The following is a 53,124-nucleotide window of genomic DNA, read 5'->3' on the forward strand; positions in this document are numbered from 1 at the left end:
GTTTGATGAACGTATGTCTATAGAGGATGTCTTCCAGAACAGAGACTATACGAATGAATGGCTGGCTCAGGCTTATTCCTATTTAGGAAATGGTTATTTACAAGATGTATCCAGTAAAAAAAATATCCCTTTCAATTTTGCTGACGATATGTATTACGGAGATGAATCGGATGGATACATGAGATGGAAAAGTGGTCGTTACTCTGAAAGCGGCGATCATAATGAAACCCAATATATCTGGCAGAATGCTTACAGGGGAATCCGTCAGGCTTCTATCTTTGTGAATAACATAGATAAAAACAAACAATTTAGCGCGTCGGAGATTGTTGACTTAAAAGGTCAGGCCTATTTCTTAAGAGCTTATTTCTATTGGTTCATGCTACGCTTATATGGTCCTGTGCCTATTATACCGGATGAAACAGTAGATTATATGAAAGAATACGATGAAGTGGCCCAAGCTAGAAATACGTATGACGAATGTGTGGATTATATCATCGGGGATTTGGTGAAAGCAGCTGAACTGCTTCCAACTACCTCCCGTGCAGTACAAGAGCTAGCTCGTCCTACCCGTGGTTCAGCTTTGGGGCTCCGTGCAAAGGTACTGTTATTTGCTGCCAGTCCGTTATATAATGGGAAAGCTCCGGCTGATGTTGCTGCAGCTCTGATAGACAAAGAAAGTAAGCGCCTGCTTCCGGAGACTTATGATGAGTCTAAATGGGCTAAAGCCGCCGCTGCAGCCAAGGATGTGATGGATATGAACCATTATAGCTTGTATTTCGCATATTCTAAGAGTAGTGGCGATATTGCTTATCCGGCCACTATTACCCCCTACAATGATGGTAATTTTGTAAATCAGGATTGGCCGAATGGCTATAAAAACATAGACCCGTTCGAATCGTATCGTGCCTTGTTTAATGGAGATGTTCTTGCTCATGAGAATCCTGAACTTATTTTTACCCGTGGTCAGAATGGCTCTGGAGAAGATGTGTCAACTCTTGTCCTTCACCAGTTACCTCGTCTCTATGGGAAAGGATATAGCTCTCATGGTATGACTCAGAAACAATGCGATGCCTATTATATGGCAGATGGCACAGACTGCCCGGGTATGAACTCTATGTATGGGGCAGTGCCGGGATATACCGGCCGCTACGATAGTCGTCCCCGTGAAGCAGGTTTGGTTACTTCAGGAGAATTATTCAATTATCCGGAATTAGGTCCTTTGGGTGTAGGGGTATCAAAACAATATGTGAATCGTGAACCGCGTTTCTACGCATCTGTAGCATACAACGGATGTACCTGGAATTTGCTGAATGCCGAAAAGGATAAAGATGAAGAGAGTAACAAGCAGGTATTTTATTACCGCGGAAGTGGGAATGGGTACACGAATGCTACTTACTGGTTGCGTACTGGCATAGGTATCAAAAAATATGTAAGTCCGTATGATATAAGCAACACAACTTCTACAGCTTATGATAAATCCCGGTTTACAAAAAAGGTAGACCCGGCCATTCGTTATGCTGAGATACTGTTAATTTATGCAGAAGCGTTGAATGAGTTGAGTGGACAATATAATATACCATCATGGGATGGAACTAAAACGCATCTTATAAGCCGTACTACCAGTGAATTAAAGAAAGGTATACAGCCAATTCGTATTCGTGCCGGAGTTCCTGATTATGCAGAAGATGTTTATGGCAATCAGGATAAATTTCGTGAGAAGCTGAAACGTGAACGGCAGATTGAATTGTTTGCAGAAGGACACCGTTATTTTGATCTTCGCCGCTGGATGGATGCTCCGGTAGAAGAAGCAGCTCAGATTTACGGATGTAATGCATATGCAACTAAGGATATGCCTGAGGCTTTCCATACACCTGTCGTAGTGCCTTCGCTGCCTACTATATTTGCGCGTAAGATGTGGTTTTTACCTATTCATCATACCGAGTTGAGACGCAACTCGAAACTGATTCAAAATCCGGGCTGGACTAATCCTGAATAACTCTTATAATTCGAAGAAAATGAAATATATATATTATCTGTTTTTAGCCATGTTCACAATAATGTGTTGTGTATCATGCAACGATGAATGGAAAGATGAGCAATATATACAGACAGCCTCTTTCAAAGCCATTCCTAACAGTCTGGGGGTAACTCCTGTGTATGTACGCTATAAGTCTGAGGGGAAAGTGGTTTATAATCTTCCCGTCATTATCAGTGGTTCGACAATGAACTCTCAAAACCGGACTATACATATCGGTCTGGATCCTGATACGCTGGCTGTATTGAACCAAGAAGCATATGGCCATCGTAATGAACTATATTTTAAACAATTGGGGACAACCTATTATGGCATGTCGGAAACGATAGACGTTCCTGCGGATAAATATACTACCACGGTTCCCATTGAGTTTACATTAGGGAATTTGGACCAGACTGATAAATGGGTATTACCTTTGAGGATATTGAGTGATCCTTCATACAATTATCAGGCTAACCCTCATAAGTACTATCAGAGGGCTATGTTACATATTAATCCGTTCAATGATTATTCGGGTACATACAGCGGGACCTTATACAAAATATATCTGGCTCCCGATATGGAGACAGCATTGAATATGTCGTCGGTAAGGACTTATGTAGTGGACGAAAATACTATCTTTCTTTATGCCGGAATCAGGGATATAGACTACTTGGATAGGAAACTATATAAGATATTTATCAGGTTTACAGATGAGATGATCGATATCCAGAAAAAGAAGCTGGAGATTTATACGGATAATCCGGAAATAAACTTAAATGTACAAGGACAACCATATTATACTGTAGAAGAAGAAATGGATGCTACAAAGGTATATATGAAGCATATATATATTACTTTGGGATTGAGTTATACATTTGAAGACTATACGACAATCTCCGGTACTCCGCTTAAATATACAGTAACAGGGATATTGTCCATGCAACGTGACCTGAATACATTGATTCCGGACGAAGACCAACAAATCCAATGGTAGAAGGACAGTACATATAGTAATATGGGGTTACTTATAAAACAATTGGTAACCCCATATAATGTTCTTATCTGTTTATTTTATAAAGTGATACCTATGAAGGCACGAATGTTCAAACTAATACCGGTATTACTTCTACTACGATCTCAATCTAAGAACCGATAACTTGTATCTTTAGACCCACTTCCAGAAGTTTAATTCTTATAAAAATAAGTTTAAAAATAATCCTGCAAATTAGGATTTGCTCAGTTCGATTTAAATAAACTGCCTATAATTGAAAAATCTATGAAAAGAATATTTATATATCAGCTGTTTCTGATTGTTTTCACATCACATATATATTCGTGTAAAGATTCGGAGAATAAAATTACTGAAGGAGAAATTACTAACTTCTCTGTATGGGACCAAAAATCGGTTAATCATATACTTCATGTCGATAATGTGAATAATGTCATCAGTAATAGAGAAGAGCTCCCCACATATGTCAATCTTAAAGAACTACTAGTAGAATTCAAAGTTAATAACGCAGATGTGATACTCAAGCTTAACGGTAAGGTTCAGCAAAGCGGAGGTAATAAAAATGACTTTTCGAAGGAATGTGTCTATGATCTTTATGTAGGCGATATTAAGCAAAAGTCATATACGGTCAAAATAACCAAACCTAAATCATCGAATAGTTTTCAGACATTTACCTTTCCTGAGAAACAAATGGAGCAGTATCAACCGGCAATAAATACTGAAACCGGGGAAATCTCGAATGAAAATGAAATTCCGTCAAATATAGATATTACCTCTTTACAGCCCGAATTTACTACATCTGAAAAAAGTTCGGTCGTTAAGGTAAATGGAGTAGTGCAAAAAAGCGGAAACGCCAGGCATGATTTCACTAAGCCAATCACATATAGTATAGAAGGAGAGGATGGCACATCGAGACAATACACTGTGACGTTAAAACAAGGAGATCAGGCTATTTTGACAAATCCTATTATTGTAGGCAGTTATGCTGATCCTACAGTTATCCGTGTGGGAAAAGAGTTTTACCTATATGTGACATCAGGAAGAGTGAGGGGCTATAAATCTACCGATCTGATAAACTGGCCCCGCATCGGAGGCAGTAAAAGTGAGGTATTTGATAAAAGGCCCGATTTCACGGATGATGATGTGAACGATACAGGAATGTGGGCTCCGGATATTAATTATTATGATGGAAAATATGTGATGTATTATGCTATATCTAAGTGGAGCGGAGGTGCTACATGTGGTATCGGCGTGGGAGTCTCAGATAAACCTGAAGGACCTTTTGTTCCGCCTGCAGGCAATTCCAATGGAAAATTGTTTGTCAGTACTGAAATAGGGGTTCATAATTCAATCGATCCTTGTTTCGTCGAAGAAGATGGCAAGCGCTATTTATTCTGGGGCAGCTTCTATGGAATATACATGACAGAATTAACGGCAGATGGCATGGCAGTGAAAGATTTAACAAAGAAGACACTGATTGCGGGTAAATCATTTGAAGCTCCTTATATTCATAAAAGAGGGAAATACTACTATTTGTTTGTATCTACCGGGGCATGTTGTGAAGGTATGACCAGTTCATATAAAGTAATGGTCGGAAGATCCGAAAGTCTGTCAGGTCCATATCTGAATAAGGCGGGAACAGACATGAAAACATTCGACGCGTGGAATCCTTCTAACTACCAACCTATTGTAGTGAGGGGAGATGCTACATTTGGCGGACCCGGACATAATTCAAGGATTATAACTGATGATAATGGAGTAGATTGGATGCTCTATCATGCTTATATCGACAATGGTAGTAGCCAGCGCAATTTAATGTTGGATAGAGTAAAATGGGACGATGCAGGATGGCCTATAATAGGTAATGGCACCCCTTCGTATTCAATGAACATAGTTCCGGTTTTCAAATAGATACTAAAGAATGATAGATATCAGAAGTATTCTGTCTTAATATCAGGATTATTGGAATGTGGAATTGTTTTCTTCTGTTTTTAGCATTGGTTAACATTGTAACGTTAAAATCTGACACTTCTGACATATTTTTCATTATTTTCATTCTGTCTGTTTTGTGTTAATTAACTTTATATAGTTAAAAAGTAACAAAGGTAACAGCTTTTAGCTATTAGCTGATGGCTTTTAGCCGTTAGCAACTCGTATCTTATATCTTGTTTACTTGCAGCTTTTTTCAAAAGGTAACAAACGTAACACTTTTTATTCATTTGTTAATATACTAATTCGATAATTCGCAAATCTGCTGATCAATACATCAAAGAGCTATTGGTTAGAATTATATAGATAAACTTTTTCCAGAAATATTAAATTGTGATTTGTTCTATAAATTTAATAAAGAAATATCATGGTTATTCTCCGGATAGATATCTTTGTCCTGACAAATTTCCAGTAATACAGGCAGACCGAAAAATGAAACTAGAAATAAGCTTTTTATCACTTTATAAGCGGTTTCTCAAGACTTGTCCCCGGAGAGATATAAAAGAAGATAATCTCTCATTGTATAAAGCATCTGGTGAAAATATAAAAGGTTGATCTAAGGTAATATCAAATTTAACCTGTTTATTGATGTATCAATCCCTCAATTTTGAAGAGTTGATAGACTGGCGTTGGTATGGGATGAAACTTTCATTATAAGGGATGATATTTTCATTTTGGGATAATATATAACGATACATTTGTATATAGTCATTTATGTGAATGTCGTTAACCAAATGAAAATAATAATGTGGAAATACATAATTTATTTATCACACATGTCTTATTTTTTATACCATAATACTGTAGGCTGAATGAAAGGCAAAGAGAGAAAGAAATCAAAAAAGAAAAAGACAACGGCCCAATCACTCTTTTAGAACAATCTGTATTTGAAACGCAGAAATATCCGGACCACCTAATTGGAAAAATTTCTCACGATCTGCCTCAGTCTGGATGAAATTAATGTAAATAGCTAATATATAATCTATACCGGATTATGAGATTGAATACTCTGAAGTTTTTTCTCTGCTTGTCACTGTGCTTTGTTATTACGGGTCTTTCTTCTCAATCGACGCAATATTATTTTAGTCATTACGGAATACGGGAAGGGCTTTCGCAAAATACGGTGAATGCTATACTGCAAGACCGGACAGGTTTTCTATGGGTAGGAACTAAAGATGGATTAAACCGGTTTGATGGCTTTTCTTTTCGCACATTTAAACGCGATATTCTCGACAAAAACAGTATTGGTAATAATTATATAAAGGTTCTGCATGAAGATAACAGGGGCAAAATATGGGTGGGAACCGATGCCGGTATATATGTGTATGATCCATATACAGAGCAATTTAGTCAATTCCTGGTACAGGCGGATAATAAAGTGGTTATTAATAAGACGATATCGGCGATAGAAGGCAACGGGTCGTACATTTGGATTGCAGTCGAATCGCAGGGGATTTTTTGTTATGACGTACAGTCGGGTTTACTCAGGAACTTTGATCTCAAAAGCCATGATATATCCTCTAATATCGAATGCCTTAAAGAAGACAGAAATGGCGTTTTATGGCTGGGAAGCTATGGGGAAGGACTGTTTTACTCAAAGGACAATCTGAAAACCATTCGTGAGTTTACAGATGATAATGGTGAAAAGGTATTTCGCGACGACGTTATTCTCAAGATTATCCCGGGAGCATATAATTGCTTGTATGTAGGTTCGGTAAAAGAAGGCCTTAAGGAACTGAGCCTTTCTTCCGGGAAGGTGCGCGATTTGTTGCAGATAGATAATAACAACGAGAAGATTTTCATTCGCGATATAATGATAAATTCGGATAATGAGTTGTGGCTGGGAACCGAATCGGGTATATATATTTATAATTTACGAACCAATAATTACCTGCATCTGGAGAGTTCTTTTTACGATTCCTATTCTTTGTCAGACAATGCTATTTATTGTTTGTGCAAGGATAGGGAAGAAGGTATCTGGATAGGTTCATACTTCGGCGGCCTGAATTATTATCCGAAGCAATACACACATTTCAACAAATATTATCCTACGGATACTTCTAACGGCCTGCGGGGAAAGAGAGTGAGGGAGTTTTGCGCAGACCCATCGGGGCTTATCTGGATCAGTACAGAAGACGGAGGACTCAGCAACTATAATCCACAGACAAATAAGATTTCGTTTTTTGAACCCAGCAGAGCCTTTTCCAATGTCCAATGCCTTTTGCCCGATGGCGATAACTTGTGGGTGGGTACATTCTCGAAAGGAGTAAAAGTAATAAACAGAAATACAGGGCATATAAAATCTTATAATAAAGGAAATACCTCCAATTCATTGAACGATGACAATATTTTTGCCATGCTGCGTACATCTGACGGGACTATCTATTTGGGCACTTTATTCGGGCTGCTCAAATATAACAGGGCGACTGATGATTTTTTTGTAATTCCGGAGCTGAAAGGTAAATTCATATATGATATTAAAGAAGACAGACACGGCGATCTCTGGTTGGCAACCTATTCCGATGGGGTTTTCTGTTACGATATAAATAAGAAGAAATGGAAAAACTACCTGCATAATGAAACGGATGAGAAGAGTTTACCGTATAATAAGGTAACAAGTATATTTGAAGACAGCCGTCACCAGATATGGATCACCACACAAGGCCGTGGCTTTTGCCGGTTCGATCCGTCAACAGAAACTTTTATAAGATATGATGAGCGAAACGGCTTGCCCAACGATGTTATATATCAGATTGTAGAAGACGACAAAGGTCTTTTCTGGATCACATCTAATAAAGGGCTCATTTGCTTCAATCCGGTTGATAATTTTATAAAAAACTATACAGTGGTAGATGGGATTCTGAGTAATCAATTCAATTACAGGTCAGGATTTAAGTCTGAGGACGGAAGCCTTTTTATGGGGAGTATAGATGGTTTTATAAGATTCGAGCCGAAGGATTTTTCCGAAAGTAAATATAAGCCGACTCCTGTTATAACAGATTTTCTATTGTATAACAAAAGAGTTAGTGTAGGGGAGAGGAAATCGCCTTTGCAGCGGAGTATTATCTATACAGACAGCCTTATTCTCAACTCGAAACAAAATTCATTCAGCTTCAGGGTAGCTGCCTTGAGTTATCTGTCTCCTCATACAAATATTTTAAAGTACAAGCTCGAAGGGTTCGATAAGGATTGGCTGTTGATGACAGAAAGCCCGCTGATCAATTATTCTAATCTCAAATACGGGGATTATGTATTTCGGTTGAAAATATCTGACCCGACAATGCCTTCAATAGAGAACGAGAAGATCCTTTTTATAAGGATTTTACCACCGTTTTATTTGTCGCCATGGGCATACGTCCTCTATGTTCTCATATTTGGCTCCTTTGTTTACTATATTGTATATAATATAAGGAAGCGGGCGACAATGCGTGAACGAAGGGAAATGGAGAAATTTGAACAACAGAAAGCATTGGAGATATACGATGCCAAGATCCGTTTTTTTACCGATGTTGCACATGAAATACGAACCCCCCTGACGCTGATAAAAGGGCCTCTGGAAAATATTCTTTTAACTGATTATATAGACGATATGATCAGGGATGATTTGAATATTATGAATCATAATACAGATCGCCTGTTAAATCTGACAAATCAACTGCTCGACTTCCAGAAAATAGAGAGTAAAGGACTTCAGCTTAGTTTTACCGAATGTAATATCTCAGATATTTTGCGGGGCTGTTATCTGCAATTTAAACTATCTACCCAGCAGATGAATTTGAATTTTGTACTCCGCTTGCCGGATAAGGATTTGTTTGCTCATATAGATAAGGAAGCATTTACCAAGATTATCAGTAATTTGTTCAGTAATGCGATGAAATATGCGCAGACGTATATAGAGGTAAAACTGGATGTTGATGATGAAAAAAGAGAGTTGCGGGTGGTTATAAAGAATGATGGAAATATCATCTCGCCGGACATGCGGGAAGAAGTTTTTAAGCCTTTTGTGAGGCTCAATAATATTGAAACCTCTAAGCCACTTCCGGGTACTGGGATCGGGCTGGCCTTATCTCGTTCGTTAGCAAAACTTCATCAAGGGAGCCTGTATATCGAAGACTATGCAGATTGCAACAGTTTTTGTCTGGTATTACCTATGACCGTTTATGATGAAAAAGCACTTCCACTTCCCGTTATCGTTCAGCCGGAAGATTCTTCTTCCAGATTGGCGATACTGATTGTAGAGGATGACCCGGAATTGCTTGCTTTTATTGTTAAGCAACTATCGGCATATACCATATTTACGGCCACAGATGGAAACGAAGCATTAAATGTGCTCGATTCTAACATTGTGAATCTGATTATAACTGACGTTATGATGCCCCATATGGATGGTTTTGAATTGTGCCGCATATTGAAGTCAAATATCGATTATAGTCATATACCCGTTATTCTTCTTACGGCAAAAACGAATCTCCGGTCCAAGATAGAAGGACTGGAAGCCGGTGCTGATATGTATATTGAAAAACCATTCTCGGTAGAGTACTTGAGAGCCTGCGCATCTAATCTGATACATAATCGGATAAAGCTGAAAGAAATTTTTGTCAATTCACCTCTTGTGGCGGCCAACTCCATGGCATTTACCAAGGCAGACGAAGACTTTTTGAAAAAGATGAATGAAATTATACTTGACAATATTGATAATCCTGAATTTAATATGGATGACATGGTTGGAACCCTGCATATGAGCCGCTCCGTTTTTTACAGGAAGATCAAGGGGATCCTGAATATGAACCCGAATGAATATTTACGTCTCGAACGCCTGAAAAAAGCGGCCGAATTATTACTTGCCGGAAACAGCCGTATTAATGAGGTCTGTTATTTGGTCGGATTCAATTCTCCTTCATATTTTGCCAAATGCTTTCAGAAACAATTTGGTATTTTACCCAAAGATTTTGTCAATAGTAAGAAGCAGATGCCTAGAGATTGAGTGAGTGAAACAAATGTTGTATCAATTGGAATAATTATGTTGCATTGCTTATTCCCGATTTTTCATCTTTGTAAGGCAATTTGTTTGTATAAATATTTTGAAAAATACCTGTTTCAATTCTGACTATTAAAATAATATAACCGGCTGATAATGTTGCCCTATACGGGATTTACTCGCTTTTTGTGAAGGCAAGTGCGTGAAAGGCCTGGCAGGCAATCGAATCCGGCAATTTAACTTCATACTGATATATTTATGTCAACAAGATTATTTACTTTTCGCAAAGGTCTATGGGCTGTATATACAAGTTATACTGCGGGCGAAACATATCCCCATCACGACCTGCCCGGATTCCTGTTTTTAAAGAAAAGAAATATTAATAGTTCCTTTGAAAGACATCGGGGGAATCAAACTTCATAATCGATATATGTTAGCAAAATTATTTATTCTCTGTACCAGTCTATTGACTGTATGTGCAAGTTATGCCACAACGCGTCATCCTTTCACGTTAGACGCACGCCTGTCCGTAAAAGTTCCGGGTAACCCTGCTGTCAGCTATGAGTTAAGGAAGAATGAAACCGGTAACGGAAACTATAGTATGGAACCCGTCAAATCGTTACCTATACATATATCGGGACAAATAAATGAAACGGATAATAAAATCCGGATCAAAGTTTCTATTACAGCCGATGAAGATACATACTTTAAATATTCACAGAATATATCCACAGGATATTTACATTCCGATTGCCAGTTTCTGATGCCCGGATTCTGGTACCGCCGCAATTTACTGTCTCCGAAGGAAGCTCCTTCATTCCATACATCGTCTGGTTGGACGGTGAGGGAAGACCGCCTGAGCACCCCGCTTACAGGTATTTATAATGAAAAGAGCGGCATGTATATGTCAGTAGCACGTATCGATCTTCCCAAGTATGATGCTCTGACTACCCATAAAGAAGGAGAAGTCATTGTTTCGGGGAGAACCTCTCTGGGCTATACCGGGTTTGAAGAAATAAACAGCAATGCAAATCTTTCGTTCGGTTATCCTTTTCAGGAAACTCCTAAAAGCTATATCAGGAAACTGACATTAGCTCCGCCTATAGAAGCTTTTCAGGAAATAAAGAAAGGGGAAACTATCAATTTGGAATGGGAAGTGTTTATGGGGCAAGCTACCGATTATTCAGATTTTGTGAAGCAGGTGTGGGAATATAGTTACGACACCTACCAGCCAAATCCGCTCGATACTCAATACTCTTTTACTCCCGAGAAGATGAAGCAGACCATAGTTTCGTATTTCGCCGATAGCTTTGTTAGTAATAAAGAACTGAAATTCCCTTCCGGAGCACATCTTATGGTTGCTACCTGTGAGAAGAATGGCATTGCGGAGGTCGGATTTATCGGGCGGGTATTACTTAATTCATTCAATGCCTATGAATATGGAGAACTCAATAGACGGCCCGATCTGGTGAATAATAGCAATTCAGTATTTGCGAGCTATTTAGAACATGGTTTTACTAAGAATGGCTTTTTCAGGGAATATGTCGATCAGGATGCAGGAAAGGAAACAGATGTTTTCAGCATACGCCGACAGTCTGAAGGCATATATGCTATGTTTCACTATCTGCAATACGAGAAAAACAAAGGGCGGAAACATCCGGAATGGGAAGCCCGCATCAAAACCATTTTAGACAGGATTCTTCGTTTACAAAATGAAGATGGAAGTTTTCCCCGTAAATTTAAGGACGATTTTAGCATTGTCGACAAGAGCGGCGGTAGCACTCCATCGGCAACCCTTCCGCTGGTAATGGCGTATAAATACTTTGGTGATGCCAACTATCTGAAGAGTGCGAAAAAGACAGCTGAATATCTGAAAACAGAGTTGATAGATAAGGCCGATTATTTCTCATCTACACTCGATGCCAATTGTGAAGATAAGGAGGCTTCCTTGTATGCAGCTACTGCCACTTACTATCTAGCACTTGTTTCGGAGGGTAAGGAAAGGCAATATTATGCCGGTTTGTGCCGGAAGGCTGCATATTTCACCCTGTCATGGTACTATATGTGGGATGTCCCTTTTGCCAAAGGACAGATGCTGGGAGATATCGGATTGAAGACCCGCGGATGGGGTAATGTATCTGTAGAGAACAATCATATCGATGTATTCATTTTTGAGTTCGGTTCAGTATTAGACTGGCTCTCAATAGAATTTAAGGAACCTCGTTTCGAAAACTTTATCAAGGTTATACGTTCGTCTATGGGGCAACTGCTTCCATATGAAGGGCATATGTGCGGTATTGCCAAGGTCGGCTATTACCCCGAAGTAGTGCAGCATACCAATTGGGATTATGGTAAAAACGGGAAAGGGTTCTATAATGATATTTTTGCTCCGGGGTGGGTTGTCGCTTCATTATGGGAACTGATGAGTCCCGGACGGGCCGAAGAGTTTCTTCTGAAACGGAAATAGAACGTTATATCAATGAAATAGCTTAGCCCATCTTGCCACTTAAACGTACAAGATGGGCTGATTCTTTTTATCTATATACTTAGTATTGAAAAATATGCCATTAATTTTTATTGATTGGTTAATACCTTACCTTTGCATAATGAAAACAAAAGATCAAACAAACAGCATATTATCCAATCTGGGAATTGAAGCCCTGAATGAAATGCAGATTGCCGCTCAGGATGCAATTATCAATAAACAAAATACAATCCTGTTATCCCCTACGGGCTCAGGGAAAACACTTGCTTATTTAATGCCTGTTCTCCGGTTATTAAAGGGAGATGTAAAAAGCGTGCAATGTCTTGTTATTGTCCCTTCCCGTGAATTAGCCCTCCAGATAGAGCAGGTCTGGAAAAAGATGGGCACAAAATTTAAAGTGAATGTTTGTTATGGCGGGCATTCTATTGATACCGAACTTAATAATTTGAGTAATCCTCCGGCTATACTTATAGGGACACCGGGTAGGCTGAAAGACCATTTGGAGCGGAAATCCTTTAATCCCGGTTCTGTGAAAACATTAGTATTGGATGAGTTCGATAAATCCCTGCAACTGGGTTTTCAGAATGATATGAATGCCATTGTCAGCCAATTCCCAAACTTGCAGAAGAGGGTCTTGCTTTCTGCGACATCCGATGTGGAAATTCCTGATTTTGTAAAGATGGAATCGCCTGCGATTCTTGATTATACACAAGAAGAAAAGAACGATACTCTTTCTATTAAGCTTGTCCTGTCGCCGGAAAAAGACAAGATAGAATCATTGTTTCAGCTTATATGTTCCCTCGATTCAGAGCCTGCGCTTATATTCTGTAACCACAGGGAAGTAGCCGAACGTATCAGCGATTTATTGAATAAGGAAGGGATACAGACCGGCTATTATCACGGAGGGATGGATCAGGACGACAGGGAAAAAGTTCTTATTCAATTTAGAAATGGTAGTCTGAATTATCTCGTCACAACTGACTTAGCCGCCAGAGGACTGGATATTCCGGAGATGAAACATGTAATTCATTACCATCTACCTTCCAAAGAGAGTGAATTTGTCCATCGTAATGGACGTACAGCTCGTATGCATGCTTCCGGTACAGCATATATTATAATGTATAAAGAAGATAAAACTCCGGACTACATTCCTGAAAATACGGATATATTAGAGCTAAAAGCTGGAAAACCTTTACCGAGAGGGCCTGAATACAAAACAATCTATGTGAGTGGGGGAAAGAAAAACAAGTTGAATAAAAGTGATATTGTCGGTTTCTTTTTACAGAAAGGAAAGCTGGATAAAGCAGATCTGGGGCTGATAGAAGTTAAGGATTTTATTTCTTTTGTTGCAGTCCGTTCCTCGGCTGTGAAAACACTTTTGTCTAATATTAATGATGAGAAGATGAAAGGAAAGAGATATAAGATAGAGGTAGCGAGGAATGTTATAAAGAAGATCGACTGATTAGCGCTAATCATAATAATAGCAAGCAGGCCTTTACTTTTTAAAGTAAAGGCCTGTTATCTTAATATATTAAAGATCATTTTTCTCTGGTGTACAGGTACCAATAAACACATCCTACTAATACTACCCCTCCGATAAGGTTGCCCAGTGTAGCAGGAATTAAATTCTGGAGAATAAAATCGCTCCAGAGAATGTCCGCACCCGAATAAATTGCAGCAGGAATAAAGAACATATTAGCGATGGAGTGTTCATAGCCCAGGGTAACAAAGAGCATGACAGGAATCCATATACCTATACATTTCCCTATAATATCTTTTGCCGCATATCCCATCCACATTCCCAGACAAACCAGCCAGTTAGCACCGATTCCTTTGATAAAGACGGTCATAAAGTCTTGGTTTACTTTCACTTCTGCGTAATGATGCAGGTAATGTTGCCAGGGGTCTTTATCAAATAGTCCGATTCCTGACGAGAGCAGGTAGGCAACTACCTGGGAACCTATAAAGTTGAACAGATAAGAAAGGATAAGAAGTTTAACAAAGGTAAAAGCCTTTAATCTTCTCTCTAATAGGGGAAGTGTAAACGCTGTGCAGTCACTGGTGAATAAATCTGCTCCGGTGATGGATACTATAATAAGTCCAACGGGGAAGAGCGCTCCGGCAATAAATTTGATTAGTCCTGGATTTTCTGCACCTGCTCCGGGCATTCCTCCTGCGACCATAACGGATAGCAATCCGCCGAAAGCGATAAATACACCTCCGAGTATGGCTATCAGACTGAATTTAGATAATGGTAAATTACTTTTATAAATACCTGAATTGGCAAACTCCACTGTGATTTCTTTCGGAGTGTTGTAGTTCTTCATTATTCGTCTCTTAAATTAAGAATAGAGGTTATACATTGAGTCCATAACTTTTGAAAATCGCCTCCGCCTTATTCAATTCCTGATTTGAAGGAGAGTTTATATCCTTTAATTTATATTCTTGTCCAATCTGCTCCCATTTATGTATTCCCATCTGATGAAAAGGCAGGATATCTACTCGTTCTACATTCTTGAACTGGCTTACATATTGTGCCCACCGATGTAAATCGTCCTCATTATCTGTAAAGTGAGGGACGAGGACATATCTTAACCAGACCGGTTTATTTACTTCGGCGAGGTACTCTATAAAGTTGAGGGTAGGCTCAAGAGGCCTTGCAGTCAATTCTTTATATTTATTCGGATTTATATGCTTGATATCTAATAGTACAAGGTCGGTATAGGACAGCACTTCCTTAGTCTTGTCATTAAACAGGAATCCCGAAGTATCTATGGCGGTATGTATCCCTGCGGTTTTACATAGTTTGAATAGCTCCAATACAAATTCCGGTTGCATCATCGGCTCCCCACCCGAAACGGTGACACCTCCCTTTACAAATGCTTTTACCTTCATTACTTCATCTAAAGCCTGTTGGGGAGTCAGCTCATATTTGGCTTCATTTGGCTTCCATGTATCGGGATTGTGACAATACAAACAACGCAATGGGCAGCCTTGCATAAAGAATACAAAGCGGATGCCCGGCCCGTCCTTGGTACCGAATGTTTCAAACGAGTGAATATGACCTTTCATATTGAAGAAAATCAGGCAGAAAATTTCTAACTGCCTGATTTATTAGCTGTATATGGACTTAAAAAGTAGTTGTGATTGTTCTGTTAATAACATCCAGCTGCTGTTCTTTAGTCAGCTTGGTGAAGTTCACAGCATAACCGGATACACGTATTGTTAACTGAGGGTATTTCTCAGGGTGCTCCATCGCATCAACTAAGAGTTGACGGTCGAACACATTCACATTCAGGTGATGACCCGTTTGCAAGAAATATCCATCCATCAGTCCTGCAAGGTTCTGAGCCTCTTCCTCCCGGTTTTTACCCAGTGTACTTGGAGTGATCGCGAATGTATAGGATATACCGTCGTTTGCATGTTCGAACGGAAGTTTGGCTACCGATGACAATGATGCTACTGCCCCTCTGGTATCGCGTCCGTGCATCGGATTAGCGCCCGGTGCAAACGGAGTTCCGTCGCGGCGTCCGTCAGGAGTGTTTCCCGTTTTCTTGCCATACACGACATTTGATGTGATAGTCAATACCGATTGAGTCGGGATCGCGTCTTTATACATTTTGCGCTTACGGATTTTTTGCATGAATGTCTCCACGATATCTATGGCAAACTGGTCTGTATTATCGTCATTGTTTCCGAAAGGAACATAGTCCTTTTCCTGTATGTAATCTACCGCATCTCCGTCAGCATCCCTTACAATACGCACTCTTCCGTATTTTATTGCGGCAAACGAGTCTGCGATGATAGAAAGTCCGGATACGCCGAAGGCTTGCGTACGTACGATATCTACATCATGCAGAGCCATTTCGAGAGCCTCATATGAGTACTTATCATGCATATAATGGATAATATTCAGCGCTTTCACATAAGTTTCGGCAACCCAGTCGAGAGTACGGTCAAATTTTTCCCATACTTCATCAAATTCGAGATATTCGCCTGAGATTTTTTCTACCCAGTGCTTAGGCAATACCTGAGCCTTTGTTTTCTCATCTTTGCCTCCATTGATAGTATAAAGCAATGCTTTCGGTAAATTAGCGCGGGCTCCGAAAAATTGCATCTGGTGCCCGATACGCATTGGCGATACACAGCATGCAATACCATAATCATCTCCCAGTTGTGGACGCATAAGGTCGTCATTTTCGTATTGGAGAGAAGATGTGTCGATAGATACTTTCGCGCAGTATTTTTTCCATGCCTCGGGTAAGCGGTCGCTCCAGAGGATTGTAAGATTCGGCTCCGGTGCCGGGCCTAAATTATAGAGGGTGTGCAGCATACGATAACTGTTTTTGGTTACCATCGTACGCCCGTTATTGGTCATTCCGCCGATAGATTCTGTCACCCAGACAGGGTCTCCCGAGAATAGTTCATTATATTCGTTTGTACGCAGGAAGCGTACAATACGGAGTTTCATCACAAAATGGTCGATCATCTCCTGAGCTTCTTTCTCTGTGATAATGCCATCTTTTAAATCGCGTTCGATATAGATGTCAAGGAAAGTAGTAACACGACCCAGACTCATTGCTGCGCCATTCTGGTCTTTGATAGCTCCCAAATAGCCAAAATATGTCCATTGGATAGCTTCCTGCGCATTGGTTGCGGGATTTGAAATATCGAACCCATAATCAGCAGCCATGCGTTTCAAGGCTTTCAATGCTTGTATCTGGGAATTCAGTTCCTCGCGAAGACGGATCAGATCATCTGTCATAACGATAGGATCGCATTCCTTGTAACGTTTTTCACGTTCGGCAATCAGCCGGTCTACACCATAGAGTGCAATACGGCGATAGTCACCGATAATACGGCCACGTCCGTATGCATCGGGCAGGCCAGTTAATAAGCCGTTGCTTCTGGCACGGCGGATACTGTCGGTATATGCCGAAAATACACCTTCGTTATGAGTTTTACGATATTTGGAAAATATTTCTGTTGTAACCGGATCAAGTTTGTAGCCGTATTCTTCAAGGCTTTGCTGTACCATGCGAAGCCCGCCGTTAGGGAAGATGGCTCTTTTGAGAGGTTTGTCTGTCTGTACTCCTACTATTTTTTCCAGATCCTTGTCTATATAGCCTGCGCCATAAGCATCGATCTGTGAAGGAATTCGGGTTTCAGCGTCATAAACACCTTTTTCTTTTTCAACCTTAAACATTTCGCTTAGCTTATCCCATAGCTTTGTAGTGGCTTCTGTTGCGCCTTCCAGAAAAGATTCATCTCCTGTATATTCTGTATAATTTTTTAAGATAAAATCATTTACTTCGATTTTTTCTTTCCACTTGGTTCCTTTAAAATCTTTATATGCTTCCATTTGTTATTATTTAAATTCAATTTGGCGTTTCAATAATCTAAAACTGGACACATATATAAATCACAAAAAGCATGCCCAATTTCTTCTAAAAAAGAATAAACATGGCTCTCGGAACTTAAGGAAACAGAAAAAATAATAATAAATCCTCACCTTGTAGTGAGAGAATCTTTTTATGGTTCTCAAGCCTTATTTCCCGAAAGCTTTTTAATTGATCAATTCTGGCAGGTCTTCTGGCTTACTCCATTTTTGAATTGCCTTCCCAATATTCAGTCAACAGTAAGCAGTTAACAGTTAACAAAAATGATAACGAATAACTGATGATCGATGGCTGTTAATCAGTGGCTATAAGTTTTGTTCAAAAATATCAGTGATTAGTATTAACCATTCACTGAAAAGAGCTTACAGCAGCGGGTCTGCCCGGGATTCTCACCCGGTTCCCTTTTCACCATCCTTTAAGAACATAAAGGATGACACCAAAACCGTGACAAAGGTAGCTATTTTATCTTAAATAGCTATATGACTGGTAGTAGAAAATTTATTTTGCATATGTATATGCGATAATTCTATACGGCGATTATTCCAAATAACGACCGTTGCGCTTTTTAATGATTTTTCGACATCAATCAGCCGTTGGTTGCTGCTGCCTCTGAAGATAAGGGATTCGTCTTTCAGTGATTCAACATATCGCCCGTCTACAAGTACATCTATATAGGGAAGTATCCGGGATAGCCTTTCTGACCTTATGATTTGCTCATATATATACCCGGTGTAACACCAGATATCTTTACCTGTTTCAGATTTGATCCGTCGGGCCAGTTCTGTAAATTCTTCTACTTGCATAAAAGGGTCGCCTCCTGTAAAAGTCACATTTGCAAACTCCGCTTCTTTAACCTCCTCCAGTAGGCTATCAATGGAGTATCCTTTACCATTGTCGATATTCCACGAATGGGAATTGTGACATCCTTTGCAAAGGTGTGTGCATCCGGCAGCGTAGATGGCCGTGCGGAATCCGGGGCCATCTACGGTGGTGTCGTGTATGATATCCAGTATTGATATATTATTATTCATGGACGATGCGGTCGTTAAGTTCAGCAAGTTTCGCGCTATTCCATCTATCGGTAGTACCCACCAGATAGCCTGTTATGCGTTGCAGGCGGTCTATTTGCAAGCTTCCGCAACGAGGACACTCATTTATTTGTGTAGCTGCATTTTCGTATCCGCATTTCAGGCAACGGTTCCGGTTATGGTTCACCGAAGCATAGCCGATATTGTATTTGTCCATCATATCTACGACAGTCATAATGGCTTCGGGATTATGAGTTGCGTCACCATCCATTTCGACATAGAATATATGCCCGCCACGTGTAAGATCGTGATAAGGAGCTTCGATCTTGGCTTTCTGATGTGCGCTGCATGAATAATATACAGGTACATGGTTTGAGTTTGTATAATATTCCCGGTCTGTAATTCCTTCAATAAGTCCGAAATCTTTTTTGTCGCGCCTTGTAAACCGTCCGGCAAGTCCTTCGGCGGGAGTCGCCAGTACACTATAGTTATGCTGATATTTATCGGAATACTCATTTACCCGGTCTCTCATATATGTTATCATTTCCAGACCTAGTTTCTGCGCATTTTCATCTTCTCCATGGTGCTTGCCTATAAGGGCGACCAAAGCCTCGGCAAGCCCGATGAAACCTATGCCGAGTGTACCCTGATTGATAACTTTCTCTATTGTATCCTCGCCTGCCAGCTGCTCGCAACCTTCCCATAGCACCGACATTAACAAAGGAAACTGTTTGGGAGCGGCTGTCTTTTGGAACTCGAAGCGGCGATGCAATTGGAGAGCGGCCAGATCGAGCATCTGATCCAGTTTCCTGTAAAAGCAGTCGATCCTTTCCTTCTCGTTTTCCATGTTTCTGCATTCCAAAGCAATGCGCACCAGATTAAGTGTAGAGAAAGAAAGGTTGCCTCTGCCTACCGATGTTTTCTTTCCAAAACGGTTTTCAAATACGCGGGTACGGCAACCCATTGTTGCCACCTCGTACTCAAAACGGCGGGGATCGCTCTCCTTCCATTCTTCATGCTGGTTGAATGTCGCGTCCAGATTCAGGAAGTTAGGGAAGAAACGATGTGCGCTCACCTTGCATGCCAGTTGGTATAAATCGTAATTCCGGTCTGTTGGTAAATAGCTTACTCCCCGCTTCTTTTTCCATATCTGTATGGGGAAAATGGCTGTTACTCCATTGCCTACACCTTCGTCTGTGCTTATTAACAGTTCCCGCATGATGCACCTTCCTTCGGCAGAAGTATCCGTTCCATAATTAATAGAACTGAATACCACCTGATTGCCTCCCCGGGAGTGTATGGTGTTCATGTTATGGATGAAGGCTTCCATCGACTGATGTACGCGGCTCACTGTGCGGTTTATGGCATGTTGGATAATTCTTTCGTCATTCTGCAACCCGGTCAGGTCTTTTGATAGATAATCTTCTATCGAAATCTCATAAAGATGTTTATAGTCAAGTCCATTTATCTGTTCCAGCACTTTTATCTCTTCAATAAAGCTGCGTCTGACAAAAGGTGCCAGGTAGAAATCGAACGCAGGGATGGATTGGCCACCATGCATTTCATTCTGGGCTGTTTCCATAGATATACAGCCGAGCATGCTTGCAGTTTCAATACGTTTAGCTGGGCGTGATTCGCCATGTCCGGCATTGAATCCATGTTGAAGTATCTTATCTAGCGGGTGTTGTACGCAGGTGAGGCTTTTGGTCGGATAATAATCCTTGTCATGAATATGTAAATAATTTCGGCGGACAGCTTCTTTTACCTCCGGTAGCAGCAAGTAGTCGTCGACAAAAGGCTTGGTTGTTTCACTTGCAAATTTCATCATCATTCCTGCCGGGGTATCAGCGTTCATATTGGCGTTTTCGCGTGTGATATCATTCGATTTGGTCTCTATGATTTCGAGAAACATGTCCCGGGTCTTGGCTTTGCGGGCAATATTGCGTTGGTCGCGGTAAGCGATATATTTCTTGGCGGCTTCTTTGCGTGGGCTTTTCATCAGTTCCACTTCTACCATGTCCTGAATTTGCTCTACGGTCATTTGCTCGTTGCCTTGGCAAGAGATAAAATCCGTGATGCGTCTTATCAGGGAAGAGTCTTCTCCTTGTTCGGTGTGTAACATGGCTTTGCGGATAGCTGCCATTATCTTTTCTTCATTGAAGCCGACTATGCGTCCGTCTCTTTTTATGACTGTTTGGATCATGGGTGTATTATGTTATAAGTAAAAGAAAGTATTCGACACGCTTTCGCGTCGTCAATTGTTAATTAATGATACATTGTTTCAATGTAACTGACGGGGATAGAGACCAAAATAGGCGAAGAGAGATTAATGATGTAAAGTCACCGCATATTCTATTCTATCGCTTTTCTCCCGAAAGCTACGAATGTATACACGGCAGGTCTTCTGACTCATTTCTCTGCTAGGCGCCTTCCCAATATTCAGTTGTCTGTTGATCAGTGGCGTGAGAGCCTAACTTTTTCTTGAAATTTACAGCTACGGGGATAGTTCAGGACTTGCACCTGATTCCCTTTTCATCCGATTTTATTTCAGAACCGTATATGACAACAAAGGTAGATTATTTTTTTTATATGGTTTTCAAAAATGAGATTTATTTATTTTAAAATAATGACTAAGTTTTCCAAAATAAATTGTAAATGTCATATTATTAGATAAATAAAATTTTTATATTGTTGAAAAGTTTTCCAAATCGGATAATTTATGATATTAATTTATCTTTATTCCAGATGATTTACCGATAGTTACAGAAAAAATACTTTCTTAATATATTATTATTTCAATTTTTTATTCCAACTTTGTATCCAATTATTGGTGTTACAAGTCCGCATCTTCGGATAAGTAATGAAAAGGGAATCAGGTGCAAGTCCTGAACAGACCCGCTGCTGTAAACTCTTTTCAGTGAACAGTTAACAGTCATCAGTTAACATTCATTGATGTTGTTCCGGGCGATACCCAATGCCACTGGTCGACAGATAACTGTCTATCGGGAAGGCTGCACGGAGCAAGAGTAAGTCAGAAGACCTGCCAGTAATAGTATGATTTTGTCTTTCGAGGATTAGAGGCAAGTCGGAGAAGTGAAAATTCATGTTCGGATAGAGCCGGTTTTGTGTAACAGTCAAAGTTGCATTGTTTTAGTTATGTATGCATAACAGAAATCTCTATTTAAGGTATCGACGGAATTATTTATTCTCCCGCAGATTAATTTTATAAAGCGAACAAAATGGAAAATGTTTGGCCAAAGGACAAAGGCATGTCCGCAACAAAATTTGCCGATCTGATTTTGGAGGTAAGTACAATTCTTCTGGAATCGGGAGCTCACTGTGAACGTATAAACCGGAATGTGCAGCGTATTGCCGAAACGACTTGTTATAAAGTGGAGATGCTTCTCACCTTTACTGCTGTATCAGTAACGGTTACAGATCGTGAAAATCCCGAAAATACAGTAACCGGAAACAGGCGGGTGAGGCATCACGGGGCACATTTCGGTGTGTTGACCAATACCAGTTTGCTGACATGGGATCTTTTCGAGAATAAAATATCGTTGGATGAGCTCGAAAATTGCCTGAATGAGATAAAAGTGGCACCGAAACATCCTGTATGGCTGATACGTGTTTTTATAGGGGTAGCATGCGGTTGTTTGTGTTTGCTTGCCGGAGGCGACTGGGTGGATGGGGCTTTTGCCTTTATAGCATCACTTATGGGGCTTACTGTGCGTCAGGAAATGGTAAAGAAGGGCTTTAATCTGATGGTTGCCGTTGTAAGTTCTGCTTTTATGACTACAACGATCTCCGGCATGAATGTATTGTTCGGTTGTGGTTTATCGCCCGATATATCGGTAGCAACAGCCGTGTTGTTTCTGATACCGGGTGTCCCGTTGATTAATTGTATTATAGATTTGCTGGAGGGGTATATACCCACAGGTATTGCGCGTGGAGCATTCGGCGGCTTTATTTTGCTATGTATAGCGATCGGCATGTTTATGAGTATGTCATTGATAGGTATTAATAATTTTTAGAGATGATAGTCGATATAGTAAGAGATGCTTTTCTGAGCTTTTTTGTGGCAATAGGTTTTGCCCTTCTTTTCGAGACTCCCCGAAAAGCTTTGCTTATTGCAGGATTGTTGGGAGGAGTAGGGCATTGTATCCGTTTTGCGCTGTTGCAATCGGATTATGGTTTAGTTGCATCTACACTTTGCGGAACTGTATTCATCGGGCTTGCCGGTATATATTGTGCTCATCGCATACATACACCGCCTGTTGTATTTACGCTTCCGGCCTGTATAACGATGATTCCCGGGTTGTATGCCTATCGTACGATGCTCGGTTGCATCAGGATATACGAAGAGGGGAGTGATATCGAAGGATCATCCTTGTTGCAGGATACTGCATATAACTTTATTCTTACCTCTTCGCTATTGTTTTGTCTGGCTATTGGTATTTGTATTGCAGCTCTGGTTTTTCGGAAGAAGAGTGTGAAGGAGATAAAGAAAATCAAAGATCTGGGGATAAAGATTTTCTGATTTCCAGAGGATGCAGCGAGTGCTTCGTAGTGTTAACAATAACTAATCGATGTAAGAAATCGGGAATCGGGGCGACTAACTGTTTGTATCTAGGTTAAGAGGCTTAACTAAGTGAAAACTAGAAATTAAAGATGGATGCCGGATTGCAACTTGTTCTGACCGATTTACTTAGATGGCAAACACGTAAGCCTCTGGCCTTAAAAAAGCTTATAATCAAGGATTAATTAAAAGGGAAATCCTATGGAAATAAGTTTTTATGTATATTTGTAGGCTTTATCGATTAATTTAACAAATACTCAAATATGAATATAGCTCTCATCGGATATGGTAAAATGGGACATGAAATAGAAAAGATAGCTATTTCGAGAGGTCACAGTATTGTATCTATCATAGATGTAAATAATCCGGACGATTTCGGTTCGCCCGCGTTTAAGAGTGCCGATGTGGCAATTGAATTTTCTACGCCTGACAGTGCAATAGATAATTATAGGAAATGCTTTGCCGCACAAGTCCCTGTGGTTGCAGGTACAACCGGATGGCTCGAGCATATGGATGAAGTGAAAAAAGCGTGTTCGGAAGGCGGACAGACTTTCTTTTACGCATCGAATTATAGTCTGGGAGTAAATATATTCTTTGTATTGAATAAGTATCTGGCGCGGATAATGAATAATTATCCGGATTATGATGTGAAGATGGAGGAGATACATCATATTCATAAACTGGATGCCCCGAGCGGAACAGCTATAACGCTTGCAGAAGGTGTCATTGAAAATATCAGCCGCAAAGAACGGTGGAATCTTGAAGTTGAAGAAAAACAATCAGATCTGGCTATTCATTGTATTCGTGAAGGCGAAGTTCCCGGGATACACGAAATAATATATGAGTCGGAGGCCGATATTATCAGCATCAAGCATGATGCGAAAAGCCGGAAAGGATTTGCTTTGGGTGCAGTCGTTGCCGCCGAATTTACCAAAGGTAAAAAAGGCTTTTTGGGAATGAATGATATGCTTAAATTTTAAAATAAGGTTGTAAACCTGCTTTTACTTAGAATATGGAAAATAACACGAGAAAAGATAGCGCACAACAAAAACGGAAACCCGGTATAAGGCAATGGATATATGCCATCCTTGCCTGCGTATTATGTGTTTTATTTGTTATCTGGACAGGCTATTGGGGAGTATTGATTCTTATCCCCGTTTTTATAGATATCTATATTACGAAATTTATCCCGTGGGGAGCATGGCGCAATGCCAAGAATCCGCATGTGAGGAAAGTGCTCGACTGGGTAGATGCTATTGTTTTCGCATTGGTAGGTGTATGGATCATTAATACATTCTTTTTCCAGAATTACCAGATACCGACTTCGTCTCTTGAAAAATCGCTCTTAGTCGGAGACTTCCTTTGTGTAAGTAAAGTTAGTTACGGGGCGCGTTCTCCGATGACTCCATTTTCACTTCCATTGATGCAGCATACATTTCCTGTTGGCGGATTTAAGTCCTATCTGGAAAAACCGCAATTGGAATATAAACGGTTTACAGGTACAGGGCACATAGAGCGCAATGATATAGTCGTGTTCAACTATCCGTCCGGAGATACGGTAGCACTTAATTATCAGAATGCAGATTATTATGCAATAGCTAAAAAGGTTGGACGTGATGCGGTATGGAGCGATAAAAGGACATATGGAGATATAGTATACAGACCTGTAGACAGACGGGAAAATTATGTAAAACGGTGTGTCGGACTGCCCGGAGAAACGATAGAACTTATAAATGATATTGTTTACATAAATGATAAACCGATTGCCAGCCCGGAGAATATGCAGCTATTGTATTTTATCCAGACAGACGGTACTGAGATAGCTCCAAAGATATTTGAAGAATTAGGAGCCAGCGAGGATGACTATTTGTATACCAACAGTATGGGGCAAAAAATGGTATATTCTTTTAATCCCATGGGGATAGATGGCGCAGACAGTGTGAGGTTGGTCAGCCTCGGATTTAAGTACAATAATGGAGGTTTTGGCCTCGCATATCAGGTTCCTCTGACAAAAGCAATGGTCGAAAAAATAAAAGAAAAACCATTTGTACTGACTGTATTCCCAATGAATGAGTTTAAGAAAAAAGCGGGGATTAAGCGTGATACTAATAATGGCGACTATGTATATCCTCTTACATGGACTCAGGATTGCTATTCGGGAGACTTTCCTAAACTATGGATTCCTAAGCGCGGCGAAACTATAAAATTTGATACAGATGTGGATTACAAAGTCGCGGCTTATATCCGTTGCATCAAAAATTATGAACATAATGATTTTGACTACCGTGACGGCAAAGTGTATATCAACGGGCAGGAAGCCGATTCTTATACATTCAAATACGACTATTACTTTATGATGGGTGATAACCGTGACAATTCAGCCGATTCTCGTGCCTGGGGATTTGTTCCCGAAGACCATGTGGTGGGTAAACCATTATTTATATGGTTGTCTCTGGATAAAGATAAAGGATGGTTTAGTGGTAAGATTCGCTGGAACAGATTATTTACATCGGGGAATAAGACGAAATAGTCCCCCTAAATCCCTTCAGGGGGACTTACAGGGAGGGTAAAGATAAATATTGTTGACTTGTAACTTGTAACAGCCCGTAGGGCGAAGTAACCTGTAACTAATTCAATGTCTTCAAAAAAGAAAAATATATACGTTTATTTGGGCAAAGTAATTCTTGTTACTTTGCTCATTGTTTTATTGGTGCGTACATTCTTCCTTGAATCATTCTCTGTATCTTCCGCACAAATGGAAATGACACTGCTGAAGGGTGATAAGATACTGATAAATAAAACGGCCTATGGTATCCGTATGCCGGTAACTTTATTGAGCATCCCGTTCACTTTCGACAAAATATTCGGGATTAAGTCTTACTCTGCGGCTTTGCAAGCGCCGTATAAAAGGTTTTTTGCACGCAGTGTGGACAGGGATGATATAGTGCTTTTCAATAATCCGCTGGAGACAGATAAACCGCTGGATAAGCGGAGTTTTTTACTTAGCCGTTGCGTCGCTCTGCCCGGAGATTCTCTGCGAGTAGAGAATGGCTTGTTTATTATCAATGGAAAGCCGTATTCGGGCTGCCCGAATACAATAGAAGAATACAGTTTTAAGGCACTAGCTAAAAAAGAACTGGAAGATATAGCTAAGGAGTTGCAGATATTTATACCCGTAGGCACGGCGCAGGGTGATAGTGTAATCACGCACTTGAGTAAGTATGATGCATTTGTGCTGAATGAAAGTTTATCGGATTCGCTTACGCTTGTTCCCTGCAAAAAAGATACGCTGATAAGCCATATGTTCCTTATTCCCTTTAAAGGGAAAATAATAGATATGGATGAAAATAACCTTATTATGTATAAGCAGATGATTTTGCAGGAGCAGAAAGGAAAAGATGTAAGAATAGAGAAAGGAGAACTGTTGATAGATGGTATAAAACAAATGGAATATACTTTTGAAGACAGTTATTATTGGATGTTGTCCGATAACAGCATTCATTCCACAGATTCAAGGTCTATCGGATTCATTCCGTTCAGTAGTATTGTAGGTAAGGCCAGTTTGATTTGGTATAGTTCGGATGAAAACGGCACAAGAAAGGAACGTTGTTTCTCTTCTATAAAATAAGTGACCGATGAAATCAAATAGCATATACCTTTCTTCTGCATACCTCGCTCCGGTTCAGTATTATACCAAGTTTCTTCTTGCCGGCCGTGTTCTTATCGAACAAAACGACAATTATATAAAGCAAACATATCGTAACCGTTGCACCATTGTTTCGGCAAATGGTGGAATATCCCTGTCTATTCCCGTCGAACATTCATCAAAAGATAAGACTTTGATGAAAGATATCAGGATTGCCCAGCATGGCAACTGGCAGCATATGCACTGGAATGCTATTGTATCGGCTTATAATTCGACACCTTTTTTTGAATATTATCAGGACGATTTCTATCCATTCTATCATAAAAAGTTCTCTTTTCTGCTCGATTATAATGAAGAATTAAATAATCTGATTCTCCATTTGTTGGATATAAATCTGCCCCAAATACAACATACGGCGGTTTATAAGACCGAATTTACGGATACGGAGTCTGATTTCAGAGAACTGATCCATCCAAAAAAAGATTGGAAACTGTTGGATGCCGATTTCTCACCTGTACCGTATTATCAGGTCTTTGAGCAAAAATTCGGATTTGTAGCTAATATGAGCATTATTGATTTATTGTTCAATATGGGAAATGAAAGCCAGATAATACTTGCGAATTCAGTTAGGAAAAAATTATGAGTTTTGGGGAAAACTTTATCTATGAATATAGCTAATAGCTTGTAGCCGTTAGCTGACAGTTCTTTGAAGTATTGGGATAAGTAGTAAGAATTAAGTGAAGAACGGAAAATTATACGAGATACAAGTTAATTGAAAAAGGTGTAACCTTTGTTACCTTTTGAGAAAACTGTAGGGGCGAATAAACATTCGCCCGCAATCAATATCGGGCGAATGTTTATTCGCCCCTACAAAGAGAATGCAAAACCTGTTAAGTTTGTCACTTTTTTATGAAAGAGATGCTTCACTCTGTCTGACAAGCTAATTATTAATTTTTCATTCTTAATTATTAATTGTTTTCAGTGTTACCTTTGTTACTTTTTAACCATACACTGTTAACGAATATAAAAAACACAAGTAAAAAATAGAAGAAAAGTTGTCAGATGTGTCAGATTTTAACAAAAAATAGTTAATAAATGAAAATGTCACAATGGGCTGTAAATTGAACTTTGCAACTTAGCGTCTTTGCGCGAGAGTACTGTTAACTGATGACTGTTCGCTGATATATGTGTTACCTGTGTTACTTTTTAACAAGTAGTAAGTTTTAAGAACAGTATTTCTATTTATGGTAAAGTTATTTGTGCGATAGCCAAGCTAACGGCTAATAGCTATCAGCTAAAAGCTGAAATATATGTTACTTTTGTTACCTTTTAGAGGGTTGCATAGATCACATGTATTTTTCCGCTTTCCGTGGTCAGGGGCCTCTGATTGGAGATTGATTTAAGCTATTTTATGTCCTTAGAGACATATTTATGTATAAAACGTTGTATTTTTGCGTAAAACTTGGAAAAACAGATGTTACATTTTTTGAAAAGGCATATCTTATTTTCGCTTATTTTAGTTGCAATTTCCCTGATTGCAGTAGCTTGTGCCAATATGGCATCCCCAACGGGAGGCGCTTACGATCTGGAAGGCCCTAAGGTGGTAAGTAGTAATCCCGGATTTAATGCAACTCAAGTGAAAAAAGGGAAGATAGTCATTGAGTTTGATGAGAATGTTACCATAGAAAGACCTTCGGAAAATGTAATCATTACCCCGCCCCAGAAGGCTTTTCCCGTTATTAATACGGTAAACAGAAAAGTAAATGTGGAGCTTAGGGACACTTTATTGCCGAATACAACATATACAATTGACTTTACAAATTCTATTGTAGATAACAATGAGAAGAATCCGATAGAGAATTTTTCCTTCTCTTTCTCTACAGGCGATGTGGTCGACTCTATGGCCGTATCGGGCAAAGTATTGACGGCAGATAATCTGGAGCCTGTAAAGGGTATTTATGTCGGTCTTCATTCTAACCTGAATGATACTGCTTTTACCAAAACTAAGTTTGAACGCATTTCCCGTACAAATGAATCCGGTGATTTTACCATCCGTGGTGTTGCTCCCGGCAAATATAAGTTGTATGCGCTGGATGATTCTAACCGCGACTATATATATGATAATCCGTCAGAAGCCATTGCTTTTATGGAAACCATCATAGAGCCGGCATCCGAAAGGGCTTCGCGCTTCGATACCACTTATGTGGACAAGGAAAAGAAAGTGATAGATACCGTTGTGGCAGTACAATATACTCGCTTTTTGCCGGATAATATAGTATTACGTACGTTCAAATCCGGCTTTCAGCGGCAGTTCCTGCAAAAACATGAGCGTACTCAAAATAAACTCTCCCTCTTCTTCGGAGCACCTACGGAGATGCCTCAGGTGGAGCCGTTGAACTTTGATGGAAATAAAGACTGGTTCATAATGGAGAGGACGCCTAAGAATGATACTATTACATATTGGATCAAAGACAAAGAGGTGATGGCAATAGATACATTGTCTATCCGGCTTACTTACCTGAAGACAGATACGCTGAATCAATCCCTCCCGGTAACCGATACCCTGACCTTTATGGACAGAACCCGAAAACCGGTAAAAGACGATAAGAAGAAAGAAAAAAAGAAAAAGGAAGGAGAAAGCGACGAGCCTGAGATCACTTTCCTGAACATAGTGAATAACCTTTCTTCTACATGGGATACATACAAAAGTATTTCGTTGTTGTTTGAGGAGCCTATTACGGACACTTTATCCAACAAAATAAAATTGCAGCAGTTGAGGGATACTGTATATCATGATATTCCGTTCCAACTGGAAGCCGATAGTGTGAATCCGAGAAAATATACTATCCGGAATAAATGGGGATATAATAATGAATACCGTATACAAATAGACTCGGCTTCTATATACAGTATATACGGACTATGGAATAATAAGATCGACCAGAAATTTAAAGTCAAGGCCGAAGATCAGTACGGACAGCTTGCTATCAGGGTTGCGGGTATAGATAGTATTCCTTCTTTTATGGAACTTTTAGATAAGTCGGATAAACCAATTCGTAAAACACGAGTCATAGATAATATTGCAGTCTTTAGAGACCTTGACCCGGGGTCATATTATGTACGCATTGTACTCGACAGCAATAATAACGGAATATGGGATACAGGTGATTTCCAGAAAGGCTTACAGCCGGAAATGGTTTGTTATTCTCCGAAGGAATATAAAATAAGGGCATTCTCAGAGGTTTATGACGATGAAGCCTGGGTAATAGACCCTGCCACATTAGGGAAACAGAAACCTTTGGAAATAACTAAGCAGAAGCCTCAGGAAAAAGAATCGAGACGGAAACAACTCGAAGAAAAAGAAGAACAAGAAAATCAGCAGAATAGAGAACGATCGAGAAACTCGACCGATCCGAATTCGAGCAGAAGCAATAATTCCCAATATGGGGCGAGAAGCAATAGTGGACAGAACATGAACAGTGGATACTAATGCCAATCGGTTTTAAATAATAAAAGTATGGTAAAAAGAATTACAGGAATAGTGCTGATGTTATTGGTTTTAGTCAGCATAGAGACTCAGGGGCAAGGTAAGTGTAAAATAAATAACATTTACTTTCAGGCAGGTGAAGAAATGACTTATGACTTATACTTCAAATATGGCCTGATACATACTAAGGCCGGAATATCTACACTGAAGACTGTAGCTGAGAGGTATAATAATACCGATGCCCTTAAGATGACATTGATGGCTCAGTCGACGGGTACTGTAAGGAAAATATTCAGCCTGAGTGATACTTTGTCGTGTTATCTGACAAAAGATTTAGTGCCTCTTGCTTACATTAAGAATGCGGCGGAAGGGAAAGATTATACAAAGGAAAAGGTCACATATACCTATACAGGTGATAAAGTAAGTATAAATACGATAAGGCATAAAAACGGTGATTTTAAATTTAACGAGACACTAACGTCTAACTCCTGTATGTATGATATGATGAGTGTTGTGTATTATGCCCGTACTCTCAATTATTCAGGAATGAAAAAAGGAGAGACAGTTAGAGTCGACTTTATTTCGGGAAAGAAGAAGGTGAATATGGTGATAGAATATGAGGGAATAGAAACCGTAGAGGCAAACGATAATAAAAATTATAGCTGTATAAGACTTACATTGAGTATTATGGATGATGCTTTCAGCGATAAGAAAGAAGCCATGAAAGTGTATATTACCAATGATAATAACCGTATGCCGGTAAGGCTGGACTCTAAATTGAATATTGGCTCTACACGGGCGATGCTCAAAAGCTATAAAGGAAACAGGTACCCTGTACAAACGAAATAAAAGTAAGGCAGCTTCCCGGATTATACCGGAAGCTGCCCTTATATATTTATGCAGTAGCTATTCGAATAAGAATGGCTTAGTATCCTCCAGTTTAGCCCGTTTTTCTTCAAAGAAGAATTTCTCTTCGCCAAAGGCAGGCTTTAACTGATTGAACCATGTTGCTTTCGGGTCGTATTCGGCAAAGAAAGGAATATCCACCCATTTCGGATTTCTGCCTTGTATAAAGCGGAGGACGAATATTTTCTCTCCCTTTATTTCCTGCACGCCCAGCACCTGTATCTTTCCTGCATGATCGCTCATGCTGGGACCTCTTACGGTACGGCACAGACCGCTGACCTGCCTGTAAGCGCGACGGAATATCTGCCAGCACTTTTCCAGTGGCAATTCGAAGTAATGCTTCGATCCGGTATCGCGTGCAATGAACATATAATACGGGATACATCCCAGATCGACCTGTTTGCGCCACATCCTGGCCCATAGTTCGGGCTTGTCATTGATATTGCGCAGGAGAGGTGACTGGGTGCGTATCTGCGATCCTGTCGAGCGAATGCGGGCAATGGCTTGCTTAACGGCTTCGGTAGACAACTCTCTCGGATGGTTGAAATGCGCCTGAAGAGAAAGACTCTTACCCGAACGGTTCACTAATTCGAACAGGCGGATAATATCATCGCTGTCTTTGTCGGTCAGATATCTGTATGGCCAGTATGCCAGAGATTTTGTGCCGATACGGATGGTACGGATATGATCGAATTCCGGTTCGAGGAGAGGTCTTATATAAGCTTCCAGTGTGGACGCATTCATTATCATGGGATCACCACCTGTAAATAGTATATCGGTGACTTCTTTGTGCAGGCGCAGGTACTTGAATAGTAAGTCGGCTTCTTTCATTGCAAATTTCAGTCCGCTCATTCCTGAAAACTGCGGCCACCGGAAACAGAAGGTACAATACGCATGGCACGTCTGTCCCTGGCTGGGGAAGAATAAAACAGTCTCGGGATATTTGTGCTGAATACCTTTCAGCTTTATTTCTCCCAGATAAGGTACGTTGTGTTCTTGTCCTGCCGGATTAGGGTTGAGGGATAACCGTATCTGTTGTATTTTCTCATTTAGTTCTTTTCCATCGAAGTGCTCGTTCAGAAGCCTTTCTACTGCTGCGTAGTGCTTTTTTTCCAGCATGCCCCGCCTTGGGAAGTTCAATGTAAAAATAGGGTCGGTGTCAAGATTATCCCAATCTATCAGTTCATCCACCACATAGTTGTTGGTTTTAAATGGTAATACTCTTCCTACAACTTCGATATCCCTTACCATTTCCTCTGATAATGATGCTATCTGAGGAATGGAAAGAAAGTTGTGGAGAGTATATGATTTCAATACTCTATCCATCTTAATGTTAAAAATTTGATATATTTTGTTGATTTTTTACAATATACGGAAAATATTGCCGTAAGTGGGATTGTCTAAAGACCCTGTTACATATTTTATAGTATTATAACATTTAGAAGTTTGGTCAGTTTTCCATTTTTACGACTAAGATTCCTTATCCTGTATTTTTTCGTTAACCAATTATCTATATTACATTAATGGGTTGATTGATCAATGTGTCAATGAGTAAATATGCTAATACAAGAGGTCTTTGAAATATATGGGAGAGTTGAAGAAAATTTCAAAATTAGCAGATTAAGAAAACGGAAATTAATATTCTGAAAACTGTGTCAAAAGCGTCAGATATGTCAGATTTTAACAAGATAATCATATGTTACTTCGCCTGTAGGACAGTTACAAATTATAAGTAAATAAACGATGAGCCATTGAATAAAAACAGTAATTTTTACTCAACAATATTAAAACAGTAAAAATTTGGAGGAATATTTATTCCTTCACTTTCACGTAAATGAGCTTTGTGCGGCTCTTATCTATATCACGTTCGTCTATTTCAAAAATCTTTTTCTGCGATTTTATCAAAGGGGTTAGTTTTGGGAAGCCATAGTTACGTGAGTCGAAATCGGGACGCTTCTTGATGATCAGGTTACCGACCTCGCCGAGATATGCCCAACCATCATCATCAGCTACATCACGTATTGTGCTTTTGAGTAGTTGGATAAGTTTCTTGTTTACAGGTTCAATATTAGTACTCTTGGTTTCTGTCGATGTTCCCGGTGATTGCGCGTTCTGCTGATTATCCGAATTCTCAAGTATCTCTATGTAAATGAATTTGTCACAGGCTACAATAAAAGGGTTAGGAGTCTTTTTTTCGCCTAATCCGAGTACGAACATACCGGATTCTCTCAATCGCACGGCCAGGCGGGTGAAGTCACTGTCGCTGGATACAAGGCAAAAACCGTCTACTTTGTCGCTATGCAATATATCCATCGCATCTATAATCATGGCAGAATCTGTTGCATTTTTTCCTGTAGTGTAGCTATATTGTTGTATCGGGGTTATGGCATGTTCGAGCAAGGGTTGTTTCCATCCCGAGACAGAAGGTTTTGTCCAATCGCCATAAATGCGTTTGATAGTTGGTATTCCGAATTTGGTTATTTCGTCGAGCATACCTTTTATATTAGAGTAGGGTATATTATCGGCATCTATAAGGACTGCCAGCTTCATATCTGATTTTGGTACCATACATTCAATTGTTAGTTCTTATCAAATATACGGTTTTTTGAAAAATGTAGCTTGTCTTTTTATGAAAAACATTTTTAGGCTTTTCATTTCGAGGTATAATCATCATGCACAAAATGCATGGTTTTATAATAACTGTAACGCAATTTCTGCACAGGCTTCTGCGTCGGCAAGTGCATTGTGATGATTTGTAAGTATATATCCGCAATCTTCGGCTACAGTATGTAATTGATGGTTGGAAAGGTGGCGAAGTTGACGCCTCGATGCGGCCAGTGTACAATAAAACCTGTAATCCGGATAATCCATCCGGTAAGTTTTAAATACGGCTTTCAGGCAAGTTTCATCAAATCCTTTATTATGCGCCACTAAAGGCAATTCTCCAATTAAAGGCTCTATCAGCATCCATACTTTTGAAAAAACATCAGCATTTATAGTATCCTCATATGTAAGGCCATGTACATTGCTGTTTCCGTAAATATAATAATTTGGTTCCGGTTGTATAAGGCTATAGAAGCGGTCACAGATAATTCCGTTCCGGACAATTACGATACCCACACTGCAAACACTCGACATTTGCTCGTTGGCGGTTTCAAAATCTATAGCTGCAAAATCCCGTAACATACTGTTTAATTATCAGGAATAAAATTAGAAAGAATATGCCAGACTGGAAAATTACTATGAGGGTGATTATATATAAAATAGGTTTATCTTTCTTGAATATCTTTATCTATAGGATATAGCTGATAACTCTTTGAAGTTTTGGAATAAGTAGTAAGTATAACGGAGTTCTAATTGTTAACTGTGAAAATATTACCTTTTATAATTTGTCTGATTCTTTATATATACAGATATCAAATATTTTTCGGAATTTACTTTAAATATGCTTATTATGTATTTGGTAAAATAATTATTTAATACTTATTTTACATTATCTAATATCAATTTACATTATGAAAAAAAATCTGACTTTTCTCATTTGTTTTTTTAGCATTACTTTTTCTGTTTTGCATGCAGAAGTAAAGCTACCTCGCATATTTTCAGACAATATGGTGCTTCAACGTGATAAGCCCATAAAGATATGGGGCTGGGCTGATAAGAATGAAACGGTGGAAGTAAGCTTTCTCGATCAGCAAAAAAAGGTAAAAGCCGATAAAAACGGCAATTGGACTATATTGTTAACACCAGTGTCTCACGGAGGACCGTACACCATGCAGGTAAAAGGGAAAAATAATAGTATCACCTTTCAAAATATTCTTATCGGAGAGGTTTGGCTCTGTTCCGGACAGTCGAATATGGAATGGCAGGTAAAAAGCTCAATGAATGCGAAATCAGAGATTAGTAATGCCGATTTTCCCCAAATCCGGTCATTTAATGTTGTGAAAGATCTGGATATGAAACCTAAATCAGATCTCAAGGGTTCATGGGAGGTGTGCTCTCCTGCTACTGTAGGCGATTTTTCAGCTGTTGCATACTTCTTTGCCCGCAAATTGTATCAGGAACTGAATGTTCCGATTGGAATAATCAATTCATCGTGGGGAGGTACAGATATAGAAACATGGACTAGTCCCGAATCTTTTAGTAAGCTGGGCGATATCTTTAAAGAACGATACAAGGCTCTTAATATCACAGATTTTGACAAATTTGCTAAAGAAAGCGAAGAGGGGAAAAAAGCATTTACTCAGGCTATGCTCAATGACCCGGGGGTAGCAGAATCTTGGTTCAATCCAACTCTGAATACAAGCACGTGGAAGAAAATGCAGGTGCCGAAACTTTGGGATGGTGAACTGGGGTCCGTAGATGGTATTTTATGGTTCAGATACGCTCTTACACTTCCGGAGAGTGTTGAAGGAAAATCCGGAACAATACGGCTAGGCCCTATCGATGATAATGATGTAACATGGATAAACGGGATTAAGGTCGGAGAGACAAACGGATATAATATCAATCGTTCGTACGCAGTTCCGGCAAATGTCCTTAAAGCAGGGCAAAATATCATAACAGTGAAAATTGTGGATAATGCCGGTGGCGGTGGCTTATATGGAAAACCTGAAGACCTTACTCTGGATGCCGGTGGAAAATCATACCCTTTGGCCGGAGAATGGTTGTATAAGGTAGCGGTAAGTAATAAGGCCTTCAACTATGTAGAATTTTCTCCGAATATGTACTCATCCTTGCTCTATAATGCAATGATAAATCCGATTATTCAGTATCCGATTAAGGGTGCTATCTGGTATCAGGGAGAGAATAATGCAGGACAGGCTTATAATTACCGTACGCTCTTCCCGAATATGATTACAGACTGGCGAACAAAATGGGGCTATGAGTTTCCATTCTATTGGGTGCAACTGGCCAATTTTATGGCAAAAGACGATGTGCCTCAGGATAGTGACTGGGCTGAACTACGGGAAGCCCAAAGTATGACTTTATCTCTACCAAAAACAGGTGAGGCAGTAATTACAGATATAGGGGAAGCCAATGATATCCACCCTCGTAATAAGCAGGATGTAGGACTTCGACTGGCCTTAAACGCTTTGAATAAAGATTATGGTAAAACAGACATAATCTATTCCGGCCCGACGTTTAAATCGATGGAGGTAGATGGCGATAAGGCAATTATTAGCTTCAACAATATAGGGAAAGGACTCAAATCTACAAGTAAATACGGCTACATAGAGGGATTTGCCATTGCCGGGGCTGATAATAAGTTTGTGTGGGCTAAGGCTTATATTGAAGGAGATAAGGTTATTGTCTATTCCGATAATATATCCAAGCCTGTATCTGTTCGTTACAGCTGGTCGAATAATCCCGATGTGAACTTGTTCAATTCGGAAGGATTGCCGGCAGCTCCGTTCAGAACAGACTGTCTGAAGGGAATTACACAAAGAGATTAAGAAATCAGAATATTAAGGATAAAGAAACCGCCCCAACTACAACTTAGTATGGGGCGGCTATAATTTAAGAATAATTGTCCGATCTTATTTTGCTGCAACGAATACTGCATTTTCAATAGATTGACGGAAAGCAAGGACTCCATCGTTGGAAAGTTCCACCTTTTGTTCCTTTCCATTTGGAAGATAAACGATGGCATTCTTTTCGTCTTCAAATTTAAGAACCTTGGTTGATTCGCCATTAGCGACTGCACTCCAGGTATTGGTAGTCTTGTCATAAACAAGTTCCATTTCCTGTCCTTCTTCGCTCTTGATATTGTATCCGTTTTCCAGTGTTTCAACGGTATAAACCCCGTTTTCACCCTGAACCTTTTTCACAATCCCCGCTTCAACAGGATTTTCACCCGACCAGAATTCAATAGAGTTGATAACAAGGATATCGGCCAGCATACAAACCTCATACACGGGTACGATCCATAATGCTACAAATACAACCTCGTTAACGAACTTATTGTCTATAGTCTGATTCCATGCCAACACTTTCTTCGAAAGATTGAATGAACCAATACATGAGCTGAATAATAGTGTTCCTGCAAGAGCTATTGCAGCCACTGAAAAGAATCTCTTTTTCATAAAATTGTGCTTGTGATTAATTAAACATCTGAACAAAGATATAATAAAAATATATTAATAACCTTGGAGGTTCATTTTTTATTGCGAGGATGATGTTCTATTATTTCCTGGCGGAGATATTCTCTGTCCATGTGGGTGTATATCTCGGTTGTCGTGATTTTCTCATGGCCCAGCATCAACTGGATAGCCCGTATATTAGCTCCCCCTTCGAGCAAATGTGTGGCAAATGAATGCCGGAAAGTATGGGGACTAATCGTCTTTTTTATTCCGGCCTGATCTGCATATTGCTTTATAAAATGGAATACCATGATACGGGAAATGGCTGTTCCTCTCTTGCTTAGGAAGAGGATGTCTTCCGATCCTTTCTTTATATCCATTTCCCTTCGGTAGTACAGATATTTTTCGATTTCATTTATTGCAGTATGGGAGATGGGCACGAGCCGTTGTTTGCTTCCTTTCCCCTCCACCTTTATAAAACCTTCGTCGAAAAACAGATCAGAGAATTTCAGATTCGTAAGTTCTGATATTCGCAAGCCACAGCTATAGAGAACTTCAAGAATAGCCCTGTTGCGTTGCCCCTCTTTTGTGGAAAGATCAATTACGGACATCAGCTTTTCTATTTCGTCAAGTGAAAGCACAGTCGGTAGCTTTAATCCGATCTTGGGTGTTTCCAGTAATTCGGTGGGATCTGCCTGCATATAGCCATCTAAGACCAGAAAATTATAGAACGATTTTATACCCGATATAATGCGGGCTACCGACCGGGCATTGATACCCAAATCGTAAAGCTGGGCGATGAACTGCTGCAAGTCGTCGAGTTTCATCTCTTCCGCTTTCAACCCTTCATTTTCCAAAAAGCCGGAAAGCTTATCCAGATCGGTCATATATGCATCTATCGAATTGGGCGAAAGAGACTTTTCCAGCAATAAATAGTTCCTGTATTTCTTTATTATGTTATCTTTTGTTTCCATCGATACTTGAATATAAGTACAAATATATATCTTTGCAATGTGAGTTTAATCAAACAGTATTGACTTAATCTCTTTTCAACGTATGGCTATTCTGAAATCAGCATTCAACTATCTTATATCCAGATATACAAAAGTTCAACTACTTATAATTCTGGTTATCATTATATTTGGCTTCTTTATAAGCGAGAGCAGCATTTTTGCCCGTTTTAGTTACGATGCCAAGATCATGGAACTTAACAGCCAGATCGAGCATTATCGCAATAAAACAATCGAAGATAAGCAAAAATTGCAGGAACTTCAGTCGGATAAAGACCGTATTGAGAAGTTTGCCAGGGAGAATTACCTGATGAAGAAACCCGATGAGGATGTTTTCCTTGTAGAATAAATCAACTGATGAAAATAAATCCAAAACTAAAGAACTCCATTTTCCAGATATCGGCTCTCCTTATTCTTCTTGCTGCTATCATTTATTACTTCGATCCTGCTATTGCCAAATATGTAATGGTTGTAGGTGTAATCGGTTTTGCCGCTACTACTGTCATTACTCCATATCCCGGCAAGAGCCTTCGCGGAAAACGGCTTTTCAATATCCAGATATTCGCCGTATTGCTTATGATTGCATCTACTGTCCTTCTGTTTATGAATATAAATGGCTGGGTAGTAACTCTCCTTATCGCCGCTCTTCTTACATTATATGCTGCCATAGCCATGTCGATGGCGCACAAGAAAGAGCAAGAGGACAATAAAAAGTAACAAAGGTGACAGCCTTTACGCATTCTAATTATTGAATCCTTAAACATTAAATTTTTAAATCCTAAATCTAACACTTCAAAGAGCTATAAGCTAATAGTTAACGGCTAAAAGCTATATATAGATAAAGCTTTTCCAAATATATTCATAAGAAAAGGGATTGCCTACGCTATAGATAATCCCTTCCCAATCTTCATCTAACATGAACCCATCACTTTAAGTGAAGAACCTCATTTTATTTTATGGTTTCATACCCATTGCACGGGTATATCCTTCATTTTTGGTACAGTTTTTAAACTTCATATTTTCCAGCAAGTCTGTCATTGCTTTTTTTACCAATTCCTGATCTGGTCTAACCTTGCGTATCTTCTCAAAAGTGGCTCTGTCTTGTTTGGTATATTCCGATATAAGATCCCAATTTTCGGGTTTAGGTATGGTTACCATACAACTGTTAGGTACCATTTTCTTATATGGCCAGTAGTGCCATCCTATGTTATTGCGCTCCATCAGGCGGGTCCATCCGGCTATCCACTCATGTGTGTTTTCTCCTGTTTCACCCATATATATAGGTAAGTTCACGCTATCCCTGAAATGTACAAAGTCCTGAATGTTAGCCTGTAATGTGTCGCACCAGTAACGGTGACAGGTATACATCAGCTTGTCGTCGAACTTAGAGTCTTTGAATATACTGAAATTGCCGTTCCACTGCGCACCGCCAAGAAGGACAATATGGTTTTTGTCAACTGTACGGATTGCTTCCACGCATCTTTTGTAAAGAGGCTCCAGTGAATCGTTCAGGTGTGCATTACCTTCCATAAAGTAGTGTGCGATAGGCTCGTTCAATAAGTCGTATCCTAAAATTATCGTGTCGTTTGCATAGTGTGAAGCCACGTTTTTCCATATATCGCAAAATTGAGCCTTACTGCCTTCGTCGGTCATTAGCCAGGGAAAGCCATAACTGTCATCTATATTGTCCCCGGTCTGTCCGCCCGGAGCGTCGTGCATATCCAGTATGACATACAGGTTTTGCTGGCGGCACCATTCCACTACCTGGTCGATAAGTTCTAACCCGTCGTGTGAAGAATCCAGTCCCATATAGTCTTCGTTAGTAAACAGCTTGTAATGGAACGGTATCCTTATGGAGTTCATTCCTGTCTGTTTTATATATTTAATATCATCTTCCGTGATATAGTTCTTTTTAAACTCTTTCCAGAAGCGGCTTGTAAAATCCGGACCAACCATTTCGCAGAAAGCCTCGTTTATCGTCCTGTAAGAGGCTGCTTCCGATCCGAAGAAAAACATATAGCCTTCAGGATTGAGCCAGTTACCCAGATTAATCCCCTGTATAAGAAATTTTTCTCCATTTGGCTTTACCAGGTTTGGCCCCTCTACACGGAGAAAGCGTCCTGCATTGTCCGGCGTGGCTTCTTTTGGTTGACAAGCTGCCAGTATAAGTGGCAGTAATAGTGTGTAAATTAGTCTTTTCATAAAGTAAAGGTCTTTTGCTTTAATATTTTGTTATATCTCTTTATTCGTTCATTTTCAGAACGAATAAAATTTAAACAGGCCTAAATTGTTAAAAAAAGGTGACATATGTAACACATTTTTCATTTTTCTACACCTGTTACTTTTGCCCGCTCTGTAACATTCACTAAGGGCAGAGCTTTTTATATCTTATAGATAAACTTTTTTGATTTTAATGAAAGAAAAGGCATAGGATAAATGACTATGAAAAAATATATGTGTGTTCCTATGCCTTTTGTTAATCCACTTTATTCTGTCACAGAAAAAGTACTCTTAAGCGAGGCGTTACTGTCACCACCAATCCAAATATTAAAATCGCCCGCCTCCGTTCTTTTAATCAAATCGCGACCATAGAATGCCAGATCGTCTGCCGATAATTTAAATTCTATTATTTTGCTTTCTCCCGCCTTTAACGCGACACGCTGGAATCCTTTCAGTTCTCTTACCGGGCGCACCACAGATCCTACAATATCCTGAACATAAAGTTGGGCAACTTCCGTACCGTCTACATTGCCTGTATTTTTTAATGTCACTTTCGCTGTCAGTGTTCCGTTCATCGGGATAGAAGCCGAAGACAAAGTAAGTCCCGAATATTCGAACGTACTGTAAGAGAGTCCGTATCCGAACGGATAAAGGGGATCTTTACCCGAATCCAGATAGAAAGAGGTGTTTCCCAGAGAAGTCTGTCCTGCTTCCAGTTCTATTTCGTCCAAACCCATTACCTTTTCGGGAGCAGGGCGTCCTGTGCTGTTGTGATTATAATACATAGGTATCTGCCCCACTTCGCGGACAAATGTAGCCGGGAGTTTACCGCTCGGGTTCGCTTTTCCAAACAAAAGGTCGAAGATGGCAGGGCCACCCATTGTTCCCGGATGGAAATTAAACAGCACGGCATCGGCAAAAGGCAGATCGCGTTCGATAGTCAAAGGACGACCTGCCATGATAACCAAAACAACCGGTTTTCCAGTACTTTTTACCGCTTTTAATAGTTCTGATTGCACTCCTATGAGGTTTATATTTGAAAGAGAATGAGCCTCTCCTGACAAGATGGATTCTTCGCCCAGAAAGACGACAGCTACATCGGCAGAGGCTGCAGCCTGCTTTGCTTTCTCAAAATTAGCAGTATTCTTCTCCCTCGAAAAGTCCAGAGCCGGCTCATACACATACCTGATATGCTTGTAATCCCCTTTGAGGGCACCTATCGGCGTTACTGTATGATTCTTATCACCATCGAAAATCCATGTTCCGAGTTGGTCGTGCGGAGCATTTGCCATAGGTCCGATAACCGCTATTTTCTTGCTTTCAGCCAACGGTAATGTATTATTATCGTTCTTCAGCAATATGGCAGATTCCACAGCCGCTTGTCTTGCGGCCTTCATATGTGCATCTGCATACATTACAGAAGCCTTGTTGGTGTCTACGTATGGATTTTCGAACAATCCCATCCTGAACTTAATGCGTAGAATGTTGCGGACTGCATTATCGACCGTCGCTACCGACACTTTACCTTCTTTTATCAGTTCGGGCAGGTATTTGAGATAAGCACCCGTTACCATTTCCATATCCAGACCGGCATTAGCCGATATTTCGGCAGCCTGTTTATCGTTCTTGGCAAACCCGTGAGCGATCATTTCGCCTATCGAAGCCCAGTCCGATACAACGAAACCATCGAATTTCCATTCGTCACGAAGGATGTTTTTCAGAATATAATCGTTCCCTGATGCCGGGATTCCGTCATTGTCGTTGAACGAGGTCATTAATGTGGCCGCACCCGCCTTGATGGAATTGTGGAAAGGAGGCAGATATATATTGCGCATCAGGTGCGGAGGTATATTTGTGCTATTGTAGTCACGTCCGCCTTCGGCTGCACCGTAACCGATAAAATGCTTTACGCAGGCTGCGATAGCGTTAGGATCACCCAGATTACCGTTGCCCTGAAAGCCCCTTACCATAGCGGCTCCCAGTTGCCCTCCCAGATAAGGGTCTTCTCCCAGACTCTCGGCAATACGTCCCCAACGGGCATCACGCGAGATGTCGAGCATAGGGGCAAAAGTCCAGTTTACACCTGTCGAACGGGCTTCTATGGCTGCTATGCGTGCACCGTCTTCTACCAGTTGCGGATTGAATGAAGCAGCCTGTCCCAATGGTATAGGGAATATTGTCTTGAATCCGTGTATGACATCACGCCCGATAATCATAGGTATTCCCAGGCGGCTCTCGTCCATCGCTGCCTTTTGCAGTCTATTCACCATCACCGGATCGGTAATATTCAGTAATGAACCTATTTTTCCATCCCTGATCGGCTGGGTGATATTATTATCCAGCATCTTGGCTGCTTCGGCCTTGATAAGGGCTATTTTCTCTGCTTTGGTCATTTCGGAAGGCTTCTTCTGCCCTTGTCCTCCGGCAATACCCATCCTGACGAGGAATGTATCCATGTCATCGTCGCTGTATTGGGCGATTGCTTTATCATCGACAGCGAAGAAGCTGACCTGATTCATTTGCCCTATTTTTTCTTCCAGCGTCATCTTGGATAACAGATCCTCGACCCGTTTTTCAATATTATTCTGGGCATAGCCCGCCGGGAATATACCGGACAGGATAAATGCACCTAATAATCCTAGTTTCCTTACTTTCATAACTTATTTTTTTTACTACAATTTACTTCTTTAGGGATAGCCTGTAAGAGGCTCTATTTTGTCCAGCGATAAGATACTACACCTCTTGAAGGAACTTCGTAAGTAAACTTTTTAGAGCCACTGTTTACTGTAATCTTTTTGTTCCCGCTGGTATTATTCATCAATACCAGAGCATATGTGCCATCGGTATTTTCGAAAGCCGAATAGATAATGCCCGACTCGGTATTACCTTCCGAACCTATCCGGGTAGCTCCCGGCTTCACTACTGAAGCCAGATGACCAATAATATAATAATGTGAATTCCGTTTTATGTCCTTGAAGTTACCCCTGAAAATGTCTACTGCGCCATAGCAGGTCTGGCAACCTCCCGGACGATTAGGCCCCATATCGCTGTCGAGCATCAGATTCCATACAATCACGGCTTTGCACCAGCGGTTTACTGTACCCAGAGCTACATATTCCATATCTGCCATCAGGCGAACGGAGAGATCCTGTCCGTTGTTCCATGTGCCAATGGACGTTTCCGTAAAGATAAGCTCCTTGCCGGGGGCTTGCTGGTGGACGTAGTTAAGTGCATCTATCTGCCCTCCGTAATCGTGGAATGCCGCCCCTGCCACTACGTCATTATCTACTCCGCTTTTGTAAATATTGAGGGGATAATCAGCTACGTCATAGTTGTGGTCGTACAGATAGACTTTTGTTCCAAGTCCCGATGCCTTGATTTTGGGTGCAAGATGCAGATTGACAAACTCGCCCATTTCTTCCCAGTCCATATGGAGTGATGCCGAATTGCCATCATTCAAAGGTTCGTTTTGTGGAGTAACGGATGTAATATTTATCCCCTGAGCCTTGAATGCCTGTATCCATTTAATGAAATAATCAGCATAGTCTCCGTAATACTCTTTCTTCAGGTGTCCGCCTGTCCATGGGTTATCATCTACCCGTTCTTTCATCCATATGGGACAAGTCCAGGGAGATGCCAGTATTTTTATAGTGGGGTTGATAGCGATTATTTCTTTCAAAACGGGGATGACATAGTCGGTTTCTTCCGGAGTCAGACCAAATCCGGCCTCCTTATCGTCCCAGCAGGTATATTCACTCAATGAAAAATCTGAACAGCCGATGGCAACACGGATATAACTGTATCCCATGCCCTCTGTAGGAGAAAATGTCTCTGTAAGAAATTTTTTACGGTTCTCAGCTGTCATTTTCAATAGGTTGAATGCACTGGAGCCTGTTACGGCAGCTCCGAATCCGTCCATCGTCTGAAAACGTTCCGTGGGTTTCAATGTGATAGACATCGCAGACTGCTCATCGCTGAAATCCACAGCCTGTTTCTTGAAATCCTGCGAGCGGTTGCTGGTAGTTACATACATTGAAACGTCGCCTTTCGGATCTTCAGCCGGGGGATTCTCGGAACCATCACTACATGCAAATAAGGAAGCGATAGTAAGCGACAGGATTGATATGTTGATCATATATTTCATATTATTTATTTTGCTTTTTGATATACTCTGACATATTCTACTTCGTAGCGGGCAGGGAATATATTAGGGTCTATGCCTTCCAGCCCTCCCCAGTTGCCGCCTATTGCCAGATTTAATTTTAAATAAAAAGGTTCATTGAATGGCCATGTGTTCTTATTATTTGCATGGTCATTGGCAAATGAAAAATATTCGACACCGTCGATATAGGCTGTTATCTTGTCTTCTGTCCAGAGCAGCCCGTAAGTATAAAATTTACGCTCGGCTCCCGGAGCTGTGCGTGTAGCTGTTTTTTCTGTACCTGCTACGTGGTTGTAGTCCTTGGTGTGTACCGAGGCCTGTGTTACATCCGGACGATAACCTACATATTCCATAATGTCGATCTCTCCGTCCAGAGGCCAGCTTTGAAAGTTTTTCGGCATCATCCAGAAGGCTGCCCAGGTACCTTTTCCTCCGGGTACTTTAGCCCTCATTTCGAAGTAGCCGTATTTCCATGATTCTACTGTATTCATACGTGCCGAGATGATATCGGCCCCTTCATGTGGTACAGTCAGTTTATGAGCGGTGATGGTCAGCATTCCGTTCTGTACTTTAGCTACGGTATCATTTCCCAATACTCTATCGATATAGTATTGGGGTTCGTTATTTCCCCAACCGTTATTTCCGGTCTCGAACCACCATTTATTATCCGGTAGCCCGTTGGAAGTATTATCGAACTCATCGCTCCATACCAGGCTATAGCCTTCCGGAGCATATCCATCCGGTTTCTCCGGTTCTTCTTCTCCATTGAAATTATCTTTAGCGCAAGCGGATAATGAGCATAATAGAATGGCTGATATGAATAAAAATATATGTTTCATTATTATTGGGTTAAAATTCTTCAGTAAGGTTTTCAATACCTTACTGAAGAATGATTTAGTTGTGGACTTATGGTAATACGATATTGTCTACTTTCATCGATTTTGCATTCATATCAACTGTGATACGCAATGTGGCAGCCGGTAATTTTGCAAAAATATCCATATTGTTATCTTCCGGAATGTCAAGGATTTCTGTAACTATACCGGTAGCAGTTCCTGTAATACCCCCTGCTTCGGAGAAGAATTTCGCACCTTTTTCATTTGCAGCTTCAGCAGCCGTAGCTGTATAAACCTTGAATGAAGCATAAGGTCCTCCGTCCCACCAATATTTTTTCTCGAAAGGCATCATTACGGTAGCCTGATAGACATTGTCGCTTACCTTTCGCATGAGGATAAATTCCATTGCATTGCTAAAGTCCCAGTTGTCAAGGGTTGCGATTCCTTTGTCTGGATAAACCGAGCTGATTACAGCAGCAGATACTTTTGTAGGATAACCGAGTCCGACACCTGATATGAACATATATTCAGGCTGTTTAGGTTCTTCCGCGCTTATGATTACATTATTACGGATAGGGTTGTATAATAAGCGGTAGTTACCATCCTCTCCTAAGAACTTCAGCTTCCCATCTGTTGTTTTTGTAAAGAAATCAACATTAAACAAGGCTTTAGCCAATCCTCCGCTAGGAGTATATTCATCACCATTTTTCAAAGTATGGAACATGGATAGGATTGCCTCTCCGTCTATTTCTTTGCTTGTAGCATTTGTTACGCTAAAGATACTTGAAACGATTGGTGTATCGGGACTTGACGGTTCTTCTGTATCATCCGGTAACACTTCGCCTGTTGCACTCACCTTTTTGATATCTACGGCTTTCGTTGATGAGTTCAATGTTATACGATAATAAGCGTCTTTATCCAGATTGCCATTAGGTGACCAGTCGCCTGCATCTTTAAATATTGCGGAACCTGTGAATGTACAATTTTCGGCCTTGAATACATCATTACCCCAGTTGGTATTTGAGAAAGGTTTGAAAGTTGCACCTTCATTAATGCAGATAGTCGCCTGATATGTATTCTCACCGGTACTACGCATCACCACACGGCTACGGATACTTTTACCCGGATCCCATTCAGTCGTGTAACGGCCATCGCCAGCCCCATAGGCCGCTTTGATGTCTTCTGATGATACAGTGGTTGGATAACCGATGCCCGGTCCTGTAAACACATAATAATTAGGTGCTTCTATGGCAATTGTAGGCTCGATAATAACATTCTTGCGTACAGGATTCCAATAGATAGAATATACACCACTTTCACCTATAAATTTGGCTGAAGTAGCACTTTCTCTTTCGAAGAAGTCGAGATTCACAATAACATCTTCATTTCCTATAGCTCCGGCAAGTGTGATTATACTATTCTTTTCAATATAAAGTTCATTCTTGTAGAATGTTTCCTGATGCGCAGCATCAGTAATGTTGTATTTTACCACTTCGGGTAATACACTCTCACTTAGTGTTTCCAGTAACAGGTTTTTAGCTACAGTAAATGGAATTTCGCGAGGCGTGCCTGTTCCTGCACGGGTTATTGCTGCTACATAGAGGGTGTATTCGCCACTGCGGTATACTTTTTTCTTCAGAACGGTTGTACTGGCATCCTTTACAGTAAAATTAATTCCTGCTTCGGCAGAAGAGAATTGTACAGCCAGCACATCATCGCCATCTATTATGGTCATAGGGTCGAAAGTGATAACTACTTCATTATCATTGTCAACTGCGGTTATCTTTAGGTTTTGAGGTATCTCCACCTGTGAGCCTCCGAGTTTATAGCTGTCATCCTCCTGGGGAGAACAGGCCGTAAGGAGAAAGCACAAGGCTATGATCCCGGTGGTAATATTGCGCACCATATTTTTATATTTATTGTGGAAATTATTTAATGTTTTCATAATGATTCTCATTTTGAATAATTATTCCCATCCGGGATTTTGTTTTATCTCAAATTCTGTACCCTTGGTTACATCTATTTCGTTTTTAGGCAATGGCAGATATTTTTTTGTATCATCCCATGTACGGTTCATCTTGTATGTATCGTCGGTTACAGAAAGCACAGTTTTTATATCACGGCCTTTTTCATCGCTTCCCCAACGTACAAGATCCCAGAAGCGGCTACCCTCACCGAATAGTTCGCGGCGGCGTTCCAGCTTGATATTATTAAGGGTAGCAGGTATCCGATGATTTACATCTCCGAAGGCACGGTCGCGGATGGCGTCCAGATAGGGTTTTGCTGCGCCTTCGCCTCCTGCGTAGAAACTAAGTTCTGCTGCATTCAGGTAAGTTTCGGCCAAGCGATATATACGCGTGTTGTTGTCGAAATTGAGGTCGGCATCTCCGGTTGTATTCTGGTTATATCCCACACGTGCGGTATATTTGCGCAGGAACAGGCCGGTATTTTGATAACCTGCTTCGTATGTGCCACTCGGCCATTGGATAACACTTGCATCTTTACGATAATCTCCCGCCTCATTGAAAACAGCATAAGCATCAGGTTGTACAGGACACCAGCCCCAACCAAAAGCAAACATGCCTTTCGAATCTTTAAGAGAACGTGCCGAGATCACCCTTGGCAAATAAGTACCATACCCAGCCCATGAATTTCCCCATGTTTTACCTTCAGAAAGTTGATTGCTTTCAAAGATAGATTCTTTACAAAATTCACCTTCACGAAGGAACATCCATTCTATCGGATTATCAGTGAGTTTTGTATCAGGGCTTTTTTTGATCAGATCAAATTCTCCGCTACCAATGATCTTTTTCATATCTTCAAGTACCTGAGCATATTTTGTCTGGTCTTTCTGATACATAACCACACGGGCTTTGGTCATCATAGCCATTGCTTTGTTGATACGAGATGCATTTGCTCCTGTAGTATTCATTGGCAACTCTTCTGTATTAATAGCGGCATCCAGGTCTGCGATGATTTTCTGATACACGTCGTCGGCAGAAAGTTGAGGAGCTAAGTAAGGGGGCGCCAATGGTACATCATAATAAGGGATATTACCCCATGCTTTCCAAAGTAAATGTACATAATATGCCCGTAATGTGCGTGCTTCTGCTTTAAGCCGGTTTATTTCTGCGGCTGATCCGCTTATTGCATTGTCACAGGCTTGCAATGTACTGTTGCAACGTTGGAGACCTGTATAATAGATGCTCCACCATCCTGTAGGTATATCTACAGATGTGCTTTTATATTGTGACATATAATAGTAAGGCGGCTGGTCGGTAGCATCACCTCCCCCTTTGTAGATATCGTCGGAACGGAAATCTCCGAAAATAGTCACGCTGGCAATGGACCCATTTGCATAGTTATCCATCAAAAGAATCTGATAAGAAGATGTAAGCATTTGTTCAATCACGTCTTTTGTAGCAGGAGCGCCTGCTGCAACCTGATTTGTAGGATAGACGGTAAGGAAGTCTTCTCCACAAGAGGGCAACGCCAGTAGGAGAGCACCTAGTCCCCATGTACAAATGCGTTGCATTGTATATTTGCCTTTTTTCGAAAATATATGTTTCATATTTGTAATTGTTTTCATGGTTCTTAATTAGAAGGAAATGCTGGCGCCTAATGTTATAGTACGTGCTTGTGGGTAGATGCCTTTGTCAACCCCCATATCTCCATCTCCGATTTCAGGGTCAAAACCATCATACTTGGTAAAGGTGAGCAGATTCTCGGCCGCTACATATATACGAAGGCGGTCAATACTGGCTTTTCGTGTAATGGATGCCGGAATAGTATATCCCAACTGTATATTTTTCAAACGGCAATATGCACCGTTTTTGATATATAGGTCGGATGCGCGCCAGTTGCGGTTGTCTTCACCTGCAACAAGGCGAGGGATTTTGTTTGATGTACCTGGTCCGGTCCATCTATCCAGCATCCATGACGGTAAGTTTTGTCGCGGAATATCTGAACGTTTCGAGATATCAAAAATTTTATTTCCGGTAACTCCCTGGAAGAATGCGTAGAAGTCGAGTCCTTTCCATTCTGCATTCAGAGTAAGACCGAATGTCCAGTCCGGATTTGGTTTACCTATCATATCTCTGTCTTCATCGTCGATTTTATCATCTCCATTGAGGTTTTTAAAGCGTACATCACCCGGTTTGGCATTCTCTCCGTATTTGAAGTTATATTCATCGGCTTCTTCCTGGGTCTGTAATATTCCATCGGTACGATATCCGTAGAAATATGGGCTAGGCATTCCGTTCTTTTGATAGATGAAATTTTCAACACCTGCTGCGCCAACACCTCCCCATGAATTCTCTCCGCTGGCATTACCGTAATCCACCAATGTATTTTTCATATAAGATGCATTCGCTTTTACACCAAAGTTTACGTCTTGTATTTCGCCACGGTAACTCACGTCAAATTCCCAACCGGAATTATCCATTGTACCTGAATTGGCTAGAGGTGCGCGCAGTCCTACGTAGCTCGGAGTTGGCTTTTCGCGAAGCATACCCACAGTGCGTTTCTTGTAATAGTCTACTGTCAGTGTGAGGGAATTTCTCAGGAAGCCTAGATCGAGACCTATATCGGTTTGTTTGCTTTCCTCCCATTTTAAGTCGGGATTTGGAAGGCGGCCGCTGCTTATACCATAGTACATATTGTCTCCGAAATAATAGTTTTGCCCGCCATCCATCAGACTCATATATGCATAGGCGTCGATCCTCTGGTTACCGTTGACACCCCAGCTGCCTCTAAGCTTCATATTGTGGAACCAGTCTGGAGTAATATCTTTCATAAACGGTTCGTTAAGCACATTCCAACCTACCGAAAAGGATGGGAATGTTCCCCACTTGTTGTTACTACCAAATTTGTCGGAACCATCACGACGTACTGTTGCCTGAAGCATATAGCGCTCGGCAAAGTTATAATCTAAACGTCCGAAATAAGAGGCCAGAGTTGTGCTGGATGCGCTACCTCCACTGCGGCGGCCACCTTTAGTCGCATCACCACGCGTTGCGTCGATCACCATCATGGAAGGGTCGTAAGAGATGTGTTCATATCCGCTGCCGCTAAGTCCGCGTACGGAATATTCACGTGCCGATTGTCCTGCAAGGAGTGTAAAAAAATGGTCTTCGCCTATTTTGAAATTATAGTTCAATGTATTTTCGATTTGCCATGTAGCCCCACGGTTCATACTGGACCAGATTTCCGATTTTGCAGGATCTTCATTCGACGCAGCTGAGTTATCCGACAGATAATAAGGGAATCTGTAGCCATCATTGCCCCAGAACGCAAGGTCGAATCCGTAGCTGCTTTTGAATGTCAAACCTTTATACAGATTTAATTCACCCCAGAACGTTCCGATGAATTTGTCTTCATTATCGTAGCTCTTGTCGGGACGTAACATCAAACCAATCGGATTCCGAATTTCCTGAAAGTAAGCTGGAGCCGGAGTTAATACACGACCGTCTTTTGCTTTAACTGCATACGGATGTTTCTCGAGCAATGCTTTTCCATCATCTTCCGACAGGTATACGCTCAGGTTAGGGGGTAAAGTAGTTGCACTACCCAATACTGTGCCGAATACATCGTTTGTACCTATCCCTATTTTTTTACCTCGGGAATAAGTGACGTTCGAACCAATTTTCAATTTATTAAGGAAACTGCGTTCTTTTTCCGCGTTGTATACTTCGTAAGTATTGTTGCTGCGAACACTCCAGCGTTTGTAATTTGAAGCTTTATAGTTACCGCCGATAATACCCTCCTGATCGAAGTAACCGAAAGACAGATAATATGAAAGTTTGTCATTTCCGCCGGAGATACTGATCTGATGATTTTGTACCGGAGCGTCTTTATTGAACACCTCTTCCTGCCAGTCGGTATTCGGAGTTAGTCCTGCCCGTGCATCGGCAATATCCTTGGAAGAGTAGAGTAGGGCTTCTCCATTGTTTAAATACAGTTCGTTAACCAGTACCATGTACTGTTCCGAGTTGAGGACAGCTTTTTTCTTCCATGGATTTTGGAATCCATAACTCATGTCATAGCTGATCTTAGGTTTTCCTGCTACTCCTGTTTTGGTTGTTATCAGAACAACACCATTCGCTGCACGCGATCCGTATACAGCAGCCGATGCTCCGTCTTTCAGTATTTCCACTGATGCAATATCGGAAGGGTTCAGGTTAGTGATACCTCCGTCTACGGCCATTCCGTCTACGATGTATAGGGGATCACTGTTGCCGGTAGTACCGATACCACGTATGCGAACAGTAGAACCACTGCCCGGTTGTCCTGAGCCTTGTGTAACCTGTACACCGGATACCTGTCCTTTCAGTACATTCTCTATACGTGAAGGGGTCAGTTTCTCAATATCAGAAGACTTTACACTGCTGATTGCGGCTGTAACCACACTTTTTTTCTGAACACCATATCCGATGACCACTACTTCATCCAGCATTTGCTGAGTGAGGCTTAAGGCTACATTTATTGTACCTCCCGTAGCAGGCCTTTCCTGAGTTACATATCCGACATATGTAAATATCAAAGTAGCTCCGGATGGAACTTTAATAGAATACTGACCGTCCAGATCGGTCATAGTACCATTTGTGGTCCCCTTCTCGGAGACTGATACACCGATTAACGTTTCTCCTGTAGCTGCATCTGTTACAGTTCCTTTTATTTCAGACGTTTGTCCGAATACAGCCAGGGAAGAAAAAAGAAATAGAGGAAGAATGAATAAAATTTTCCAAAAGATGGGTTCTCTCTTCATGATTGTTAATTTAAGGTTGATTTAATTAATAGTTTTTAGAGCCTTTTCAAGAATCTTTTGCAAACATACTCCCCTTCTATTTTTTTTTATAATTTTTTAATACATCAAAAACTCAAAAATGAATATAAATGAATACTACAATACTACTACATTGGTTTTATTTATTATTGATAGATAGTTAGTTATGTAAATAATTCTGTTGTTTGTGTTTTATTTAACAATTAATATTGTATATTTGGATTCGATAGTATTCAAACAGTGGTTTAAGGAAATCTGTTTGAATAGCTAATGACTACAAATTATGACTATTTTGAACGTTGAATAAGACTATCGGCAGTCATAATGATTAGATGTGTAACCAAATTGATAGATAACGATTTATATATTAATGAGGCAAAAATTGCATAATACGACATTTTGTTCTGTCATTTTATTTGCTGATAATTTGGCGATTAAATACTTTTTTGTTAGAGAGAGAGAGAGAGAGAGAGAGAGAGAGAGAGAGAGAGAGAGAGAGTAAGTAA

At 40.5% G+C, this 53,124-nt stretch carries 34 protein-coding genes and 3 riboswitches (1 of these 37 cut by a window edge); of the genes, 17 read left to right on the forward strand and 17 right to left on the reverse strand.

Annotation, left to right across the window (positions count from 1 at the left end; all coding sequences use genetic code 11):
• From HMPREF9455_RS07045 to HMPREF9455_RS07070, 6 genes are all read left to right on the forward strand, one after another.
• Positions 1-1,996 carry the 3' portion of a RagB/SusD family nutrient uptake outer membrane protein gene (locus HMPREF9455_RS07045; protein WP_006798944.1) on the forward strand. The gene continues 89 nt to the left of window position 1, outside the view, so only the last 1,996 of its 2,085 coding nucleotides appear in the window; its start codon lies beyond the left edge, outside the window; it ends in the stop codon at positions 1,994-1,996.
• A gap of 19 nt (positions 1,997-2,015) precedes the next feature.
• Complete coding sequence (locus tag HMPREF9455_RS07050) at positions 2,016-3,011, forward strand: DUF4973 domain-containing protein (RefSeq protein WP_006798945.1); 996 nt, start codon at positions 2,016-2,018, stop codon at positions 3,009-3,011.
• Positions 3,012-3,293: 282 nt separating this feature from the next.
• The gene (locus tag HMPREF9455_RS20640) at positions 3,294-4,937 is read left to right on the forward strand and encodes a family 43 glycosylhydrolase (RefSeq protein ID WP_006798946.1); all 1,644 of its coding nucleotides are present in this window, start codon (positions 3,294-3,296) and stop codon (positions 4,935-4,937) included.
• Between the two features lie 1,072 nt (positions 4,938-6,009).
• Positions 6,010-9,999: a hybrid sensor histidine kinase/response regulator transcription factor gene (locus HMPREF9455_RS07060; protein WP_006798948.1), complete on the forward strand. Its 3,990-nt coding sequence runs from the start codon at positions 6,010-6,012 to the stop codon at positions 9,997-9,999.
• Positions 10,000-10,423: 424 nt separating this feature from the next.
• The gene (locus tag HMPREF9455_RS07065; RefSeq protein ID WP_006798949.1) at positions 10,424-12,460 is read left to right on the forward strand and encodes a hypothetical protein; all 2,037 of its coding nucleotides are present in this window, start codon (positions 10,424-10,426) and stop codon (positions 12,458-12,460) included.
• A 139-nt stretch (positions 12,461-12,599) separates the two neighbouring features.
• Entirely contained in the window at positions 12,600-13,940 is a 1,341-nt protein-coding gene (locus tag HMPREF9455_RS07070) for a DEAD/DEAH box helicase (protein ID WP_044215679.1), read from the forward strand.
• 76 nt (positions 13,941-14,016) lie between these two features.
• On the opposite strand, the gene HMPREF9455_RS07075 is transcribed toward HMPREF9455_RS07070, so the two are convergent.
• From HMPREF9455_RS07075 to HMPREF9455_RS07095, 5 genes are all read right to left on the reverse strand, one after another.
• Positions 14,017-14,805: a formate/nitrite transporter family protein gene (locus HMPREF9455_RS07075; RefSeq protein ID WP_006798951.1), complete on the reverse strand. Its 789-nt coding sequence runs from the start codon at positions 14,803-14,805 to the stop codon at positions 14,017-14,019.
• A 28-nt stretch (positions 14,806-14,833) separates the two neighbouring features.
• The gene (gene pflA / locus HMPREF9455_RS07080) at positions 14,834-15,550 is read right to left on the reverse strand and encodes a pyruvate formate-lyase-activating protein (RefSeq protein ID WP_006798952.1); all 717 of its coding nucleotides are present in this window, start codon (positions 15,548-15,550) and stop codon (positions 14,834-14,836) included.
• 58 nt (positions 15,551-15,608) lie between these two features.
• Positions 15,609-17,840 carry a formate C-acetyltransferase gene (pflB, locus tag HMPREF9455_RS07085; protein ID WP_006798953.1) on the reverse strand — a complete coding sequence of 744 codons (2,232 nt, stop codon included), beginning with the start codon at positions 17,838-17,840 and terminating at the stop codon, positions 15,609-15,611.
• A 203-nt stretch (positions 17,841-18,043) separates the two neighbouring features.
• Positions 18,044-18,333: riboswitch (cobalamin riboswitch) on the reverse strand.
• 11 nt (positions 18,334-18,344) lie between these two features.
• A complete protein-coding gene (gene nrdG, locus HMPREF9455_RS07090; RefSeq protein WP_006798954.1) occupies positions 18,345-18,908 on the reverse strand; it encodes an anaerobic ribonucleoside-triphosphate reductase activating protein in 564 nt (187 codons plus the stop codon).
• Entirely contained in the window at positions 18,901-21,108 is a 2,208-nt protein-coding gene (locus tag HMPREF9455_RS07095) for an anaerobic ribonucleoside triphosphate reductase (RefSeq protein WP_006798955.1), read from the reverse strand. Before HMPREF9455_RS07095 ends, nrdG begins: the two co-directional genes overlap by 8 nt.
• 174 nt (positions 21,109-21,282) lie before the next feature.
• Positions 21,283-21,478, reverse strand: a riboswitch (cobalamin riboswitch).
• Between the two features lie 238 nt (positions 21,479-21,716).
• Positions 21,717-21,967, forward strand: a riboswitch (cobalamin riboswitch).
• Positions 21,968-22,144: 177 nt separating this feature from the next.
• On the opposite strand from HMPREF9455_RS07095, the gene HMPREF9455_RS07100 reads away from it, so the two are divergent.
• The 8 genes from HMPREF9455_RS07100 to HMPREF9455_RS07135 all read left to right on the forward strand — a co-directional run bounded on the left by HMPREF9455_RS07100 (position 22,145) and on the right by HMPREF9455_RS07135 (position 31,466).
• Positions 22,145-22,939 (forward strand): threonine/serine exporter family protein, encoded by a 795-nt coding sequence (locus tag HMPREF9455_RS07100; RefSeq protein ID WP_006798956.1) that lies wholly within the window; start codon positions 22,145-22,147, stop codon positions 22,937-22,939.
• A gap of 2 nt (positions 22,940-22,941) precedes the next feature.
• Entirely contained in the window at positions 22,942-23,445 is a 504-nt protein-coding gene (locus HMPREF9455_RS07105) for a threonine/serine exporter family protein (protein ID WP_006798957.1), read from the forward strand.
• 302 nt (positions 23,446-23,747) lie between these two features.
• Complete coding sequence (dapB, locus tag HMPREF9455_RS07110; RefSeq protein ID WP_006798958.1) at positions 23,748-24,464, forward strand: 4-hydroxy-tetrahydrodipicolinate reductase; 717 nt, start codon at positions 23,748-23,750, stop codon at positions 24,462-24,464.
• Between the two features lie 32 nt (positions 24,465-24,496).
• Positions 24,497-26,014 (forward strand): S26 family signal peptidase, encoded by a 1,518-nt coding sequence (locus tag HMPREF9455_RS07115; RefSeq protein ID WP_006798959.1) that lies wholly within the window; start codon positions 24,497-24,499, stop codon positions 26,012-26,014.
• Between the two features lie 138 nt (positions 26,015-26,152).
• Entirely contained in the window at positions 26,153-27,112 is a 960-nt protein-coding gene (lepB, locus tag HMPREF9455_RS07120; protein WP_157256593.1) for a signal peptidase I, read from the forward strand.
• Positions 27,113-27,119: 7 nt separating this feature from the next.
• Positions 27,120-27,773: a WbqC family protein gene (locus tag HMPREF9455_RS07125; protein ID WP_006798961.1), complete on the forward strand. Its 654-nt coding sequence runs from the start codon at positions 27,120-27,122 to the stop codon at positions 27,771-27,773.
• Between the two features lie 831 nt (positions 27,774-28,604).
• Positions 28,605-30,620: an Ig-like domain-containing protein gene (locus HMPREF9455_RS07130; protein ID WP_006798962.1), complete on the forward strand. Its 2,016-nt coding sequence runs from the start codon at positions 28,605-28,607 to the stop codon at positions 30,618-30,620.
• 27 nt (positions 30,621-30,647) lie between these two features.
• Entirely contained in the window at positions 30,648-31,466 is an 819-nt protein-coding gene (locus HMPREF9455_RS07135) for a DUF3108 domain-containing protein (RefSeq protein WP_006798963.1), read from the forward strand.
• Between the two features lie 57 nt (positions 31,467-31,523).
• On the opposite strand, the gene HMPREF9455_RS07140 is transcribed toward HMPREF9455_RS07135, so the two are convergent.
• From HMPREF9455_RS07140 to HMPREF9455_RS07150, 3 genes are all read right to left on the reverse strand, one after another.
• Complete coding sequence (locus HMPREF9455_RS07140) at positions 31,524-32,849, reverse strand: KamA family radical SAM protein (protein WP_006798964.1); 1,326 nt, start codon at positions 32,847-32,849, stop codon at positions 31,524-31,526.
• Between the two features lie 486 nt (positions 32,850-33,335).
• Entirely contained in the window at positions 33,336-34,091 is a 756-nt protein-coding gene (locus tag HMPREF9455_RS07145; RefSeq protein ID WP_006798965.1) for an NYN domain-containing protein, read from the reverse strand.
• A gap of 123 nt (positions 34,092-34,214) precedes the next feature.
• Positions 34,215-34,709, reverse strand: coding sequence for a 3'-5' exonuclease (locus HMPREF9455_RS07150; protein ID WP_006798966.1), 495 nt, complete (start codon positions 34,707-34,709; stop codon positions 34,215-34,217).
• A gap of 329 nt (positions 34,710-35,038) precedes the next feature.
• Between HMPREF9455_RS07150 and HMPREF9455_RS07155 the strand changes: the two genes are divergently transcribed.
• Positions 35,039-36,979: a sialate O-acetylesterase gene (locus HMPREF9455_RS07155; RefSeq protein ID WP_006798967.1), complete on the forward strand. Its 1,941-nt coding sequence runs from the start codon at positions 35,039-35,041 to the stop codon at positions 36,977-36,979.
• Between the two features lie 84 nt (positions 36,980-37,063).
• Here the strand turns inward: HMPREF9455_RS07155 and HMPREF9455_RS07160 are convergent, their stop codons facing one another.
• Complete coding sequence (locus tag HMPREF9455_RS07160) at positions 37,064-37,609, reverse strand: DUF3332 domain-containing protein (RefSeq protein WP_006798968.1); 546 nt, start codon at positions 37,607-37,609, stop codon at positions 37,064-37,066.
• Between the two features lie 71 nt (positions 37,610-37,680).
• Entirely contained in the window at positions 37,681-38,580 is a 900-nt protein-coding gene (gene xerD / locus HMPREF9455_RS07165; protein ID WP_006798969.1) for a site-specific tyrosine recombinase XerD, read from the reverse strand.
• Between the two features lie 82 nt (positions 38,581-38,662).
• Here xerD and HMPREF9455_RS07170 point away from each other — a divergent pair, with 82 nt between their 5' ends.
• Positions 38,663-38,965: an FtsB family cell division protein gene (locus HMPREF9455_RS07170; RefSeq protein WP_006798970.1), complete on the forward strand. Its 303-nt coding sequence runs from the start codon at positions 38,663-38,665 to the stop codon at positions 38,963-38,965.
• A gap of 8 nt (positions 38,966-38,973) precedes the next feature.
• Entirely contained in the window at positions 38,974-39,333 is a 360-nt protein-coding gene (locus tag HMPREF9455_RS07175) for a hypothetical protein (RefSeq protein ID WP_006798971.1), read from the forward strand.
• Between the two features lie 237 nt (positions 39,334-39,570).
• On the opposite strand, the gene HMPREF9455_RS07180 is transcribed toward HMPREF9455_RS07175, so the two are convergent.
• The 7 genes from HMPREF9455_RS07180 to HMPREF9455_RS07210 all read right to left on the reverse strand — a co-directional run bounded on the left by HMPREF9455_RS07180 (position 39,571) and on the right by HMPREF9455_RS07210 (position 52,600).
• Positions 39,571-40,818, reverse strand: a complete 1,248-nt coding sequence (locus HMPREF9455_RS07180; RefSeq protein WP_006798973.1) for a glycoside hydrolase family 5 protein — start codon at positions 40,816-40,818, stop codon at positions 39,571-39,573.
• Between the two features lie 284 nt (positions 40,819-41,102).
• The gene (gene bglX, locus HMPREF9455_RS07185) at positions 41,103-43,493 is read right to left on the reverse strand and encodes a beta-glucosidase BglX (protein ID WP_006798974.1); all 2,391 of its coding nucleotides are present in this window, start codon (positions 43,491-43,493) and stop codon (positions 41,103-41,105) included.
• 53 nt (positions 43,494-43,546) lie between these two features.
• Positions 43,547-44,971 carry an endo-1,6-beta-glucanase gene (locus tag HMPREF9455_RS07190; RefSeq protein WP_044215744.1) on the reverse strand — a complete coding sequence of 475 codons (1,425 nt, stop codon included), beginning with the start codon at positions 44,969-44,971 and terminating at the stop codon, positions 43,547-43,549.
• Between the two features lie 14 nt (positions 44,972-44,985).
• The gene (locus tag HMPREF9455_RS07195) at positions 44,986-45,837 is read right to left on the reverse strand and encodes a glycoside hydrolase family 16 protein (protein ID WP_006798976.1); all 852 of its coding nucleotides are present in this window, start codon (positions 45,835-45,837) and stop codon (positions 44,986-44,988) included.
• A 67-nt stretch (positions 45,838-45,904) separates the two neighbouring features.
• The gene (locus HMPREF9455_RS07200; RefSeq protein ID WP_044215683.1) at positions 45,905-47,779 is read right to left on the reverse strand and encodes a hypothetical protein; all 1,875 of its coding nucleotides are present in this window, start codon (positions 47,777-47,779) and stop codon (positions 45,905-45,907) included.
• Positions 47,780-47,800: 21 nt separating this feature from the next.
• Positions 47,801-49,405 carry a RagB/SusD family nutrient uptake outer membrane protein gene (locus HMPREF9455_RS07205; protein ID WP_006798978.1) on the reverse strand — a complete coding sequence of 535 codons (1,605 nt, stop codon included), beginning with the start codon at positions 49,403-49,405 and terminating at the stop codon, positions 47,801-47,803.
• A 27-nt stretch (positions 49,406-49,432) separates the two neighbouring features.
• A complete protein-coding gene (locus HMPREF9455_RS07210) occupies positions 49,433-52,600 on the reverse strand; it encodes a SusC/RagA family TonB-linked outer membrane protein (RefSeq protein WP_006798979.1) in 3,168 nt (1,055 codons plus the stop codon).
• Between the last annotated feature and the right edge of the window lie 524 nt (positions 52,601-53,124).

This window comes from Dysgonomonas gadei ATCC BAA-286 (assembly GCF_000213555.1).
GTDB lineage: Bacteria > Bacteroidota > Bacteroidia > Bacteroidales > Dysgonomonadaceae > Dysgonomonas > Dysgonomonas gadei.

What these genes read in the sequence shown, in the direction of transcription:
- HMPREF9455_RS07050 (WP_006798945.1), top strand. Translation starts at nt 2,016, where the DNA reads ATGAAATATATATATTATCTGTTTTTAGCCATGTTCACAATAATGTGT.
- HMPREF9455_RS20640 (WP_006798946.1), top strand. Translation starts at nt 3,294, where the DNA reads ATGAAAAGAATATTTATATATCAGCTGTTTCTGATTGTTTTCACATCA.
- HMPREF9455_RS07060 (WP_006798948.1), top strand. Translation starts at nt 6,010, where the DNA reads ATGAGATTGAATACTCTGAAGTTTTTTCTCTGCTTGTCACTGTGCTTT.
- HMPREF9455_RS07065 (WP_006798949.1), top strand. Translation starts at nt 10,424, where the DNA reads ATGTTAGCAAAATTATTTATTCTCTGTACCAGTCTATTGACTGTATGT.
- HMPREF9455_RS07070 (WP_044215679.1), top strand. Translation starts at nt 12,600, where the DNA reads ATGAAAACAAAAGATCAAACAAACAGCATATTATCCAATCTGGGAATT.
- HMPREF9455_RS07075 (WP_006798951.1), bottom strand. Translation starts at nt 14,805, where the DNA reads ATGAAGAACTACAACACTCCGAAAGAAATCACAGTGGAGTTTGCCAAT.
- pflA (WP_006798952.1), bottom strand. Translation starts at nt 15,550, where the DNA reads ATGAAAGGTCATATTCACTCGTTTGAAACATTCGGTACCAAGGACGGG.
- pflB (WP_006798953.1), bottom strand. Translation starts at nt 17,840, where the DNA reads ATGGAAGCATATAAAGATTTTAAAGGAACCAAGTGGAAAGAAAAAATC.
- nrdG (WP_006798954.1), bottom strand. Translation starts at nt 18,908, where the DNA reads ATGAATAATAATATATCAATACTGGATATCATACACGACACCACCGTA.
- HMPREF9455_RS07095 (WP_006798955.1), bottom strand. Translation starts at nt 21,108, where the DNA reads ATGATCCAAACAGTCATAAAAAGAGACGGACGCATAGTCGGCTTCAAT.
- HMPREF9455_RS07100 (WP_006798956.1), top strand. Translation starts at nt 22,145, where the DNA reads ATGGAAAATGTTTGGCCAAAGGACAAAGGCATGTCCGCAACAAAATTT.
- HMPREF9455_RS07105 (WP_006798957.1), top strand. Translation starts at nt 22,942, where the DNA reads ATGATAGTCGATATAGTAAGAGATGCTTTTCTGAGCTTTTTTGTGGCA.
- dapB (WP_006798958.1), top strand. Translation starts at nt 23,748, where the DNA reads ATGAATATAGCTCTCATCGGATATGGTAAAATGGGACATGAAATAGAA.
- HMPREF9455_RS07115 (WP_006798959.1), top strand. Translation starts at nt 24,497, where the DNA reads ATGGAAAATAACACGAGAAAAGATAGCGCACAACAAAAACGGAAACCC.
- HMPREF9455_RS07125 (WP_006798961.1), top strand. Translation starts at nt 27,120, where the DNA reads ATGAAATCAAATAGCATATACCTTTCTTCTGCATACCTCGCTCCGGTT.
- HMPREF9455_RS07130 (WP_006798962.1), top strand. Translation starts at nt 28,605, where the DNA reads ATGTTACATTTTTTGAAAAGGCATATCTTATTTTCGCTTATTTTAGTT.
- HMPREF9455_RS07135 (WP_006798963.1), top strand. Translation starts at nt 30,648, where the DNA reads ATGGTAAAAAGAATTACAGGAATAGTGCTGATGTTATTGGTTTTAGTC.
- HMPREF9455_RS07140 (WP_006798964.1), bottom strand. Translation starts at nt 32,849, where the DNA reads ATGGATAGAGTATTGAAATCATATACTCTCCACAACTTTCTTTCCATT.
- HMPREF9455_RS07145 (WP_006798965.1), bottom strand. Translation starts at nt 34,091, where the DNA reads ATGGTACCAAAATCAGATATGAAGCTGGCAGTCCTTATAGATGCCGAT.
- HMPREF9455_RS07150 (WP_006798966.1), bottom strand. Translation starts at nt 34,709, where the DNA reads ATGTTACGGGATTTTGCAGCTATAGATTTTGAAACCGCCAACGAGCAA.
- HMPREF9455_RS07155 (WP_006798967.1), top strand. Translation starts at nt 35,039, where the DNA reads ATGAAAAAAAATCTGACTTTTCTCATTTGTTTTTTTAGCATTACTTTT.
- HMPREF9455_RS07160 (WP_006798968.1), bottom strand. Translation starts at nt 37,609, where the DNA reads ATGAAAAAGAGATTCTTTTCAGTGGCTGCAATAGCTCTTGCAGGAACA.
- xerD (WP_006798969.1), bottom strand. Translation starts at nt 38,580, where the DNA reads ATGGAAACAAAAGATAACATAATAAAGAAATACAGGAACTATTTATTG.
- HMPREF9455_RS07170 (WP_006798970.1), top strand. Translation starts at nt 38,663, where the DNA reads ATGGCTATTCTGAAATCAGCATTCAACTATCTTATATCCAGATATACA.
- HMPREF9455_RS07175 (WP_006798971.1), top strand. Translation starts at nt 38,974, where the DNA reads ATGAAAATAAATCCAAAACTAAAGAACTCCATTTTCCAGATATCGGCT.
- HMPREF9455_RS07180 (WP_006798973.1), bottom strand. Translation starts at nt 40,818, where the DNA reads ATGAAAAGACTAATTTACACACTATTACTGCCACTTATACTGGCAGCT.
- bglX (WP_006798974.1), bottom strand. Translation starts at nt 43,493, where the DNA reads ATGAAAGTAAGGAAACTAGGATTATTAGGTGCATTTATCCTGTCCGGT.
- HMPREF9455_RS07190 (WP_044215744.1), bottom strand. Translation starts at nt 44,971, where the DNA reads ATGATCAACATATCAATCCTGTCGCTTACTATCGCTTCCTTATTTGCA.
- HMPREF9455_RS07195 (WP_006798976.1), bottom strand. Translation starts at nt 45,837, where the DNA reads ATGAAACATATATTTTTATTCATATCAGCCATTCTATTATGCTCATTA.
- HMPREF9455_RS07200 (WP_044215683.1), bottom strand. Translation starts at nt 47,779, where the DNA reads ATGAAAACATTAAATAATTTCCACAATAAATATAAAAATATGGTGCGC.
- HMPREF9455_RS07205 (WP_006798978.1), bottom strand. Translation starts at nt 49,405, where the DNA reads ATGAAACATATATTTTCGAAAAAAGGCAAATATACAATGCAACGCATT.
- HMPREF9455_RS07210 (WP_006798979.1), bottom strand. Translation starts at nt 52,600, where the DNA reads ATGAAGAGAGAACCCATCTTTTGGAAAATTTTATTCATTCTTCCTCTA.